General features: G+C 69.0%; 54 protein-coding genes and 2 tRNA genes (2 of these 56 running past the window's edge). 18 read left to right on the forward strand and 38 right to left on the reverse strand.

The window, feature by feature from the left end; genetic code table 11:
* The 3 genes from MKD38_RS11450 to MKD38_RS11460 form a co-directional block, all read left to right on the forward strand.
* Nucleotides 1–668 carry the 3' portion of a tripartite tricarboxylate transporter substrate binding protein gene (locus tag MKD38_RS11450; protein WP_252676884.1) on the forward strand. 331 nt of this gene lie to the left of the window's left edge, so 668 of the gene's 999 nt are visible here — the last part of the coding sequence; the start codon falls outside the window, past its left edge; its stop codon occupies nt 666–668.
* Nucleotides 669–698: 30 nt separating this feature from the next.
* The gene (locus tag MKD38_RS11455) at nt 699–2,249 is read left to right on the forward strand and encodes a class I adenylate-forming enzyme family protein (protein ID WP_252676886.1); all 1,551 of its coding nucleotides are present in this window, start codon (nt 699–701) and stop codon (nt 2,247–2,249) included.
* Between the two features lie 85 nt (nt 2,250–2,334).
* Nucleotides 2,335–2,411, forward strand: a tRNA-Val gene (locus tag MKD38_RS11460).
* Nucleotides 2,412–2,475: 64 nt separating this feature from the next.
* On the opposite strand, the gene MKD38_RS11465 is transcribed toward MKD38_RS11460, so the two are convergent.
* From MKD38_RS11465 to MKD38_RS11475, 3 genes are read right to left on the reverse strand one after another with little or no spacing between them, the layout of a single operon-like run.
* Nucleotides 2,476–3,627, reverse strand: coding sequence for a CaiB/BaiF CoA transferase family protein (locus MKD38_RS11465; RefSeq protein ID WP_252676888.1), 1,152 nt, complete (start codon nt 3,625–3,627; stop codon nt 2,476–2,478).
* A 25-nt stretch (nt 3,628–3,652) separates the two neighbouring features.
* Nucleotides 3,653–4,666, reverse strand: a complete 1,014-nt coding sequence (locus MKD38_RS11470) for an NADPH:quinone oxidoreductase family protein (protein ID WP_252676890.1) — start codon at nt 4,664–4,666, stop codon at nt 3,653–3,655.
* Nucleotides 4,667–4,676: 10 nt separating this feature from the next.
* Nucleotides 4,677–5,684 (reverse strand): tripartite tricarboxylate transporter substrate binding protein, encoded by a 1,008-nt coding sequence (locus tag MKD38_RS11475; RefSeq protein WP_252676892.1) that lies wholly within the window; start codon nt 5,682–5,684, stop codon nt 4,677–4,679.
* Between the two features lie 177 nt (nt 5,685–5,861).
* Between MKD38_RS11475 and MKD38_RS11480 the strand changes: the two genes are divergently transcribed.
* Nucleotides 5,862–6,761, forward strand: coding sequence for a LysR family transcriptional regulator (locus MKD38_RS11480; protein ID WP_252676894.1), 900 nt, complete (start codon nt 5,862–5,864; stop codon nt 6,759–6,761).
* 13 nt (nt 6,762–6,774) lie between these two features.
* On the opposite strand, the gene MKD38_RS11485 is transcribed toward MKD38_RS11480, so the two are convergent.
* The 16 genes from MKD38_RS11485 to MKD38_RS11560 form a co-directional block, all read right to left on the reverse strand.
* On the reverse strand, nt 6,775–7,737 hold the full coding sequence (locus MKD38_RS11485; protein WP_252676896.1) for a phosphatidate cytidylyltransferase: 963 nt from the start codon (nt 7,735–7,737) through the stop codon (nt 6,775–6,777).
* Complete coding sequence (locus MKD38_RS11490; protein ID WP_252676898.1) at nt 7,734–8,360, reverse strand: lysophospholipid acyltransferase family protein; 627 nt, start codon at nt 8,358–8,360, stop codon at nt 7,734–7,736. Before MKD38_RS11490 ends, MKD38_RS11485 begins: the two co-directional genes overlap by 4 nt.
* 6 nt (nt 8,361–8,366) lie before the next feature.
* Nucleotides 8,367–8,810 carry a hypothetical protein gene (locus MKD38_RS11495; protein WP_252676900.1) on the reverse strand — a complete coding sequence of 148 codons (444 nt, stop codon included), beginning with the start codon at nt 8,808–8,810 and terminating at the stop codon, nt 8,367–8,369.
* A complete protein-coding gene (locus tag MKD38_RS11500; RefSeq protein WP_252676902.1) occupies nt 8,800–10,176 on the reverse strand; it encodes a phosphatase PAP2/dual specificity phosphatase family protein in 1,377 nt (458 codons plus the stop codon). Before MKD38_RS11500 ends, MKD38_RS11495 begins: the two co-directional genes overlap by 11 nt.
* Nucleotides 10,173–11,942, reverse strand: a complete 1,770-nt coding sequence (locus tag MKD38_RS11505) for a bifunctional alpha/beta hydrolase/class I SAM-dependent methyltransferase (protein WP_252676904.1) — start codon at nt 11,940–11,942, stop codon at nt 10,173–10,175. The genes MKD38_RS11500 and MKD38_RS11505 overlap by 4 nt, the downstream gene beginning before the upstream one ends.
* Nucleotides 11,943–11,946: 4 nt before the next feature.
* Complete coding sequence (locus MKD38_RS11510) at nt 11,947–12,573, reverse strand: CDP-alcohol phosphatidyltransferase family protein (RefSeq protein ID WP_252676906.1); 627 nt, start codon at nt 12,571–12,573, stop codon at nt 11,947–11,949.
* A 198-nt stretch (nt 12,574–12,771) separates the two neighbouring features.
* Nucleotides 12,772–13,842 (reverse strand): M14 family metallopeptidase, encoded by a 1,071-nt coding sequence (locus tag MKD38_RS11515; protein WP_252676908.1) that lies wholly within the window; start codon nt 13,840–13,842, stop codon nt 12,772–12,774.
* A gap of 63 nt (nt 13,843–13,905) precedes the next feature.
* Entirely contained in the window at nt 13,906–14,691 is a 786-nt protein-coding gene (locus MKD38_RS11520) for a hypothetical protein (protein ID WP_252676910.1), read from the reverse strand.
* A 76-nt stretch (nt 14,692–14,767) separates the two neighbouring features.
* Nucleotides 14,768–15,586: a M55 family metallopeptidase gene (locus MKD38_RS11525; protein ID WP_252676912.1), complete on the reverse strand. Its 819-nt coding sequence runs from the start codon at nt 15,584–15,586 to the stop codon at nt 14,768–14,770.
* Nucleotides 15,586–16,632: a DmpA family aminopeptidase gene (locus MKD38_RS11530; protein ID WP_252676914.1), complete on the reverse strand. Its 1,047-nt coding sequence runs from the start codon at nt 16,630–16,632 to the stop codon at nt 15,586–15,588. The genes MKD38_RS11525 and MKD38_RS11530 overlap by 1 nt, the downstream gene beginning before the upstream one ends.
* A 2-nt stretch (nt 16,633–16,634) precedes the next feature.
* Nucleotides 16,635–17,549: a glutathione ABC transporter permease GsiD gene (gene gsiD / locus MKD38_RS11535; RefSeq protein WP_252676916.1), complete on the reverse strand. Its 915-nt coding sequence runs from the start codon at nt 17,547–17,549 to the stop codon at nt 16,635–16,637.
* A gap of 7 nt (nt 17,550–17,556) precedes the next feature.
* On the reverse strand, nt 17,557–18,477 hold the full coding sequence (gene gsiC, locus MKD38_RS11540) for a glutathione ABC transporter permease GsiC (protein ID WP_115661956.1): 921 nt from the start codon (nt 18,475–18,477) through the stop codon (nt 17,557–17,559).
* 157 nt (nt 18,478–18,634) lie between these two features.
* Nucleotides 18,635–20,191 carry a glutathione ABC transporter substrate-binding protein GsiB gene (gene gsiB / locus MKD38_RS11545; protein ID WP_252676918.1) on the reverse strand — a complete coding sequence of 519 codons (1,557 nt, stop codon included), beginning with the start codon at nt 20,189–20,191 and terminating at the stop codon, nt 18,635–18,637.
* 28 nt (nt 20,192–20,219) lie between these two features.
* The gene (locus MKD38_RS11550) at nt 20,220–22,124 is read right to left on the reverse strand and encodes a dipeptide ABC transporter ATP-binding protein (RefSeq protein ID WP_252676920.1); all 1,905 of its coding nucleotides are present in this window, start codon (nt 22,122–22,124) and stop codon (nt 20,220–20,222) included.
* A 60-nt stretch (nt 22,125–22,184) separates the two neighbouring features.
* Nucleotides 22,185–23,150: an isoaspartyl peptidase/L-asparaginase family protein gene (locus MKD38_RS11555; protein WP_252676922.1), complete on the reverse strand. Its 966-nt coding sequence runs from the start codon at nt 23,148–23,150 to the stop codon at nt 22,185–22,187.
* Between the two features lie 16 nt (nt 23,151–23,166).
* Nucleotides 23,167–24,129, reverse strand: coding sequence for a MurR/RpiR family transcriptional regulator (locus tag MKD38_RS11560; RefSeq protein WP_252676924.1), 963 nt, complete (start codon nt 24,127–24,129; stop codon nt 23,167–23,169).
* 302 nt (nt 24,130–24,431) lie between these two features.
* On the opposite strand from MKD38_RS11560, the gene MKD38_RS11565 reads away from it, so the two are divergent.
* Entirely contained in the window at nt 24,432–26,363 is a 1,932-nt protein-coding gene (locus MKD38_RS11565; protein ID WP_252676926.1) for an ATP-binding cassette domain-containing protein, read from the forward strand.
* Between the two features lie 233 nt (nt 26,364–26,596).
* Here MKD38_RS11565 and MKD38_RS11570 read toward each other — a convergent pair whose 3' ends face one another.
* From MKD38_RS11570 to alr, 4 genes are all read right to left on the reverse strand, one after another.
* Nucleotides 26,597–27,082 carry a disulfide bond formation protein B gene (locus MKD38_RS11570; protein ID WP_026164408.1) on the reverse strand — a complete coding sequence of 162 codons (486 nt, stop codon included), beginning with the start codon at nt 27,080–27,082 and terminating at the stop codon, nt 26,597–26,599.
* Between the two features lie 145 nt (nt 27,083–27,227).
* Nucleotides 27,228–27,791 (reverse strand): GNAT family N-acetyltransferase, encoded by a 564-nt coding sequence (locus MKD38_RS11575; RefSeq protein ID WP_252676928.1) that lies wholly within the window; start codon nt 27,789–27,791, stop codon nt 27,228–27,230.
* 3 nt (nt 27,792–27,794) lie between these two features.
* On the reverse strand, nt 27,795–29,156 hold the full coding sequence (gene radA / locus MKD38_RS11580) for a DNA repair protein RadA (protein ID WP_012352996.1): 1,362 nt from the start codon (nt 29,154–29,156) through the stop codon (nt 27,795–27,797).
* Nucleotides 29,157–29,327: 171 nt separating this feature from the next.
* On the reverse strand, nt 29,328–30,449 hold the full coding sequence (alr, locus tag MKD38_RS11585; protein WP_252676930.1) for an alanine racemase: 1,122 nt from the start codon (nt 30,447–30,449) through the stop codon (nt 29,328–29,330).
* 605 nt (nt 30,450–31,054) lie between these two features.
* Here alr and lplT point away from each other — a divergent pair.
* Complete coding sequence (gene lplT, locus MKD38_RS11590) at nt 31,055–32,374, forward strand: lysophospholipid transporter LplT (protein ID WP_252676932.1); 1,320 nt, start codon at nt 31,055–31,057, stop codon at nt 32,372–32,374.
* Nucleotides 32,375–32,416: 42 nt separating this feature from the next.
* Here lplT and MKD38_RS11595 read toward each other — a convergent pair whose 3' ends face one another.
* The 4 genes from MKD38_RS11595 to tsaB are packed head-to-tail and all read right to left on the reverse strand — an operon-like array spanning nt 32,417 to nt 35,700.
* The gene (locus MKD38_RS11595) at nt 32,417–33,559 is read right to left on the reverse strand and encodes a DUF1853 family protein (protein WP_252676934.1); all 1,143 of its coding nucleotides are present in this window, start codon (nt 33,557–33,559) and stop codon (nt 32,417–32,419) included.
* Nucleotides 33,525–34,391, reverse strand: coding sequence for a uracil-DNA glycosylase (locus MKD38_RS11600; protein WP_252676935.1), 867 nt, complete (start codon nt 34,389–34,391; stop codon nt 33,525–33,527). The genes MKD38_RS11595 and MKD38_RS11600 overlap by 35 nt, the downstream gene beginning before the upstream one ends.
* Complete coding sequence (gene rimI / locus MKD38_RS11605) at nt 34,388–34,948, reverse strand: ribosomal protein S18-alanine N-acetyltransferase (protein ID WP_252676937.1); 561 nt, start codon at nt 34,946–34,948, stop codon at nt 34,388–34,390. Before rimI ends, MKD38_RS11600 begins: the two co-directional genes overlap by 4 nt.
* Nucleotides 34,945–35,700 carry a tRNA (adenosine(37)-N6)-threonylcarbamoyltransferase complex dimerization subunit type 1 TsaB gene (gene tsaB, locus MKD38_RS11610; protein WP_252676938.1) on the reverse strand — a complete coding sequence of 252 codons (756 nt, stop codon included), beginning with the start codon at nt 35,698–35,700 and terminating at the stop codon, nt 34,945–34,947. Before tsaB ends, rimI begins: the two co-directional genes overlap by 4 nt.
* Before the next feature lie 128 nt (nt 35,701–35,828).
* On the opposite strand from tsaB, the gene MKD38_RS11615 reads away from it, so the two are divergent.
* Nucleotides 35,829–36,098: an acyl-CoA-binding protein gene (locus tag MKD38_RS11615; protein WP_012353003.1), complete on the forward strand. Its 270-nt coding sequence runs from the start codon at nt 35,829–35,831 to the stop codon at nt 36,096–36,098.
* A gap of 20 nt (nt 36,099–36,118) precedes the next feature.
* Here MKD38_RS11615 and MKD38_RS11620 read toward each other — a convergent pair whose 3' ends face one another.
* Both MKD38_RS11620 and MKD38_RS11625 read right to left on the reverse strand, forming a co-directional pair.
* Nucleotides 36,119–37,600: a DHA2 family efflux MFS transporter permease subunit gene (locus MKD38_RS11620; protein ID WP_252676939.1), complete on the reverse strand. Its 1,482-nt coding sequence runs from the start codon at nt 37,598–37,600 to the stop codon at nt 36,119–36,121.
* The gene (locus MKD38_RS11625; RefSeq protein WP_252676940.1) at nt 37,597–38,067 is read right to left on the reverse strand and encodes an SRPBCC family protein; all 471 of its coding nucleotides are present in this window, start codon (nt 38,065–38,067) and stop codon (nt 37,597–37,599) included. Before MKD38_RS11625 ends, MKD38_RS11620 begins: the two co-directional genes overlap by 4 nt.
* A 239-nt stretch (nt 38,068–38,306) precedes the next feature.
* Here MKD38_RS11625 and MKD38_RS11630 point away from each other — a divergent pair, with 239 nt between their 5' ends.
* The 7 genes from MKD38_RS11630 (at nt 38,307) to MKD38_RS11660 (ending at nt 43,492) form a co-directional block, all read left to right on the forward strand.
* Nucleotides 38,307–38,714 carry a VOC family protein gene (locus MKD38_RS11630; RefSeq protein ID WP_252676941.1) on the forward strand — a complete coding sequence of 136 codons (408 nt, stop codon included), beginning with the start codon at nt 38,307–38,309 and terminating at the stop codon, nt 38,712–38,714.
* A 165-nt stretch (nt 38,715–38,879) separates the two neighbouring features.
* Complete coding sequence (locus tag MKD38_RS11635; RefSeq protein WP_252676942.1) at nt 38,880–39,128, forward strand: AbrB/MazE/SpoVT family DNA-binding domain-containing protein; 249 nt, start codon at nt 38,880–38,882, stop codon at nt 39,126–39,128.
* On the forward strand, nt 39,122–39,442 hold the full coding sequence (locus MKD38_RS11640; protein ID WP_111517828.1) for a type II toxin-antitoxin system PemK/MazF family toxin: 321 nt from the start codon (nt 39,122–39,124) through the stop codon (nt 39,440–39,442). Before MKD38_RS11635 ends, MKD38_RS11640 begins: the two co-directional genes overlap by 7 nt.
* Nucleotides 39,443–39,646: 204 nt before the next feature.
* Nucleotides 39,647–40,456, forward strand: a complete 810-nt coding sequence (locus MKD38_RS11645) for a MetQ/NlpA family ABC transporter substrate-binding protein (RefSeq protein ID WP_252676943.1) — start codon at nt 39,647–39,649, stop codon at nt 40,454–40,456.
* Between the two features lie 116 nt (nt 40,457–40,572).
* Nucleotides 40,573–40,659 (forward strand) — tRNA-Leu (locus MKD38_RS11650).
* Between the two features lie 310 nt (nt 40,660–40,969).
* The gene (locus tag MKD38_RS11655; RefSeq protein WP_252676944.1) at nt 40,970–42,526 is read left to right on the forward strand and encodes a serine hydrolase; all 1,557 of its coding nucleotides are present in this window, start codon (nt 40,970–40,972) and stop codon (nt 42,524–42,526) included.
* Nucleotides 42,527–42,604: 78 nt separating this feature from the next.
* Nucleotides 42,605–43,492 carry a metal-dependent hydrolase gene (locus tag MKD38_RS11660; protein ID WP_252676945.1) on the forward strand — a complete coding sequence of 296 codons (888 nt, stop codon included), beginning with the start codon at nt 42,605–42,607 and terminating at the stop codon, nt 43,490–43,492.
* Nucleotides 43,493–43,501: 9 nt separating this feature from the next.
* Here MKD38_RS11660 and MKD38_RS11665 read toward each other — a convergent pair whose 3' ends face one another.
* Complete coding sequence (locus MKD38_RS11665; protein ID WP_252676947.1) at nt 43,502–44,605, reverse strand: mandelate racemase/muconate lactonizing enzyme family protein; 1,104 nt, start codon at nt 44,603–44,605, stop codon at nt 43,502–43,504.
* A 293-nt stretch (nt 44,606–44,898) separates the two neighbouring features.
* On the opposite strand from MKD38_RS11665, the gene MKD38_RS11670 reads away from it, so the two are divergent.
* A complete protein-coding gene (locus tag MKD38_RS11670; protein ID WP_252676949.1) occupies nt 44,899–46,344 on the forward strand; it encodes a hypothetical protein in 1,446 nt (481 codons plus the stop codon).
* Between the two features lie 98 nt (nt 46,345–46,442).
* On the opposite strand, the gene MKD38_RS11675 is transcribed toward MKD38_RS11670, so the two are convergent.
* Nucleotides 46,443–47,198 (reverse strand): helix-turn-helix transcriptional regulator, encoded by a 756-nt coding sequence (locus tag MKD38_RS11675; RefSeq protein WP_252676951.1) that lies wholly within the window; start codon nt 47,196–47,198, stop codon nt 46,443–46,445.
* 244 nt (nt 47,199–47,442) lie between these two features.
* Here MKD38_RS11675 and MKD38_RS11680 point away from each other — a divergent pair, with 244 nt between their 5' ends.
* A complete protein-coding gene (locus tag MKD38_RS11680) occupies nt 47,443–47,862 on the forward strand; it encodes a DUF1801 domain-containing protein (protein WP_252677197.1) in 420 nt (139 codons plus the stop codon).
* 12 nt (nt 47,863–47,874) lie between these two features.
* On the opposite strand, the gene MKD38_RS11685 is transcribed toward MKD38_RS11680, so the two are convergent.
* A complete protein-coding gene (locus MKD38_RS11685; protein WP_252676953.1) occupies nt 47,875–48,861 on the reverse strand; it encodes a Bug family tripartite tricarboxylate transporter substrate binding protein in 987 nt (328 codons plus the stop codon).
* A 65-nt stretch (nt 48,862–48,926) separates the two neighbouring features.
* Nucleotides 48,927–49,883, reverse strand: coding sequence for a LysR family transcriptional regulator (locus MKD38_RS11690; protein ID WP_252676973.1), 957 nt, complete (start codon nt 49,881–49,883; stop codon nt 48,927–48,929).
* 241 nt (nt 49,884–50,124) lie between these two features.
* On the opposite strand from MKD38_RS11690, the gene MKD38_RS11695 reads away from it, so the two are divergent.
* Together MKD38_RS11695 and MKD38_RS11700 are read left to right on the forward strand one after the other, a co-directional pair.
* Complete coding sequence (locus MKD38_RS11695; RefSeq protein WP_252676975.1) at nt 50,125–51,888, forward strand: ABC transporter ATP-binding protein/permease; 1,764 nt, start codon at nt 50,125–50,127, stop codon at nt 51,886–51,888.
* Nucleotides 51,889–51,979: 91 nt separating this feature from the next.
* Entirely contained in the window at nt 51,980–52,498 is a 519-nt protein-coding gene (locus MKD38_RS11700) for a hypothetical protein (protein ID WP_112774155.1), read from the forward strand.
* A 39-nt stretch (nt 52,499–52,537) separates the two neighbouring features.
* Here the strand turns inward: MKD38_RS11700 and MKD38_RS11705 are convergent, their stop codons facing one another.
* The 5 genes from MKD38_RS11705 to aceB all read right to left on the reverse strand — a co-directional run.
* The gene (locus MKD38_RS11705) at nt 52,538–53,014 is read right to left on the reverse strand and encodes a ferritin-like domain-containing protein (protein ID WP_252676978.1); all 477 of its coding nucleotides are present in this window, start codon (nt 53,012–53,014) and stop codon (nt 52,538–52,540) included.
* An 82-nt stretch (nt 53,015–53,096) separates the two neighbouring features.
* The gene (locus MKD38_RS11710) at nt 53,097–53,528 is read right to left on the reverse strand and encodes a universal stress protein (protein ID WP_252676980.1); all 432 of its coding nucleotides are present in this window, start codon (nt 53,526–53,528) and stop codon (nt 53,097–53,099) included.
* Nucleotides 53,529–53,720: 192 nt separating this feature from the next.
* Nucleotides 53,721–54,464: an acetoacetyl-CoA reductase gene (phbB, locus tag MKD38_RS11715; RefSeq protein WP_252676982.1), complete on the reverse strand. Its 744-nt coding sequence runs from the start codon at nt 54,462–54,464 to the stop codon at nt 53,721–53,723.
* 268 nt (nt 54,465–54,732) lie between these two features.
* A complete protein-coding gene (gene phaP3 / locus MKD38_RS11720) occupies nt 54,733–55,290 on the reverse strand; it encodes a TIGR01841 family phasin PhaP3 (protein ID WP_252676984.1) in 558 nt (185 codons plus the stop codon).
* 338 nt (nt 55,291–55,628) lie between these two features.
* A protein-coding gene (gene aceB / locus MKD38_RS11725; RefSeq protein ID WP_252676986.1) for a malate synthase A crosses the window boundary here: on the reverse strand, nt 55,629–55,927 show its end. It continues 1,288 nt past the right edge of the window; the window shows 299 of its 1,587 coding nt (coding positions 1,289–1,587); its start codon lies beyond the right edge, outside the window; its stop codon occupies nt 55,629–55,631.

Consider the following 55,927-nt stretch of genomic DNA (forward strand, 5'->3'; position numbering starts at 1 on the left):
GCCTGTATCCGCGGCTACCCTACGACACCCGCAAGGATTTCGCGCCGGTATCGCTGGTGGCCAACCTGCCGATGATCCTGGCGGGCAGCCCGTCGCTGCAGGCCACCAACGTGAAGGAACTGATCGCCGAGGCCAAGGCCGCGCCCGGCAAGCTGACCTTCGCCTCGGCGGGCAACGGCAATACCGGCCACCTGGCCGGCGAGCTGTTCGATTCGGTGGCGGGCATCAAGATGACCCACGTGCCGTACAAGGGCAGCGCCCAGGTGGTGACGGCGATGCTGTCCGGCGAAGTCCAGCTGACCTTCGACAGCATCTCGACCACGCTGCCGCATGTGAAGAGCGGCAAGCTGCGCGCGCTCGCCGTCACCGGCAGCCAGCGTGCCGCGGTCGCCCCCGAAGTGCCGACGCTGGCCGAGGCCGGCGTGCCCGGCATCAGCATTACCGGCTGGTACGCGATGCTGGCACCGGCCGGCACGCCGCAGCCCGTGATCGACCGGCTCAGCACCGAGATTGCCACCGTGCTGCGCCAGCCGGAACTGAAGGCCACGCTGGCGGCCAACGGTTATGAGCCGGTGGGCTCGACGCCCGCCGCGCTGCGCACCCATATCGACGCCGAGATCAACCGCTGGAGCAAGGTGGTGAAAGACTCCGGCGCGCAGATCCAGTAAGGCTTGCCGCATCCACCAACACTGCCCGACATGACCCAACCGACTCCGCTGCAACGTCCCTTCACCACCATGTCCGTGCTCGTGCGCGAGCACGCCGCGCAGCGCCCGGCGCAACGCGCGCTGATGCATGGCGAGCGCGTGCTCGACTACGCCGGGCTCGACGCCGCCATGGACCGCATTGCCGCGGCGCTGGCGCGCGACGGCGTGCGGCCCGGCGAAGCCATCGCCATCTGCGCCGCGTCATCGATCGAATACGCCGCGGTGTACCTGGGCGCGGTGCGCGCCGGCGTGGTGGTCGCGCCGCTGGCGCCGTCGTCCACGCCCGACAGCCTGGCGGGCATGATTGCCGACGCGGGGGCGCGCATCGTGTTCACCGACGCCAGCGTCGCCGACGTGCTGACGCCGGTGCGCGCCAGGCTGGCCGGCACGCCCGTGGTCGCGCTGGACGGCAGCGACACGGGCGTGCCGTACGCGGACTGGCTGGCGCCCGCCGGCACGCAGGTGACGGAACCCGAGATCCGCCCGGAGCTGCCGCTCAACATCATCTACTCGTCCGGCACCACCGGCGCGCCCAAGGGCATCGTGCAATCGCACGGCATGCGCTGGGCCCATGTGTCGCGCGGCGCCGCCACCGGCTATGGCACGCATGCGGTCACGCTGCTGTCGACGCCGCTGTACTCCAACACCACGCTGGCCAGCTTCTTTCCCACCATCGGCCTGGGTGGCACGGCCATCCTGATGGCCAAGTTCGATGCGGGCCAGTACCTGGCGCTGGCGCAGCAGCATCGCGTCACCCACACCATGCTGGTGCCGGTGCAGTACCAGCGCCTGCTGGCGCATCCGGCGTTCGACCAGCACGATCTGTCCGCCTTCCGGCACAAGTTCTGCACCAGCGCGCCGTGCAGCCCGGCGCTGAAGGCCGAGATCCTGCGGCGCTGGCCCGGCGCGCTGACCGAGCTCTACGGCATGACCGAAGGCGGCGGCGGCTGCCTGCTGTTCGCCGACCAGTTCCCGCACAAGCTGCACACCGTGGGGCGCCCCGCCACCGGCGCCGACGTGCGCATCATCGACGAGGCCGGCCGCGAACTGCCGCCCGGCAGCACCGGCGAAGTGGTGGGCCGCTCGGCGGCGATGATGAATGGCTACCACAACCAGCCCGAGAAGACCGCCGAGACCGAATGGCATGACGCGCAGGGCCAGCGTTTTATCCGCACCGGCGACATCGGCCGCTTCGACGAAGACGGCTTCCTGGTGCTGCTGGACCGCAAGAAGGACATGATCATCTCGGGCGGCTTCAACATCTACCCGAGCGACCTCGAGGCGGTGGTGCGCGAGCACCCGGCGGTGTCCGAAGTCTCGGTGGTCGGCGTGCCGTCGGAGCGCTGGGGCGAGACTCCGGTGGCCTTTGTCGCGCTGCGCGCCGGCAGTGGCGCCGGCGCGCAGCAAGTGCTGGCGTGGGCCAATGAACGGCTCGGCAAGACCCAGCGGCTCGCCGCGATCCACGAGGTGGAGCGCCTGCCGCGCAGCGCCATCGGCAAGGTGCTGAAGCGCGAACTGCGCGACCGTATCGGCACTGCCTGAGGCGCCCTGCCAGGCACCCACGCAAAAAGTCGCGCGGGGGTGCTTGCGCAATCGTGAAGGCCTCTCTATAATTCGCGCCTTCGCTAGGCTCGTAGCTCAGCTGGTTAGAGCACCACCTTGACATGGTGGGGGTCGTTGGTTCGAGTCCAATCGAGCCTACCAACGCACAAGGGAACACGGACGGTACGCAATCGCGCACCGTCCGTTTTTCTTTTGCGGCTACGCTTCAGGCGCGAATACCGAACTCCGCCAGCACCGCCTCGGTATGCTGGCCAAGCGTCGGCGCAGTCCCGGCCGGCCGGTCTCGTCCCGCCATGCCCGGCAGGTTGGCCCACGGCACCTCGCCGATGCCGGCCAGCGGCAACCGGCCGAACACGCCCGCCTGCGCACACTGCGCGCTCTGCAGCAGATCGCGCGCATGGCCGACGCGCGCGAACAGCACGTCGTGCTCGGTCAGCAGCGCCTCCCAGTGCGCCAGCGGCTGCGCGGCCAGCGCCTGCGCCACGCGCCGGCCGAGTTCCGCCGCACGCGCCAGCCGGCCGGCGCTGCTGTGCAGCGAGGCATCGGCAAGCCAGTCATCGAATCCCAGCAGCGCGGCCAGCCGCAGGAACATCGCGTCGTTGAGCATGCTCAGGTACAGCGCGCCATCGGCCGCCTCGAACAGCCCGGTCGGCGCGTTGGCCGCCGTCAGCTCGGCGTCGGGGAACATGGCATCGTCCACCATCAGGTAGGACTGCAGCGCGGCGCTGGTCTCGAGCAGCGACAGCCGCACATGGCGGCCGCGGCCGCTGCGCGCGGCCTTGTACAGCGCCGCCGAGGCCTGCTGCGACGCGTACAGCCCCGTGGCCAGGTCGACCATGAAGAAGGCGATGCGGCGCGGCTGGCCGGCGCCATCGCGGTTCAGGTGCATCAGGCCGCTGTAGGCCTGCATGGTGGTATCCACCGCGGGCCGGAGCGCCAGCGGCCCGGCATGGCCGTAGCCCGAGATCGAGACATAGACCAGCGCCGGGTTGTGCGCGGCCAGGGCCTCGTAGCCGACGCCCATGCGTTCGGCCACGCCCGGGCGGAAGTTCTGGATCACCACGTCGGCGCGCTGCGCCAGCCGGCCGATGGCGGCCCGGCCGTCGGCGCTGCGCGCGTCCAGCACCACGCTCTCCTTGCCCGCGTTGCAGGCGACCGCGATCGCGGTCTGGCCGGCGCGGATGCGCCCCATCTGCCGCGACCAGTCGCCACCCGGCGGCTCCACCTTGAGCACGCGCGCGCCCTGCTGGCGCAGGATCAGCCCGCAGTACGGGCCGGCAATGCCCTGGCTCAGGTCGAGCACGGTCAGGCCGTCGAACATGGCGTCGTCCTCGGTCGCCGCGATTGCATCGTGCATGACATCGTGCATAAGTTGGCTCCGTTCAGATATCCAGCATGACCTTGCCGATGGCACGGCGCGACATGGTGGTGTCGACCGCGTCGAGCCAGTCGGCCAGCGCAAAGTGCTGCAGCACCGGCGGCGCCAGCCGGCCGCTGGCGGCCGCCTGCATGATCTCTCCGACCATGCCCTGCACCCGCGGCGCAAAGCGCCGGCGTTCGTCGGTCAGGCCCCAGCCGATGTAGTAGCCGTAGTTGAAGCCGACCAGCGTCAGGTTTTTCACCAGCAGCAGGTTGGCCGGCACCGACGGGATGCGGCCGCTGGCATAGCCGATCGACAGCAGCCGCGCGCCCGGCGCCGCGCAGCGCAGCGAGGCATCGAACAGGTCGCCGCCGACCGGGTCGAACACCACGTCGGCGCCGCCGGTCTGGCACAGCGCCTTGACCGATGCCGCCAGCGTCTCGGCATCGGCAGGCAGCGCATGCGCAGCGCCGTTGGCGAGTGCGGCTTCGCGCTTGGCGGCGGTGCTGGCGGTGGCGATCACGCGCGCGCCCATCAGCCTGCCCACCTGCACCGCCGCCGTGCCCAGCGCGCCGCTGGCGCCATGCACCAGCATGGTGTCGCCCGGCTGCAGCGCCGCGCGCCACGCCAGCGCGGCCCACACCGTGCCGTAGGTGATCGGCAGCGCGGCGGCGTGCGCCAGGGCGAGCCCGTCCGGTACCGGATACACCGTATCCGCGGTCGTCACGACTTCTTCGGCAAAGCCGCCCCAGTCCAGCGCCGCCGCCACGCGCTGTCCCACGTGCAGCCGCGTCACGTCGGGCGCGACTTCCAGGATCTCGCCAGCCGCTTCGGTGCCGGGCGTGAACGGCAACGGCGGCTTGCGCTGGTACTTGCCCGACACGAACAGGCTGAGCGCAAAGCCGACGCCCGCATGCCGCACGCGGATGCGAACCTGCCCCGGCCCGAGCGGCTGGCGCGGCAGGCGCTGCAGTTCCAATTCGCTCCAGTGGCACCAGCGCGAGCAGACCAGTCCCAGATAGTCGTTGTCTTGCATGGTCAATCCCTTACTCCAGCGTGATGCCGACATCGCGGATGATGCGGCTCCATTTGTCGCGGTCGTTCTTTATCACCGTGGCGAAGGCCTCCGGCGTGCTGCCCACCGGCACCAGGTTCAGGTCCTGCATCTTCCTGGCGATCTCCGGCAGGCGCACGATGCGCGCGACCTCGCGCGACAAGGCATCGACCCGCGCCCTGGGCACGCCGGCCGGGAACAGCAGCCCCATCCACGCATCCGGCTCGAAGCCGTGGTAGCCGACTTCGCGGAAGGTCGGCACCCTGGGCAGCAGGGTCGAGCGCTCGGCGCCGGCAAGCGCCACCGGCACCAGCTTGCCGCCCTGCAGCAGCGGCATCGCCGTGCCCACGGCAATAAAGCCGAGCTTCACGTGCCCCGCCGCCAGGTCGGTGGCGAGCGGCGCGCCGCCCTTGTAGGCCACGTGCTCCATCTGCAGGCCGGCCTCGCGCTTGAGCAGCTCGCCCAGGATATGCCCGGTGGTGCCGGCGCCGTACGAGCCATACGGGTACTTGCCGGGATTGGCCTTGAGCAGCGCCACCACCTCCGGCAGCGTGCGCGCGGGAAAGTCCGGCGACACCGCCAGCATGGTGGACGAGATCGCCACCTCGCTGACCGGCGTGAAATCCGCGATCGGGTCATAGCCGATGCCACGGTACAGCGACGGGTTCTGCACGTGCGCGGTAAACGTCAGCAGCGCGGTGTAGCCGTCCTTTGCCGCCCTGGCGACATGCTTGGTGCCGGTGGTGGTGCCCGCGCCGGGCTTGTTGTCGACGATCACGGGCTGGCCCCAGCTTTTGGTCAGCTCCTGGCCGATCAGCCGCGCCACGGCGTCGTTGACGTTGCCCGCCACCGACGGCACCACGATGGTCAGCGGCCGCGACGGATAGGGTTCGGCAGAAGCGGGGGCGGCGGCGAGCGCCGCGGCCGGCATCACGGTCGGAATGGCGGCCAGCAGCATCGCGGCCATGGCTGTGCGCAGCCATGCGAAACGGTATGGCATGGGGTTTTGTCTCCTGTGCTTGGCTCCCTTCTGTAGTGCCGCACCGCCGTGCGGTGCCCGAGGGATGCCAGCCAGTCTAGGCCAGCGTCCGGGCCGGCGCGATTCCCGCGCGGCGCGAGCCAAGTCCTGGCAGGCATGGCGCTACAATGGCCCGCACCCCCCAGCGCCATCCGCCCCATGCGATTCGAGGATCTAGAAGCCTTCCTGGTCGTGATCGACCAGGGCAACCTGCACCGCGCCGCCGACACCCTGGGCATGACCCAGTCCGGGCTGTCCAAGACCCTGGCGCGGCTGGAAGGCGAAGCCGGCATGCCCTTGTTCGAGCGCACCCCGCGCGGCCTGGTGCCGACCGGGGCGGGCCGCACCCTGGCCGCGCATGCGCGCCGGATTTCGCTGGCCGCCGGCGACATGCGCAGCGAACTGGCCGAGCAGCGCGCCGCGCGCGCGGGCACGGTGCGCCTGGGCGCGATCCCCTACCTGCTGCCGTCGCTGCTGTCGCCGCTGCTGGCGCGCTTCTTCCTGAGCCGGCCGCTGGCCACGTTCTCGATCGAGACCCACCTGAGCGCGCGCCTGATGGCGATGCTGCAGAACGGCGAAGCCGACCTGATCCTCGCTGCGCGCCCCGCCAGCGTGCCGGCGGAGGTTGCCTGGCTGCCGCTCGGCCCGCTCAGCATGCAGATCGTGTGCCGCAGCGCCCACCCGCGCCGCGACGGCTTTCGCACGCTGGCCGACCTCGCCGGCGAACGCTGGGTGGTGCCGGCCAGTTCGCTGTACCTGCGCCAGTGGCTGGAACAGCGCTTCACCGCGGTCGGGCTGCCGCCGCCGCGCGTGGCGGTGGAAAGCACGGCGTCGCCGGTCGCCTTCGGCGAGCTGCTGCGGCACTCCGACCTGCTCGGCATCATGCCGCCGCGCATGCTGCGCCAGGCCGAGGGCCAGGGGCTGGCCGCGATCGACGCTCCCGGCACGTCGTGGCAGCACGAGCTGGCGGTGCTGTGGCGCGCCGACGGCTACCTGTCGCCGATCTGCCAGGACTTCCGCGATGCCGTGGTGGCGTGGTGCGAAGAGATGGCGTTGTGAGGCCCCGATCGGCTCAGGGCACCCACCAGTAGCGCGTAACGTGGAAGAACACCGGCGCGGCGAACACCACCGAGTCGAGCCGGTCGAGCATGCCGCCGTGGCCCTGGATCATGTGGCCCCAGTCCTTGATGCCGCGGTCGCGCTTGATCGCCGACATCACCAGGCCGCCGAGGAAGCCCATCAGCGCGATCACCAACGCGATCGCGCCCGCCTGCCACGGCGAGAACGGCGTGATCCACCACAGCGCCGCGCCCAGCGCGGTGGCGCTGGCGACCCCGCCGACAAAGCCCTCGACGGTCTTGGACGGCGACAGCAGCGGCGCGATCTTGCGCTTGCCGCACAGCTTGCCCCACACGTACTGCAGCACGTCGCTGCCCTGCACCACGATCACCAGGAAGGCGATCAGCAGCAGGTTGCGGCCATCGAAGCCCGGGATCGGCAGCGTCAGCAGCGCCGGCACGTGCGAAATGCAGAACACGCACACCATCACCGCCCACTGCACCCCGGCGCAGCGCTCCAGGAAGCGCGTGGTCTCGGACGACAGCGCCGCCAGGATCGGCAGCACCAGGAAGGCATAGACCGGGATCAGGATCGAGAACATGCCGTACCAGCCGATATAGACCAGCACGTACTGCAGCGGCAGGAACACGAAGAACGCGGCGACGATGGCGCGATGGTCGCCGCGCCGCGTGGTGGTGATGGTGACGAACTCGCGCAGCGCGAAAAACGACAGCAGGTAGAACAGCACGATCACCGCGCTGCGCCCCAGCGCAAACGCCACGCCCATGATGCCGATCATCCACCACCAGGCCGACACGCGCTGACCCAGGTTGTCGATCACCGCGTGCTGGCCGCCGCCCGCGACGCGCCAGCGCAGCAGCGCGGTCACGGTGGAAGCGAGCAGCAGCACGCCGAACAGGCCGCCGAACAGCAGCCAGGTCTCGCGGCTCCAATGCAGGGTGGGCATGGCGTTCATTCCAGTTCCGGGGCCAGCGCGAGCAGGCCCGCGCGGCAGCGCGCAAGGAACGCTTCCTTGCTGTCGTCGGCCGCCAGCCGCTGCGGCTGGCCGAAGGTCACGGTGCACAGCAGCGGCACCGGCACCACTTCGCCCTTGGGCATCACGCGGTTCAGGTTGTCGATCCACACCGGCACGAACTCGACCGCCGGGCAGGCCCGCGCCAGGTGGTAGATACCGCTCTTGAACGGCAGCAGGCGCGCGTCGGTGGTGTTGCGCGTGCCTTCGGGAAACAGAATCAGCGAGTCGCCCGCCGCCAGCCCGGCCTGCATCAGCGCCACCGGATCGCTGCCGGGCTCCCTGCGGGTGCGGTCGATCAGCAGCGCGCGGAACACATCGCGGCCGATAAAGCGGCGCAGCGGCGATTTCTCCCAGTAATCGGCGCCCGCCACCGGCCGTGTCACCGTGCGCAGGTCGGGCGGCAGGCAGCCCCAGATCAGCACGAAATCGCCGTGGCTGCTGTGGTTGGCAAAGTAGACGCGCTGCACCGCGGCCGGGATGCAGCCCTGCCAGTTGGCGCGCATGCCCGTCAGCAGCCGGGCAAAGACGATGATGGCGCGCGCGGTCGCGCGGGCAAGCCACATGGTTGTTTACCTCAGGATCAGCGATAGCAAGGCCAGCAGCAGCTGGCACACGGTCAGCACGGCGCTGGCGCGCACCAGGCGCAGCGCGCCGCGGGCGCGCTGCGGCAACGGGCGTGCGGCGCGCGCGGCGGGCATCCAGCCCAGTTCGAGCAGCGCGGCATCGAGCCTGGCCAGCTCGGGCTGGTCCGGCGCGCCGGCCGCGAGCGCACCGAACAGGCGCTGGTCGATGGCGACGCGCAGCAGCAGCCACAGCTGCGGCAACGCCAGCAGCAACGCCAGTGCCGCCGGCCAGCGCGAGATCGCGGTGTCCGCGCCCAGCCACGCCGCCAGCATGGCGAACGCCAGTCCGGCCGCGCCGATCCACGCGGCACCTGCCAGCGCGCCCGTCACCGCGTGCACGATCCAGGCGTCGGTACCTTGCACGACATCAGCGTCCCGGTCAGCGGCCATCGCCAGGCTCCCGGGTAGCGGCACCATCCAGCCAACGCTGCAGCGCTTCGGCATGGTCGGGCCCGAGCACCACCGCCGGCCGGTGCTGGCGCAGCGCCGCCAGCGCGGCGCCAGCGTCGCGCAGCCCCTGCCGCCGCGCCAGCCACGCCGCCGCCACCAGCGCGCTGCGCGAATAGCCCAGCGCACAGCTGACCAGCACGCGCTGTCCCTGCCGCTGCCAGGCGTCCAGCTGCGCCACCGCCTGCGCGAGCTGCTGCGGCGTCGGCACGGTCAGGTCCAGCACGGGTATGCAGCGATACGCCAGCCCGGGTGCCGTGGCCGCGCGCGGCAGCTCGGCGCTGAGGTCGAGCACGGCATCCGCGCCGAGCGCGCGCAGCTCGGACCGCGTCGGGAAGCGGCCCACCCAGACACCCGGCGCGATCGCACTGGCCTGCGGCGTGCGCCGCGTCCACCAGCGTGAATTAATAAAGGCGCCCAGCAGGTAAGGCGCCAGTACCCAGCGCGCGGCCGGCGCCATGGTGCCGTCGCCATCCTTCTGGAACCACGCCGGCGCCGCGAGGGCGTAGATGCGCGCCACGCAGGCCAGCGCCAGCGCGGCCCACAGCAGCAGGAACGCCAGCATCACCGATGCGCCCACCGCCAGCACCGCGCACAGCAGCGCCACCAGCGCGCCCACGCCGTAGCGGCGCGACAGCTGCCGCGTGCGCGCATCGGGCGCGCCGGCCGCGGCTGCGGGCAGCTGCATCGGCAGCAGGTAGACGCACAGCCAGCCCACCAGCGCGCCGGTGGGCACGTCGATCAGATGATGCTGCCAGGTGGTCAGCACCGACACCCCGATCAGCGCAAACCAGCCATGCAGCAGCCAGCGCCAGCCGCCGCGCAGGTGCGCCGCGAAGGCGACCCACAGGATTACCAGCAGGCTGATATGCAGCGACGGCGCCTGGTTGAACGGCAGGTCGAAGCCGCCCAGCAGCGTGAACAGCTGGCCCGGCACGCCGTCGGCAGCGGGCCGCGCAAAGCTGAAGCGCAGCGGGAAGGCGATAAAGCACGCCACCGACACCAGCTGCGCCAGCACCAGCCGCTTCACGTGCGTAAGCAGCGCCGCGCGGCTGCGCCACAGGAAGAACGAGATGCCGTACAGCAGGTCGATCGACCAGTACGGCACGATGGTCCAGGGCAGGAACGGAATGCCCCGCTCCCATTCGTAGTAGAACGACGGCACCTCGGCGCGCTGGCTCGCCAGCCAGTTGGCGAAGCCATAGCTGGAAAAGAAAAACGCGCCGGCCAGCGCCAGCAGCAGGCACGCCAGGCCCCACGGCCGCCGCGGCTGCACCCCGGCGCGCGCCTGCGTCGGCACCGTGCTCATGCGCCGCGCCTGCGCGCCAGGCTGACGGTGAAGATGCCCCACGGGTCGATGCGCTGCGTGATCTTGTCGAAGCCGGCGGCCCGCACCAGTTCGTCCATCTCGGCCTGCGAGCGGCGCCGCATCACCCAGGCGGCGCCGGCGCGATGGCTGGTCAGCGCGCGCGCGATGAATTCCAGCTGCGGATGCCAGGGCTGGCCGGTATAGACCAGGTAGCCGCCCGGCGGCACCGCGCGCGCCAGGCCGTCGAGCGAGCGCCGCACCATGGCGTTGTCGGGGAACAGCTCATACAGGCCGGACACCACCGCCAGCGTCGGCGCCGGCGCCAGCGCGGCCAGGCCGTCGCCGTCGAAGGCATCGCCCTGCTCGAAGCGGGCCACGCGCTGCAGGCCCTTGGCGGCGATCAGCGCGCGGCCCTGCTCCACGTTCAGCGCGCTGTAGTCGCGCAGCAGGATCGACTCGACCGCACCCGCGCCGCCCTCCAGCGCGCCCAGCGCTTCCAGCACGTAGCGGCCGTGGCCGGCGGCGATATCGACCATGCGCACCGGCGTGCCGGCCGCACGCAGGCGCCGCACCGCCTCGGCAATCAGCGCCTCGGCGTGGACCTTGCGCTGGCGGATGCCGCGCCAGCCGATCGCGTCCAGGTATTGCCGGTCGGCCAGCCGGCCCGCCGCGCCGCGGCCGGACGGCGTGTTGCGGTAAACGTAGTCGAGCGTCGAGCCCGAGTCGAAGCCGGTCTGATGGCCCAGCCGCACCCCGTCCGACAGCATCCCGCCCAGCTTCAGGTTGGCCCGCGCCGCGCGCCAGTACCAGGCGGCCAGCCCGCCCGGCGCCGACGCCAGCCGGTCCGCCTCCTCGCGAAACGGGCCGATCTGGTCGGCGTCGAGCAGCGAGCGCGGCGCCGACGGCGCGTCGAACTCACGCAGGATAAAGCGGCGCGCGGCATCGACCGCCAGCTTGCGGTCGCGCTCGCCGAGGGTGTCGTGGTAGAAGCCGTCCAGCACGATGCGTTCCTTGGTGCGCGAGCCCAGGCGCTCGTAGAAGCGGTCCTGCGGCCCGCGGTGCACGACCCAGTCGGCGCCGGAGATCAGCAACTGCGTCGGCACCGTGATCGCGGCCGCATCGGCGACGATGCGCTCGGCGGTCTGGTACAGGTCGAGCAGGATATTGACCGCGATCGGGCGCGTGATCAGCGGATCGCTGTCATAGCTGGCGATGCGCTCGGGATCATGGGTCAGGAACTTTGCCTTGACGTAGCTGTTGACGAAGAACTTGCCGCGCAGGCGCTGCATCAGCCTCAGCCCCGGCCGCGCGAACGGCACGTACAGCTTGACCTTGAACGCCGGCGACGCCAGCACCAGCGCGCGGATCGGCGGGGCGTAGTCGTGCACCCAGGTCGCCGCCAGCACCGCGCCCACGCTCTGCGCGACCACCGCGGTGCGCTCCAGCGGGATGCCGTGGACTTCGGCGATATGCGCGGTAAAGGTCTGGATGTCGCGCACCGAATCGGCCAGGCTCGGGCTGTAGCCGCGCTCGCCGGGCGAATTGCCATGGCCGCGCGCATCCCAGGCGAAGATGTCGTAGCCAGGCAGGTTGAGCTCGTCGGCAAGGTGGGCGACCCGGCCGGAATGCTCGTGGCCGCGGTGGAACAGCAGCACGGCGCCGCGCGCCGGCCCTTCCACCGCGGGCCAGTGGCGATAGAACAGCGCCTGGCCGTCGTGGGTCTCGAATTGCCGCTGCAGCGGCTGGCGGGAAGACGGTCGGTCCATCGCGCTACTCCGCAAGGCGGGATTGGGCCTCGGCAATGCCGCGGCGCACCCGGTTGGCCATCGTGAACAGCGACAACAGCGACAGCAGCAGCCACAGCCAGTTGGCGGCCGCGCCGAAGCCCAGCCCCAGCCCGGCCCACAGCGCGATCGCGCCGACCGCGAAGGCCCGGTCGCTCTTGCCGAGCGGGCCGTCGTAGCGCCGGCTGGCGCCGGCCAGCGGCCCGATCAGTCCGGCCGCCTCGACCAGCAGCGCCAGCAGCGCGAAGGTGCCCACCTGCCCCAGGCTGAAACCCGGCAGCGCGGCCAGCGGCAGGATCAGTGCCAGGTCCGAGACCATGTCGCCGAGCTCGTTCAGGTAGGCGCCCAGCACGCTCTGCTGGCCATGCTCGCGCGCCAGCATGCCGTCGATGGCATTGAGCGCCATGCGCCCGAACAACCACAGCGGAAACAGCAGGAACAGCGCCGGGGTCTCGGCCACCTGCATGCCCAGCGTGGCCAGTACGCCGACCGCGAGCGATCCGGCGGCCGCGGCCAGCGTGACCTGGTTGGCGGTCACGCCGCGCTGCGCCAGGTCTTGCACCAGGGGGCGCAACCAGGCCTGGAACCTGGGCTTCAGTTCGTAGAGCGTCATCGCGCCGGCCTCCCTGCCGAGCAGATGCCGGAAGCGCACCGCGCGGCGGCCGCGTCCGTCTTGTTCTTGGTGTTGGTCTGGCTCTTTCGGCCCGGCCGCGGCACACCCCGGCCAGGGCATGGCAGCAGTGCCTGGCTCGGCACTCTACCGCCAAGCCCGGACAATACCAGATGACGCCTGCGGCCTGAACCCCACTCGCTAGGCCGACGCGATGGTGCTGCGCACGGCGTCGCTCACCTGCGCGACCACGCCGTCGCGCCAGTCGTCGGCATCGCCGTAGAAGGCGCGCCACATCGCCTGGCGCACCAGCGCGCGCTGGTTTTCGTCGGCCTCGGGATGCCGGTGCAGCCAGTGGTCGCCGCGCAGGGCGTCGAGCACCTCGCCCACCGGCAGCGTGCCGAACTCGAGCGCGATGCCGGCGTAGTCCACCGCCGGCAGCGTCTGCGGCACGGCGTGCCAGGCCAGCCCGGTCAGGTTGGCCGAGGTCGACGAGCCATCGTAGATCGAGGTCACGCGCTCGCCCCAGATCGCGCGCGTGCGCCTGATCGATTCGGGCGTGTCCGGGCCCATGTGGATCGGTTCGCCGTAGCCCCACGGCCCCAGGCCGGTATGGATGTCGATCCAGCGCAGCGCCGCGCGGCCGGCGCCGAAGCGCGCCAGGATGCGGCACAGGGTGTAGTTGCTCCAGGTGGCCTTGTCGCCGCCGTAGAACATGCCGCCCGGATCCTGGTACTGGCCGCTGCTGACCGCGGCCTGGTACCACGCCATGCCACGTTCGGCCACCGCCTTCATCAGGCGCGCCTGGTCGGCCTCCGACGGCGGCCATTGCGCCGGCAGCAGCAGCGGCGCGATTTCGGCATAGGCGGCGTTATGCGGCAGCGGCTGCGAGAAATCCATGAAGTTGCGGTTCAGGTCGACGTTGTCCTCGTTGACCCGGCGCAGGTGCGAGAAGCCATACGGATTGACCGCATGCACCAGCAGCAGGCAGGCATCGGCGGCGGCGCAATCGGCAAGCAGCGCGGCGTCGTGCAGCAGCGCCGCCTGCGCTCCGGAGCCGGCAAAGCCTTCGGCACCGTGGGTGCCGGAGGTCACCATGATGCAGCGCCGGGCCTCGGGCGCGCCGGCCAGCGCGACGTCGATCGCCAGGTCTTCGCCGGCGCTGCCGCGCCGGGTGGGATGCGGGAATTGCGCCAGCGCGGCGCCGGCGCCGCGGGCGGCGTCCAGGAAGGTCTGGCGCGCTTCGGCGTAGCTGCGAGAAAAATGGCTCATGGCGTCACCCGCGGATGCGATGCAGGCATTAGACGCCAATTCGGCGGGTCTCGCCAGTCGCGGCTAGAACAGCGAACCGGACTGGAATCTGCCCGCCGCGGCGGGCGGCTCGGCTTCGGGCCCCCAGATGCCGGACGAGGTGAACGCCTGCGGATGCATCGCGATCCCGGCCGCGGCCAGCTGCGCCGCGGTCAGCACCAGGTGCCGCGCCAGCCAGTCATGCAGGCTGCGCAGGAAGCGGATGTTGTCGACGCTGGTGGATGCCGCGATCAGCCGTTCCAGCTTCACGTGCGCGGTATAGACGTCGAGCAGGTTGGTCGCGCGCAGGCGCGGCGGCGTCGACGGGCTGCGCTCGATCGCCAGGATGCGGCGCACCTGCGCCGGGGCGATGTCGCCGCTGCGCTGGTATTGCGCATAGACGTCCTCCAGCGCCGGAAAGCGCACCGTCGGCTGCACGCGCGGCACCGCGGCCACCTTCTCCATGCGCAGCACCAGGTAGCGGATCGCCGCGGCGCGTTCGGCAGCGTGTTCGGCCGCGCGGGCCTGCCCGGGGTCGCGCCGGCGCGGGCCGGCCGGCAGCTCCCGCAGCTCCGGCAAGGCCGTGCGCGGCACCACGTCGCGTTCGGTGTAGTCGGGCACCTGCCGCAGCAGGGCCGGCTGCGCCAGCGCGGCGCGCGCGCAGTCCTCGCCGAACGGGTATTCATGCCCGGCGGCGTCGCGCAGGATATAAGCCTGGCCTTCCGGAAAGCCGTGATGGCGGCGGCTGGCGCCGCGCGCGTGGCAGCGTGTGGCGGGATCGACGAAATCCTTGCGTACCGGGATCCAGCCGCCGTCGTGTGCCTGGGTCATGCGTTGTGTATGGTTGCTCGACCCGCTATTGTCGCCGATCTGCGGGGCGCGCCCGGCCCGCCATGCTGGGGCCGCTTTACTTCAGCATGAACGACATCGCCGACAGGCAGTTCAGCATGCGCACCGCAGCCTGCACCGAATCGGCCTGGAACGACAGCGTCACGCCGTCGCGCCGCTCCAGCGTCGGCCACTGGCAGAACAGGTCGGCATGCGCCGGGGTCTGTGTCTGCAGGGTGCAGGCCACCGGCGCGGCGATGCGCAGGCATTGCGCCTGCGCACGCTCGCGCACCGCAGCCGCTGCCGCCGCGGCAATGGCCGCGCGCGCCGCCGCCGGCGACAGCGAGGCGCCGCTGCCGAAGCCGCCCGCGGTCTTGGTCTCGACAAAGCGCACCCACGGCATCAGCGCGTGGGTTTCCTGCACGAACACGTCGTCGCCGCTGGCCATCAGCACCGGCGCGCCGAACTCGCCGGCGAGCGCGGCGTACAGCCCGGCCTCGCCGAGTTCCTTGCCGTTGAGCCAGACTCGCGCAAAGGCGCCGCTGTTGATGGTGTGCGCGAGCACGCCCCGGCTCTGCGCACGGCCGTGGTAGCCGATCATCAGCACGCCATCGACGCCGGTCTCGACCCCCGCCATCATGCCCAGGTAGCGCGGCTTGCCCAGCACCACCCGCGCGCGCGGGTCGAGCTGGTCCGGCAGCAGGTTGCGGAAGCCGCCGTGCGAATCGTTGACCAGCACTTCGGCCGCGCCGCCGGCAAAGGCGCCTTCGATGGCGGCGTTGGCCTCGCCCGTCATCCAGGCGCGGGCGCGTTCGTATTCGCCATTGCCCGCACGGGTCTGCTCGGCGTGGAACACGCCGGCCACGCCCTCGATATCGGTGGAAACAAGGATCTTCATCAGCAGCTCTGGGGCAGTTCGGGCATCAGGTCGAGCAGCGCGGCGCGGCCATGGCCGTCGCGGCCCTGCACCGGCGCGGCATGCCACAGGGCATGCAGGATGGCCTGCTCGACGCTGTCGGCCGCGGCCCGGAACAGCGGGTCGAGCAGGGTTTCATGCAGCAGCGCAAGCGCCGGCATCGGCCGCGCCGCATCGTCGGGCACGGTGTACGCCGTCGAGAACGCCAGCGCGATATCGCCCGAGCCATGCCCGAACACCGAACCGGTGCGCGCCAGCCCGGCGCCGGCGCGCAGCGACAGCCGGCGCAGCTGGCGCGCGTCCAGCGGCGCATCGGTGGCCACGATCATGATGATCGAGCCCTTCTCCGGTTCCGGCACGCCACCGGGCAGCGCCAGCCGGCGTGCCAGTTCGGGCCCGACCAGCCGGCCGGCCAGGGTCAGCGACTCCGGCGTGCCGAAATTCGCCAGCACCAGCGCGCCGACGCGATGGCCGCCCGCCACGCGCGAGGCCGAGCCGATGCCGCCCTTGACGCCGAATGCCGACATGCCGCGGCCGGCGCCCACGGCACCCTGCTCGAATCGGGCTGCCGCGTCGGCCAGCGCTGCATCGTAGTGCGACCCGGCCACCGCCATGCGCTGGATATCGTTCAGGTAGCCGTCATTGCATTCGAACACCAGCGGATTGACCGTGGGCAGCGCGCGGCCGATTTCCGGATTGGCCGCCACCGCCGCGCGGATCTGCGCCTGCGCCACGGCACCGACGGCAAAGGTATTGGTCAGCGCCACCGGGGTTTCCAGCACGCCCAGCTCGTCCACCTGCACCAGCCCGACGCTCTTGCCGAAGCCATTGAGCACGGTGGCCGCGGCGGGCACCTTGTCGCGGTACGGATCGCCGCCATGCGGGCGGATCACGGTCACGCCGGTCTGCACGCCGACCTCGGCCAGCGTGCAGTGGCCCACGGTGACGCCGGCCACGTCGGCAATGCTGTCCAGTGGCCCCGCGGGAAGGCTGCCGACGCGCGGCACGCCAGGGGTGGAGGCATCCATCTTCAGCGGCGGTCGATCTTGGGGTCGAGCGCGTCGCGCAGCCCGTCGCCCAGCAGGTTGAAGGCCAGCACGGTCAGGAAGATTGCCAGGCTGGGGAAGATCGCCACGTGGGGCGCGGTGACCATGTCGGCGCGCGCCTCGTTGAGCATCGCGCCCCACTCCGGCGTGGGCGGCTGCGCGCCCAGGCCGAGGAACGACAGGCTGGCGGCGGTGATGATCGAGGTGCCGATCCGCATCGAGAAATACACCACGATCGACGACACCGTGCCCGGCAGGATATGTCGCACCAGGATGGTCCAGTCCGACGCGCCGATGCTGCGCGCGGCCTCGACATAAGTCAGCCGCTTCAGCATCAGCGTATTGCCGCGCACCAGCCGCGCGAACGCAGGGATGCTGAAGATGGCGACGGCGAAGATCACGTTGGTCATGCCGTTGCCGAGGATGGCGACGATGCCGATCGCCAGCAGGATGCCGGGGAAGGCGAACAGCACATCGGAGATGCGCATCACGATGCGGTCCCACCAGCCTTCGTAGTAGCCCGCAAGCAGGCCCAGCACGGTGCCGATCACCGCGCCGATGATCACCGACAGAAAGCCCGCCGCCAGCGAGATGCGCGTGCCGGCCAGGATGCGGCTGAAGATATCGCGCCCGAGCGAATCGACGCCCATCCAGTGCGCGGCCGACGGGCCGGCATTGAGCGCGTCGTAGTCGAAATAGTTCTCGGGGTCGTACGGCACGAAATGCGGCGCCAGCACCGCGACCAGCACCAGCAGCAGCACGAACGCGCCGGCGCCGAGCGCCAGGTGCTGCTTGCGGAATTTGCGCCAGAACTCGGTCCAGGGCGTGCGCACGGCCTCGGGTGCGGCCGCGCTGGCGGATGCCGCTTGCGCTGCGGCGGGCGTGGAAAGCTCAGTCATGCCGGCCTCACTTGTAGCGGATGGTGGGATTGATCACGGTGTAGAGCATGTCCACCACCAGGTTGATCAGGATGAATTCGAGCGAGAACAGCAGCACCTCGGCCTGGATCACCGGATAGTCGCGCATCTCGACGGCGTCGACCAGCAGGCGCCCCAGGCCCGGCCAGTTGAACACCTTCTCGACCACGATCGAGCCGCCCAGCAGGAAGCCAAACTGCAGGCCCATCATGGTCACCACCGGGATCATGGCATTGCGCAGGCCGTGCTTGGCCACCACCAGGGTTTCGCGCACGCCCTTGGCGCGGGCGGTGCGGATAAAGTCTTCCTGCAGCACCTCGACGAACGAGGCCCGGGTGAAGCGCGCCATCACCGCCGCCACCGCGGCGCCCAGCGTGACCGAGGGCAACACGTAGTGCTGCCAGCTGTCGGCGCCGATCGACGGCAGCCAGCCCAGCTGCACCGAGAACACCTCCATCAGCAGCATGCCCAGCGCGAAGGCCGGAAACGAAATCCCGGAAACCGCCAGCGTCATGCCGAAGCGGTCCGGCCAGCGGTTGCGCCACACCGCCGAGCCGATGCCGATGGCCATGCCGAACACCACCGCCCACGCCATCGACGCCACCGTCAGCAGCAGGGTCGGCATGAAGCGGTCGCCGATCTCCTCGCTGACCGGGCGCTTGGTGCGCAGCGAATTGCCGAACTCGCCGCGCAGCGCGTTCGAGAAGAAGTTGACGAACTGCTCGTGCATGGGCCGGTCAAGGCCCAGGTCCTTGCGCACCAGTTCGACCGTGGCCGAGTCAGCCTCCGGACCCGCCGCCAGGCGCGCCGGATCGCCCGGCAGCAGATGGACGAACAGGAACACCAGCACCGCCACGATCAGCAGCGTGGGGATCACGCCCAGCACACGTTTGAGGAAGTAATTCAGCATCACACACCATGAAGAAAGGCCGCGGGCCGCCCGCCTGCGAACCCCGCGTCGCGAGGCAGGCGGCCGCTCTCGGCTTACTGCTCTACTGCTCTGTTGGATGACCGGCCGCGACGAGGACGATCCTGGTGCTGCATGCTCCCGCCGCTGCTCTCACCCCTCACTGCTTGAGGTCGATCTCGTCGAAATTGAACGACCCATCCGGCATCACATACGCGCCGCTCATGCGCTTGCTGCGCGCGAACAGCACCTTCTCCGTCACCAGGAAGGCCCACGGCGCGTCCTTCCAGATGCGTTCCTGCGCATCCTTGTACAGCCGTGCCTTCTCGCCGCGGTCGGTGGTGCGCAGCGCGCCGGCGATATCGGCGTCGACCTGCTCGTTCTTGTAGTAGGCGGTGTTCAGCAGCTTGGGCGGCATCGATTCCGAAGCCAGCAGCGGACGCAGCGCCCAGTCGGATTCACCGGTCGACGACGACCAGCCCACGTAATAGATCCGCACGCCGGCGTCCTCCGGCTTCTGCACACTCTCGACCTTCTCCACGCGCTGGCCGGCTTCCAGCGCCTGCACCTGCGCCTTGATGCCGACCTGCTGCAGCTGCTGCTGCACGAACTGGATCACCTTCTGCGCAGTGGTGTGGTTATAGGCCGACCAGAGCGTGGTCTCGAAGCCGTTCGGGTAGCCGGCTTCCTTCAGCAGCGCGCGCGCCTTGGCCGGGTCATACGGCCACGGGCCCAGCTTCTCGGCATAGTCCACGCCGTGCGGCACCACGCCCTCGGCCGGCACCGCGTAGCCGGCAAAGGCGACCTTGGCCAGCGCTTCCTTGTTGATGGCGTAATTGATGGCCTGGCGCACCTTGGGGTCGTTGAACGGCTTGACCATGGTGTTCATGGTCAGGTAGCGCTGGATGATCGATGGCGCGGCGATCAGGTCCACCTTGGCGCTGCTCTTCAGCACCGCGGCCTGCTCGAACGGGATGCTGAAGGCAAAGTCCGCCTCGCCGGTCTGCATGATGGCGGCGCGGGTGTTGTTGTCGACCACCGGCTTCCAGGTGATGGTGTCGATCTTCGGGTAGCCGGTCTTCCAGAAGCCCGCGAACTTCTTGCCCTTCAGGTGGTCGGGCTGCTTCCACTCGACGAACTCGAACGGGCCGGTGCCCACCGGATGGAAGGCAATGTCCTTGCCGTACTTCTGCAGCGCGGCCGGCGAGATCATCACCGCCGACGGATGCGCCAGCACGTTGATGAACGGCGAGAACGGCTCCTTCAGCGTGACCTTGACGGTGTTGGCATCGACCACGTCGGTCTTGGCCACGCGATTGAACAGCGTGTAGCGCTTGAGCTTGTTGGCCGGGTTGGTGACGCGGTCCAGGTTGGCCTTGACGGCGGCGGCATCAAACGTAGTGCCGTCGTGGAACTTGATGCCCTTCTTCAGCTTGATGGTGTAGGCCAGGCCATCCTTGCTGACGTCATAGCTGTCGGCCAAGACGTTGACCAGCTTCATGTCCTTGTCCAGGCCGAACAGGCCCTGGTAGAAGGTCTTGCCGACCGCCTGCGACAGCGTGTCGTTGGAATCGTACGGGTCCAGCGTGGTGAACGTGGAGGCGACCGCCATCACCGCGTCCTTGGCGGCAAAGGCGGACACCGGCGCCAGCGCGCCCATCGCGCCAGCCAAAAGCAGCCCGGCCAGCAGCCTGGGCGAAACCATCCGTGCAGACATCTCGATTCTCCTTGGATTGACTTCCGTTTCAGTAGGCGCCGCCAACGGCGTGCCGCGCAACAAAATGACCGACGCCCACGCTGCCCGGGACCGGCACCAGCGGCTGCACCACCGGCTCGTCGCCGACCGCGCGGATCGGGCTGGGGATCTCGTCGTTCAGCGGCTCGCGCCGCAGGTGGCGCCGCGCCGGGTCGGCGATCGGCACCGCCGACATCAGCTTCTTCGTGTACGGGTGCTGCGGGTTCTCGAAGATCGCCCGGCGCGGACCGATCTCGACGATCTGGCCCAGGTACATCACCGCGACGCGGTGGCTGACGCGTTCCACCACCGCCATGTCGTGCGAGATGAAGAGGAAGGCGATGCCGAGTTCGCGCTGCAGGTCCAGCATCAGGTTGACGATCTGCGCCTGGATCGACACGTCCAGCGCCGACACCGATTCATCCGCCACCACCACCTTGGGGTTCAGCGCCAGCGCGCGCGCAATGCAGATGCGCTGGCGCTGGCCGCCGGAAAACTCGTGCGGATAGCGCGCCGCGTGCGACGGGTCCAGCCCCACCTTGTCGAGCAGCCAGGCCACGCGCTGCTCGGCCTCCTTGCCGCTGGCGACCTTGTGCACCAGCAGCGGCTCCATGATCGAATAGCCGACCGGCACGCGCGGATCGAGCGAGGCGAACGGGTCCTGGAAGATGAACTGGATATTGCGGCGCAGGGTCTGCAGCGCCGGGCCTTCGAGCTTGCTGATGTTCTGCCCGTTGAACTCGATGGTGCCGCTCTGGCTTTCCACCAGGCGCAGCAGCGAGCGGCCGGTGGTGGACTTGCCGCAGCCGGATTCCCCCACCAGCGCCAGCGTCTCGCCGGGATAGAGGTCGAAGCTGACCTGTTCCACCGCATGCACGCGCCGCGTCACGCGGCCGAACAGGCCACCGGGCACGTCGAAGCGCGTGACCAGGTCCTGCACCCGCAGGATCGGCGCCACGCCGGGCGCCACCGTATCCTGCGGCGCGGCCTGCTCCGGGCTGGCGCTGTCGAGCCGCAGCAGCGGGAACTTGGCCGGCAGGTCGGTGCCGCGCATCGCGCCCAGGCGCGGCACCGCCGATAGCAGCGCGCGCGTGTAGGGATGGGCCGGGGCGCGGAACACGTCGTCGGAGGTGCCCTCTTCCACCTTCTCGCCGCGGTACATCACCAGCACGCGGTCGGCTACTTCGGCTACCACGCCCATGTCGTGGGTGATGAAGACCACGCCCATGTGCATCTCGGCCTGCAGTCCGCGGATCAGCTGCAGGATCTCGGCCTGGATGGTCACGTCCAGCGCCGTGGTGGGCTCATCGGCGATCAGCAGCGCCGGCTTGCACGACAGCGCCATCGCGATCATCACGCGCTGGCGCATGCCGCCGGACAGCTGGTGCGGATAGCGCTCGAGCACGCGCCGCGCTTCCGGGATGCGCACCAGCTCCAGCATGCGCAGCGCCTCGGCGCGCGCCGCGGCGCGGCTCTTGCCCTGGTGCAGGCGGATCGATTCCGCGATCTGCTCGCCCACCGGGAACACCGGGTTGAGCGAGGTCATCGGCTCCTGGAAGATCATCGCCACGTCGGCGCCGCGCACGCTGCGCAGCGTGGCGTTATCCGTGCGTGCGAGGTCGATCACCTCGCCGGCGCGCCGACGCAGCGCCATGCTGCCCGAGGCGATCTTGCCGCCGCCATGCTCCACCAGCCGCATCAGCGCCAGCGACGTCACCGACTTGCCCGAGCCCGACTCGCCCACCACCGCGAGCGTCTCGCCGCGGTCGACATGGAAGGACAGGTTGCGCACGGCCTCGACGGTGCGCTCTGAGGTGGCGAAGCGCACGGTCAGTCCGTTCACCGAGACGACGCGCTCGGGCGGCAGTGCGATGCCGGATGCGGAAGCGTGCGCTTGCGCGGGGGTAGTGGCCACTGGAACTCCTTCTGTTGCTGCCTGATGCCGTGGTGCTGCGCGTCGCCGTGGTGCCGCGCGTCAGCCGTAGATCGAAACGTTGACCGCTTCGCCGACCCTGGCGAAACCGCGGTACATGCCTTCGGTGTTGAATGGCAGCGTGACATTGCCGGCGCGGTCGACCGCGATCAGGCCGCCGCGGCCCTGGATGGCCTGCAGTTTTTCCATCACCACGCGGCGGGCCGATTCCTCGAGCGACAGGCCGGCGTAGCGCATCTGCGCGGACACGTCGTACGCGGCCACGGTGCGGATAAACATTTCGCCGGTGCCCGTTGCGGAGACCGCCGCGACGTCGTCGGCATAGCAGCCCGCGCCGATCACCGGCGTATCGCCGACGCGGCCGACCTGCTTGTTGGTCACGCCGCCGGTGGAAGTGGCTGCGGCCAGGTTGCCGCTGCCGTCGCAGGCCACCGCGCCGACGGTACCGAACTTGTTGTCAGGATCGATCGGCTCGGCCTTGGCTTGCGCCGCGAGCGCGGCGGCATCGTGGTCCAGCAGCGCCATGCCGGCATTGCCGCGCGCGCGCTGCCATTGCTCGTGGCGCGCCTGCGTGAAGTAGTAGTCGGGCGCCACCAGCTCCAGGCCCTGCGCCTGCGCGAAGGCCTCGGCACCGGCGCCGGCAAACAGCACGTGTTCGCTGTGCTCCAGCACCGCGCGCGCGGCCAGCACCGGGTTGCGCAGGCGCGTGACGCACGCCACCGCGCCGGCATCGAGCGTGGTGCCGTCCATCACCGCGGCGTCCAGCTCATAGGTGCCGGCATGGGTCAGCACGGCGCCCTTGCCCGCGTTGAACAGCGGGCACTCTTCCAGCAGGCGCACGGCCTCGGTAACGGCGTCGAGCGCGCTGCCGCCATCGGCCAGGATGCGCTGGCCGGCTTGCAGCACATGTTGCAGCGCTTCGATGTATTCGCGTTCGCGGACCGCATCCATCGCCGCGCGGGTGATGGTGCCGGCGCCGCCGTGGATGGCAATGACAGCTGCTTGCATAAGGAGGCTCGGAGACTCAGGACTTGCGGGTATTGGACGACCGCGCGCGGCGCGCGCCGGTCTTGGCTTCGGTGGGCTGCACTGGCATCGGCGCGGACCGGCGCGCGGGCTCGGCATCGGGCGTGCCATACAGCCACGGCAGCAGGAATTCGGTCATTTCGGCGGCGGCCTTGACCGGGCGTTCGGCCCGGTGCGCCACCGCGCCGCACAGCGCCTCGATCAGCGCCAGCACGGTGGCATCGGAGTTGGCCGAGAGCCGGTTGCCGGCCTGCGCATACAGCGCGATATCGGCCAGCGGCGCCAGCGGCGAGGTCGGGCCGTCGGTCAGCGCGAGGACCTGGCCGCCGTGCGCCTTGACCCGCTGGGCCAGTTCGATGGTATCGGTCACATAGCGCGGGAAGGCAATCACGATCAGCAGGTCGCTTGGCTGCAGCTTGAACAACTGGCGCGCCGCGTGCGAAGCGCCGCCCGCACCGGCGACCGAGGTCACCATGCGGCAATGCATTTCCAGGCCGTGCTGCAGCAGGCCCGCCAGGAAGCCGCTGGCACCAAAGCCCGCCACGTAGACGCGCTGCGCACCAAGGATCGCCGCGACCGCGCGCTCGCACGCCTGCGCGTCGATGCCGCGCCGCGTGGCTTCGGCATTGGCGGCCGCATCCTCGAGCGAGGCGGCGAACACTTCGGCCACGGTGGCGGGTCGTTCCAGCTCGCTGCGCAGCCGCTCGACCGGCGCCAGCGTGGCTTCGAAACCGCGCACCAGTTCGGCCCGGAACTGCGGATAGCCGTCGAAGCCGAGTGCGCGGGCAAAGCGGTTCGCCGTCGCTACCGATACCTCCACCGCCGCGGCAAATTCATCGATGCGCATGGTCGCTGCGCGAAACAGGTTGGCCAGCACGTATTCCGCCATGCGGCGGTGCGCCGGCGTCAACGCCGGCAGGCTGCGTGCAATGCGGTCCGAGATCGAATGGCCAATGGGCATGGTGGAAGCGGTTGATCGACAGCGCATCAGGGTGCGCGTCGTTGTGAAAATTAATTTACACGCAACCGACTTCCAAGAAAATAGAGTTTTGCCAGACCAAGGGTAATCCCTAGAATCACCGTCTTTCGCGGCACTTTCACGGTGCATGCGTCGACGCGCTTCGACCCGCTTTGGCGCGCCTCCTGCACCGGCACGGCGTGCCCCGCACCGGAAACGCTACAATGCGGGCCAGCGCCACAGCGCCGGCCGCGGCCCGCGTTCACGGCGCTTTTTCTGTTTTTCACTCAGGCATTTCCCCTCCCGTGATCCGAATCGACCAGCTAGTCCTTCAGCGCGGCACCAAGGTGCTGTTCGACCACACCAGCGTGACGCTCAACCCGGGCGAGCGCGTGGGCCTCGTCGGCGCCAACGGCAGCGGCAAGTCGACGCTGTTCGCGCTGCTGCGCGGCGAGCTGCACCCGGACGGGGGCGATGTCAGCGTGCCGGCGCAGTGGCGCGTCGCCCACGTGGCGCAGGAAACGCCGGCGGTCAGCCGCACCGCGGTCGACTACGTGATCGACGGCGACACCCGCCTGCGCGAGATCGAGGCCGCCATTGCCGCGGCCCAGGCCAGCGGCGACGGCAGCGCCGAAGGCGAAGCCCATGCCGCCTATGCCGACGCCGACGGCTACACCGCCCCCGCGCGGGCCGAGGCCCTGCTGCTGGGCCTGGGCTTCACGCTGGCGCAGGTGTCGCAACCGGTGGCTTCCTTCTCGGGCGGCTGGCGCATGCGCCTGAACCTGGCGCAGGCGCTGATGTGCCCGTCGGACCTGCTGCTGCTCGACGAACCGACCAACCACCTGGACCTCGACGCCATCGTCTGGCTGGAAGACTGGCTGGCGCGCTATCCCGGCACGCTGGTGATGATTTCGCACGACCGCGAATTCCTCGACGCGATCTGCAATGTCACGGTGCATATCGAGAACCAGCAGCTGCGCCGCTACGGCGGCAACTACACGCTGTTCGAGACCCTGCGGCTGCAGCAGATGGCGCAGCAGCAATCAGCCTACGTGCGCCAGCAGAAGGAAATCGCGCACCTGGAATCGTTCATCACCCGCTTCAAGGCCAAGGCGACCAAGGCGCGCCAGGCGCAGAGCCGCGTCAAGGCGCTGGAAAAGATGGAGCGGCTGGCGCCGGTGCACGTTGCAGCCGGCTTTGCCTTCGAGTTCCGCGAGCCCGATGCCGCGCCCAACCCGATGATGGTGCTCGACGGCGTCGACTGCGGTTATGCGCAAGCGGAGCCGCCCGTCACCATCCTGCACAACCTGGCGCTGTCGATCCAGAACGGCCAGCGCATCGGCCTGCTGGGCGCGAACGGCCAGGGCAAGTCGACGCTGGTCAAGACCCTGGCTGGCACCCAGGATCCGCTCACGGGCAACCTGCGCCTGGGCAAGGGCCTGCAGATCGGCTACTTCGCCCAGCACCAGCTGGAAACGCTGCGCGACCACGACTCTGCGCTGCAGCACCTTGCGCGCCTGGCGCCCGACGTGCGCGAGCAGGAGCTGCGCGACTTCCTCGGCAGCTTCAACTTCCGCGGCGACATGGCGACCACGCCGATCGAACCCTTCTCCGGCGGCGAAAAGGCCCGGCTCGCGCTGGCCCTGATCGTCTGGCAGAAGCCCAACCTGCTGCTGCTCGACGAACCGACCAACCACCTCGACCTCGACACCCGCGAGGCGCTGACCATGGCGCTGGCGCAGTTCGAAGGCACGCTGATCCTGGTCTCGCACGACCGGCACCTGCTGCGCGCCACCGCCGACCAGTTCATGCTGGTCGCCGACGGCACCATCCGGCCGTTCGACGGCGACCTCGACGACTACCGCGACTGGCTGCTGCAGCAGGCCGCGGCCAAGCGCAACGCCGCCACGGCCGCGCACCTGGCAGAGAACGGTGGCGACGCCGCCACGATCAACCGCAAGGACCAGCGTCGCGCCGAGGCCGACGAGCGCCAGCGCCTGTCGGCGCTGCGCAAGCCGCTCACCAAGGAACTGGAAAAGGTCGAAAAACGCATGGCGGTGCTGCAGGCCGCCAAAGCCGAGATCGACCAGTTCATGGCCGACGAAGCCAGCTACGCCGAGGCCAACAAGACCAGGCTGATGGAGATGCTCAAGCGCCAGGGCGAGGTCAACGGCGAGCTCGAAACGCTGGAAGAAAAGTGGCTGGAGCTACAGGAGCAGATCGAGCAGATTGCCTGACGTCTGCCGCGACGATTTGCTCCCCTCGCCCGCTTGCGGGAGAGGGGCCGGGGGAGAGGGCCGGCGCGTGGCAAGCATCGAGCCGCGTCACTTCGTGGATGCACTGCCCTCTCCCCCGCCCCTCTCCCAGAGGGAGAGGGGAGCAAACCCGCCGGTGGGATGCCGCTGTGGCCCCACGCAAAAAAAAACGGCGCACACAGCGCCGGTTTTTTTCATTCGAACGCCCCCACCCCTCAGCGGAAATTCTTTTCCCTCCGGATCAGCCCCACCGCCAGCGTCAGCGTCAGCACGAACAGCCAGATCAGCGACCATGCCGGCACCGACAGCCCCAGCACCGGCGGCAGCGGCGCGGTGCACAGGCCGTCGGAGTAGAACAGCTGCGGCAGCACCTTGGCGGTGGGCAGCGCATTGACCCAGTTCTCGAGCGGATCGATGCCGCACGAGGCCTTGGGATTGAGCAGCAGCGACACATGATAGACCGCCACCGCAATGCCGGCGATGCCGGACAGCATGCCCAGGCCCTGCCACAGCGAGCGCGTGTTCTGCGCCACCGCGGCCAGCAGCGAGAACACGCCGATACCGATGAAGGCGAAGCGCTGCATTACGCAGAGCGGACAAGGCTGATAGCCCTTTTCGAATTGCAGGTAGAGCGCGACGCCGACCAGGGCGAAGGAGACGATGGCAATCAGCAGGAAATAGGCACGGGAATTGGCTTGCATCATTGGAACTCAGGTGATCCGGTAATCGTTGCCGTCAGTGCGAGGGCGCGGCTGTGCTGCGCATTATTACCGATTTTGCCGCGCCTGCCGTCGGCGCCACATGCGGCGCCAGCCTGCTGGCCCGTGGCGGGTTGAAGCATCGGCATCATGCGCCCGCTGCCTGCCACGCCGCGCGCGGCAAGCGGTACAGGCAATGCGGCCGCAACGGGTGCTGCGGCGGCAAGGCAGGATGATCGAAACCCTCCGCATCCTCGCGCATGCCGAGCCGCTCCATCACCGCGCGCGAGCGGGCATTGGCAAGCGTGGTGAAGGCGACGATTTCCTCCAGCCCCAGGCGGCCGAAACCGTAGGCGAGCGCGCCACGCGCCGCCTCGGTGGCGTAGCCCCGGCCCCAGGCGTGCCGCGCCAGCCGCCAGGCGATCTCCACGCACGGCGCGAACGGCAGCGTGGCGGCCGGCTCGTGCAGTCCGACGAAGCCAAGGAAGGTATCGTCTGCCATGCGTTCGACGACCCAGACGCCCCACCCCTTCTGCGCGATCAGGCTGCGGCAGCGCCCGGCCATCGCATCGCTTTCGGCGCGCGTCAGCGGTGCCGGGAAATAGCGCATCACCTGCGCATCGGCATTGAGCGCGGCCAACGGCGCATAGTCTTGATCGCGCCACTGGCGCAGCCGCAAGCGGCCAGTCTCGAAGGCGATGCCGTCGTCCATGGCTCAGTCCAGGTGGCGCACGCGGTCGATGGCCTGCTCGATGCGCTCGACCGCGATCACCTCGAGCCCGTCGATCTTCTGCTTGGGCGCATTGGCCTTGGGGATCACGGCCAGCGTAAAGCCCAGCTTGGCCGCTTCCTTCAGGCGCTCCTGCCCGCGCGGGCTGGGGCGGATCTCGCCGGCCAGCCCCACTTCGCCGAACACCACCAGGCCGCGCGGCAGCGGCTTGTTGCGCATCGACGAGTGGATCGACAGCAGCACCGCCAGGTCCGCCGCGGGTTCGGTGATCTTGACCCCGCCCACCGCGTTCAGGAACACGTCCTGGTCAAAGCAGGCGATGCCCGCGTGCCGGTGCAGCACCGCCAGCAGCAAGGCCAGCCGATTCTGCTCCAGCCCCACCGCCAGCCGACGCGGGTTGGGCACATGCGCGGTATCGACCAGCGCCTGGATTTCCACCAGCAGCGGCCGCGTGCCCTCCTGCGTCACCAGCACGCACGAGCCCGGCACGGTCTCTTCATGCTGCGACAGGAACAGCGCCGACGGATTGCTGATGCCGCGCAGGCCACGCTCGGTCATCGCGAACACGCCCAGCTCGTTGACCGCGCCGAAGCGGTTCTTGAAGGCGCGGATCAGCCGGTGCGATGAATGGGTATCGCCCTCGAAATACAGCACCGTATCGACGATATGCTCGAGCACGCGCGGCCCCGCCAGGCTGCCCTCCTTGGTCACGTGGCCGACCAGGATGATGGTGGTGCCGCTGCTCTTGGCGATGCGCGTGAGCTGCGCCGCGCATTCGCGCACCTGCGCCACCGATCCCGGCGCCGAGGTCAGGGCCTCGGAATACAGCGTCTGGATCGAATCGATCACCGCAACCTCGGGCTTTTCCACTTCCAGCGTGGCCTGGATCTTCTCCAGCTGGATTTCGGCGAGCAGTCCCAGCGACGGGCTTTCCACGCCCAGGCGCTGCGCGCGCAGCGCGATCTGCGCCCCCGACTCCTCGCCACTGACATAGAGCACGCGGCGCTGCCCGGCCAGGTTGGCCAGCGCCTGCAGCAACAGCGTCGACTTGCCGATACCGGGATCGCCACCGATCAGCACCACCCCGCCCGACACCAGGCCGCCGCCCAGCACCCGGTCGAACTCGTCGATGCCGCTGGAAAAACGCGGCACGTCGGCGGCCTCGATCTCGGCCAGCTTGCGCACCGTGGCCGATGCCGCGAGCGGCTGGAAGCGCTTGTTAGCGGCGGATTCCGCCACGGTCTCCACCAGCGTGTTCCACTGCTGGCAATGCGGGCACTGGCCGGCCCAGCGCGGCGTGGTGCCGCCGCATTCGGTACAGGTATAGACAGTCTTGCTCTTGGCCAACGGAGGTCCTTGCAGAAAGAATCGAGCCGGGCCTGAAGCGACCCGGCCGGCGGAGGTAGCGTAGTGGGCGAAGCGGCCTGAGGCAGCGCACGCGTGCAGAGCGTAACCGTGCGGCGCTGCGCCCGCACCGCGCTCCACTTATCGGCGCAAATCAGGCCACCTCAGACCACATCAGGCGACCGCAGGCGCGGCGCTGTCCGATGCGGTGATGGTCGCCACCGTGGTCGGCACGCGCGGCGCCAGCGCGCACATCAGCTCGTAGCCGACCGTGCCGCTGGCCTGGGCCACTTCGTCGATCGGCAGGCCCTGGCCCCACAGCGTGACCGGGCTGCCGACGCGGGCCTTCGGGCACGGTGTCAGGTCCACGCACAGCATGTCCATCGACACGCGCCCGACCAACTCGGTGCGCACGCCGTCGACCAGCACCGGCGCGCGCTGCTCGCCCCAGCCCGACGCATGGCGCGGATAGCCGTCGGCATAGCCGCACGCGACCACGCCGATGCGCATCGGCCGCTCCGCGGTGAAGAGCGAACCATAGCCGACGGTATCGCCCGGCTGCAGGTCCTGCACCGAGATCAGCTCGCTCTGCAGCGACATCGCCGGCTGCAGCCCGGTGCCTGCGATATCGGCATCGCGGCCGGTGGGCGAGGCGCCGTACAGGATGATGCCGGGACGCACCCAGGCGCGGTGCGCCCGCGGATGCCACAGCACCGCGGCGGAATTCGACAGGCTGGCCTCGCCCGGCAGGTTGGCGGTGGCGGCGTCGAAGGCCTCGACCTGGTGGGCGACGCCGCGCGGGCCGTCGGCATCGGAGAAATGCGTCATATGGACGATGCTGCCCACGCACGGCATGGCGCGCGCGCGCTCCCAGGCGGTGCGGTATTCCGCCGGATGGAAGCCGAGCCGGTTCATGCCGGTGTTGAGCTTGAGCTGGATCGCCAGCGGTCCCCTGGGGCGCGCGCTTTCCAGCATGCGCAGCTGCTCGTCGCAGTGGATCGCGGTGGTCAGGCGGTATTGCTCGATCAGGGCAATGTCCTGCGGCTGGAAGAAGCCCTCCAGCAGCAGGATCGGGCCCTGCCAGCCGAGGTCGCGCAGCAGCACGGCCTCATTCAGGTCCAGCAGGCCGAAGCCATCGGCACCACGCAGTGCAGCAAAAACGCGGCGGATGCCATGCCCGTAGGCATTGGCCTTGACCACCGCCCAGACGCGCGAGTCAGGCGCCTTGCGGCGGATCACGTCGAGATTGTTGGCCAGGGCGGGTTGGTGGATGACGGCTTGGATCGGTCTTGGCATTGGAGGTCACATCAGGGTAGCGGACAAAGCCGGCAGCGGCGCGAGCGGCACGTGCGCGCGGCGCGGGCTGGAGGGACGACTCTGTCTCAGTATCGATGGCGCAAACGTCACCTGTCGGTGTGCCGCAGCACGTACCGGCGACCCAGGTGGGCGACGGCAGTGGCGACGGTTGTGGCTACGGATATGCGGGATGCCCGCAATTGGCACGCCCAGGTATCCCAGTCACCATATCTCGCCGGGCGCACACCAGATCAGCGAAAGACCGGTCCGGCGGGCCGCGGTGGCAGCCGTTATTTGAACACATTCGGATGCGGTTGCCGGGGATCATCGGGGAATCGGCAAGGCAATTTGCTGTCAAAAAGAGCCGTTGCCGGGGTTCGGGAATGTCATGTTTTCGTGATATAAAGCCGGACGCTCCGGCCATGTTCTAAAAGCGAAGCATTATGTCAATGACTGTCAGGCAGGCCTCACGGCGCCGCAGCGCAGCACCTACGACACAATTCGACACGGCCGCGGCACAAGGTTCCCTGCAAACCATGGCCTCTGCGGCCGGCACCAGCCTGGCCCCCGTGAATGGAGCGCGCGATGGAGAGAAAGTCGACAGCATGAAGAAGGGTTTTTACACCATCATGGCCGCGCAGTTTTTTTCCTCGCTGGCCGACAATGCCTTACTGATCGCCGCCATCGCCCTTCTCACCGAATTGCATTCCCCGCAGTGGATGACCCCGCTGCTCAAGTTGTTCTTCGTTCTCTCCTACGTCATTCTTGCCGCCTTCGTCGGCGCCTTCGCCGACTCGATGCCCAAGGGGCGGGTGATGCTCATCACCAACGCCATCAAGGTGGTCGGCTGCGCCATCATGATGTTCGGGCTGCATCCGCTCTTGGCCTACGGCGTGGTCGGCTTCGGCGCGGCGGCGTATTCGCCCGCCAAGTACGGCATCCTGACCGAGTTGCTGCCCCCCGAAAAACTGGTGCTGGCCAACGGCTGGATCGAGGGCCTGACGGTGGGTTCGATCATCCTCGGCACGGTAGTGGGCGGTGCGCTGATTTCCGTGCATGTCTCCGGCCTGCTGCTGCGCCTGGACGTGCCCTTGATCAATACCGGCATCGACACCCCGGCCGAGGCCGCGATGGTGGTGATCATGCTGTTCTACGTGATCGCTTCGGTGTTCAACCTGTTCATCCCGGACACCGGCGCGCGCTATCCGGCGCAGGAAAAGAACCCGATCAAGCTGATCGCCGAATTCGGCGACTGCTTCCTGGCGCTGTGGCGCGACAAGCTCGGCCAGATCTCGCTGGCAGTGACCACGCTGTTCTGGGGCGTGGGCGCGACGCTGCAGTTCATCGTGCTGAAGTGGGCCGAGAAATCGCTGGGCCTGAACCTGTCCCAGGGCGCGCTGCTGCAGGCCGTGGTGGCGGTGGGCGTGGCGGTCGGCGCGATCCTGGCGGCGGCGCGCATCCCGCTGCGCAAATCGCTGTCGGTGTTGCCATTCGGCGTGGCGATGGGCGCCACGGTGATGGTGATGGCGTTCTACACCAAGGACGCGATGCCGCAGGTCACGCTTGACGTGCTCGGCCTGCACATGCCGCTGTACATGGCCATCGCCTACGTGTTCCTGATGCTGGTGGGCGCGATGTCGGGCTATTTCGTGGTGCCGATGAACGCGCTGCTGCAGCACCGTGGCCACGTGCTGCTGTCGGCCGGGCACTCGATCGCGGTACAGAACTTCAATGAGAACGTCTCGGTGCTGCTGATGCTGTGCCTGTACGCGCTGCTGATCAAGCTCAACGTGCCGATCGGCGTGGTCATCATCGCGCTGGGCATGTTTATCTGCGTGACCATGGCGCTGGTGCTCAAGCTGCACAAGTACAACGTGCGCACCTTCAACTCGCTGGCGATGATCGGCGAGGACAAGCACCACTAGCACTCTCACGGCGCGGCCGCGGCGGCGGCCGGCCAGCCCGCGTCAGGCGGTGTCCTGAACGGCTTGCGGGCCCGCCCGCGGCGGCTCTTCGGTGCGCGCCAGCGCCCGCTCCTGCCACCCCGGCGGCACCACGAAACCGCGCGAGCATTCGCGCCACCAGCCTGGCGCCTGCGGCCCGGCCGGTTCCATCTCGCACAGCATCACCGGTGACTCGCGGCGCCAGCCGTGGTCATGGCGCGGGTCGGCAAAGCGCTGCGCCAGCAGCGCGTGCAGCGTGCCGGCGTCCGCCGTGCCGGCTTCCGGCACCAGCGCGCCCGACAGCCACCCGGTACGCGGCAGGCGGCACCAGCGCAGGCCCGGACGCCCACTGGCGCGCGCGGCCCAGGCCTCGAGCGTGGACCACCAGCCGTGCAAGTGGTCTGGCGCAATCCCAAGCGTCTCCAGCCCGGCCGGCACCTGGCCGTCGCGATAGAACAGCCAGCCCAGCAGGTAGACTTCGCTGCGGTCCACGGTATGGCCGAGCGCGGCCCGCGCCTCGGGCGTATGCCCCAACGGCAGCTGCCGGTGCACGATATGGCCGAGCTTGTCGCCAAGGCGGTCGACCAGGTTCGGGCCGACGAAATCCTGCGCCCGCGGCGGCTGGTGGCCGCCCGCCGCCATCAGGTAGAACTTGGCCGCCATCTCCCAGTGGACCACCGCGCCCGAGTCCAGCTCGCGCCAGACGAAATCCAGCTCGCCCAGCGTGCGCACGCCGTGCCGCCCCGCGTGCCGCACCGGCACGTTGGCGGCCAGCAGCGACAGCCCCTGCATATGGCGCAAGGCGAAATGCAGCAGCCGTTCGGCATGCCGCCCCAGGCGCAGGCTGCGGTTGGCAGGGTCGGGGTCGGCATTGGTGCAGAGCGCGGCATGGCCGTCGGCCAGTTCGTCGATGGTGGGGGGCAGCGCGGCGGGATCCGCGCCTTCGAGCCAGCGCTGCCAGGCCTCGCGGGTGCCGGCCGGCCAGCGCGCCAGCGCGGCCCCTGGTACGGTGTCCAGCAGCGGCGGCGACAGCGTGGTCCAGGCCAGGTCGCGCGCGCGTGCCGACGCGGCGCGGCGCCACAGCGGCGCGTGCGACGGTCCATGGCCGTCGCCGCCGCGGGTCAGCGAGAGATCAGGCCCCAGCTCCCGCACGGTCGTGGAGCTCACGGGCCAGGCACAGGTCTTCCCAGGCGCGCGCCTTGTCGGTCAGCGTGCGCAGCAGGTAGGCGGGATGGTAGGTCACCACCACGGGGATGCCCTCATAGGCATGCACGGTGCCGCGCAGCTTGCCGATGGGCGTGGTGGTGCGCAGCAAGGATTGGGCAGCGAAGCGGCCCAGCACCACGATCACGCGGGGCCTGACCAGCGCAATCTGCCGGCGCAGGAAGGGCTCGCACTGCGCCACCTCTTCCGCTTCCGGATTGCGGTTGCCCGGCGGGCGGCACTTGAGCACGTTGGCGATGAACACGTTGCGCCCGCGCGCCAGCCCGAGCGCACCGAGCATGTTGTCGAGCAGCTTGCCGGCCTGGCCGACGAAGGGCTCGCCCTGCAGGTCTTCGTTCTCGCCGGGGGCTTCACCCACCAGCATCCAATCCGCCTGGCGCGCGCCCACGCCGAACACCGTATTGGTACGGGTCTGGCACAGGCCGCAGGCGGTGCAGCCCGCCACCGCGGCTTCCAGCGCCGGCCAGTCCATCGCGGCGATGGCCGCTTCACGATCCGCTTGTGCATCTGCGGGCGCCGGCCCGGCAGGAGCCAGCGCTGGCGCAGCGCGCTCAGGGGCTGGCGGCGCCACCGGTGCGGCCAGCGGCGCCTCGGGATGCGCAACCGCTGCAGCCACCGGGGCAGCCGTCGCTGCCACGGACGGCTCGGCTGCCGGCATCGCCGCAGGCTGCGCTGCCAGGTCGGGCTGCGCCTCTGCCTGCGCCGCCCGGGACGCGCGCGGTACCCATTCGGTCGGAATGCCCAGCACCTCGAGGAACTGCGCGCGGCGGCTCATGCCTGCCCCTCCGTGCCTTCGTTGGCGGCAGCCTGCGCCGGCCAGGCGCGGCGCAGCACCAGCGCGTCTTCGCGCTCGCCGCCCGGCGCCGGGTAATAACCCTTGCGGCGTCCGATCTCGGCAAACCCGGCCGCCTGGTAGAGCGCGATCGCCCCGGTATTGGAGGGCCGCACCTCCAGCAGCATGGTGTGGATGCGGTGCGCGTGCGAGGTCGCCAGCACCACCGCGAGCATCAGGCGCCCGAGCCCCTGGCGCTGGCGCAGCGGCTCGACCGTGATGTTGAGCAGGTGCATTTCATCGACCACCGGCATCAGCACGGCGTAGGCCACCAGCGTGCCCGCCGGATCGCGCAGCGTCAGCCCGAGATGCCCCGACTTGACCGAGTTCTCGAAGTTGCCGCGCGTCCACGGATGGCTGTAGGCGCGCGCCTCGATGCCCGCCACCGCCTGCAGGTCTAGCGCGCTCATGCGGCCCAGCGACCAGCCCTCGGGCAGCGCCGGCATGGCCGGCACCTCGGGCCAGTCGTGGCGGTCTGCGAGGGGATACGCGGCGCTCACGATGCGCTCCCCGGCTGGGCCGCCGCACGCGCCGCCGCTACGGCCTCGCGCTCGGCGATGGTCTGGGCAACCTTGTCGCGCAGGTAGACCGGCATGGCCTGGTCGGCGTCGATGGCCTCGCCGCGCGCCAGGGCGCGCAGCGCGATGGCAACCATCGGCTGCGCATGCGGCATCGCCTCGGGCAGCACGCGCGCGGCGCGGCCGAGGCCCGCCAGGCGTTCGCCAAACACCGTGGACGCGTTGCCGGCCAGCCAGAAGTCGCCGCCGGGCAAGGCGACGGTTTCCGGCGCGCCGACCTGCATCGGCGTGAGTTCCGCCCACTCCTGCGCGGCGGCGTTCCAACCGAAGGCCGCCGCATAGGCCTGGTCCATGCGCGCATCCAGCGCCACCAGCACCGCGGTGCCGTCCGGCAGCGCCGGCGTGGCGGCGCGGGTGCGTTCGGCGCAGGCCTTCAGCGTGTTGACCGGCACCACGGGTAGCCCGGCGCCGAACGCCAGCCCCTGCGCCACGCCGCAGGCAGTGCGCAGGCCGGTGAACGAGCCCGGGCCAGCGCCAAAGGCGATGGCCGCGCAATCGGCCAGCGCAATGCCGGCTTCGGCCAGCAGTTCCCCGGCGGCCGGCAGCACGCGCGCCGACGAGCGTGCGCCGGTGTGCTCATGGCGCACCAGGCACTCGAGGCCGGTGCCTGCCGCGCGTCCGAGCGCGACCGAGCACCACTCCGTAGAAGTTTCAACAGCGAGAATCCAGGACATGGCGCGATTGTAGCCGTTGGGCCCGGAATCGAGGGCTTCTTCGGTTTTATACGGACGGCGCGGCCGCGCGGGACGGCTATCATCGGGCTGCATTTCCGCAATCCAGACAGTCCACACGGAGGAACCCCATGAGCGACCTGCAGGCACGTTTCGAACAGGCCCAGATCGACGTCAAGCAACTGAGCGAGCGCCCCAGCAATATGTCCCTGCTGCGCCTGTACGCGCTGTTCAAGCAAGGCAGCGAGGGCGATGCGCACGGCGACAAGCCGGGCATGACCGATTTCGTCGGCCGCTACAAGTTCGAGGCGTGGGAAGCGCTGCGCGGCACCGCGCGCGAACAGGCGATGGAGCAGTACATCGCGTTGGTGGAAGAACTGCGCAGCGGCGCCGCCAGCTGAACGGCTCCGGCCCGGCGGCGTCAGGCCGCCGGCGCCGGGCGCGGCCGGATGCGCCAGGCCGCCAGCATCGCGCTGGCGATCACCACACCCACCGCGAGGAAGGTTTCATCGAAGGCGCGGATGCGCGCCGCCTGGAGCGCGCTGTCGCCGGCCTGGCCCAGCAGTGCGCCATGCTCGGCCAGGCGCCACTGCAGCCCCACTCCCGCCAGGCTCACGCCGATGGCGCCGCCCAGTTGCCGCAGGAAGTTGATGCAACTCGAGCCCTGGGCGATCAGCGTGAAGTCCACGCCGCGCATCGCACCCAGCGTCAGCGATGGCAGGATGCAGCCCAGGCCGATCCGCCCCAGCACCGCCAGCGCCACCAGCACCAGGTAGGGCGTCGCGCGCGAGCCCAGCGCCATCAGCAGGAACGACAACGACAGCAGCGCCAGCCCGAACGACACCTGCACATGTGGCGGGATCCGGTGCGTGAAGCGCCCCGCCACCGCAATCGTCAGCGCCAGCATCACGCCCGCCGGGAACAGCACCAGGCCGGCGCGCGACGGGGTGTATTCCAGCGCCATCTGCATATAGACCGGCAACAGGTAGGTCGAGCCGAACAGGCCCGCGCCATAGATGAAGGCCACCACCGCCCCGGCCGCGAACTGCCGGTAGCTGTACAGCCGCATATTCATCAGCGGGTACGCCGCGCGCAACTGCCACATCACGAACGCCGCCAGCATCAGCACGCCGAAGCCCGACAGCGCCAGGCCCGCGGCGACGCTCTCGCGCATCTCGACCACGCCGTTGAGCAGGCTGACCGTGGCGATGCCGGCCAGGCCCAGCCCGCGCCAGTCCAGCGGCTGGCGCTCGCCCATCATGATCGAGTCCACCGCCATGAAGCGGCGCGCCATCAGCACGGCCAGCAGCGTCAGCGGCACCACCACGAAGAAGATCGAGCGCCAGCCGAAGGCCTCGACCAGGAAGCCGCCCAGGCTGGGTCCCAGCGCCGGCGCCAGCACCACGCCGAAGCCGAACATGCTGATCGCCTTGCCCTGCTCGCGCTCTTCGAAGACGCGCAGGATCAGGATATTGGGCAGCGGCTGCATGATGCCCGCGGCGATGCCCTCGGCCACGCGCATCGCGATCATCACGCCGTAGGTCGGCGAAAAACCGCCCACCAGTCCGCCCGCGCCCAGCAGCAGCGACGCGCCCAGGAAGGTGCGCCGCAGCCCGTAGCGATTCAGCAGCCAGGGGGTCAGCAGCATCGACAGCGTCATCGCGATCATGAAGCTGGCCGCGACCCATTGCGCGCGCTCCTGCCCCAGCACGAAATGCCGGCTCAGGTCGGGAATGGCCACATTGACGATGGTGGACGAGACGATCGACGAGATCGTGCCCAGCATCAGCGTCGCCAGCACCAGCCAGCGCAGCCGTTCGCCATAGCGCGCGCGCAGCGACTGCCGGGTCGGCAGATCCGACCGCTGGCCGGAACCTTCCGGCGTGGCGGGGCCCTCGCTCACCCCAGCCGCCCGGTGTCGGCGATCTCGCGGATCTTGCGGACGGTGTCGATGTCGGCCGCGTGGTAGGCGGACTTGACGATCTCGGCGTAGCGGTCGTCGCCGCTGGCATCGACGGCCGGCATGGTGGTGTCGTAGATAAAGCGCAACAGCAGCGCGCCCGGACCCGGGGTCTCGATCGCCATGGTCAGCGTGCCGCCGGCATGCTCTGGCGTGGCCGCGGTCTCATAGCGCACCAGCCGGCGCGGCTCGTAGACCACGTGATCTTCGATCGAGGCCGCGCCGAAATGCAGCACGCGGTCGATCCAGTTGTCGCCGCGGCCCACCACTTCGGCGCGGTCCAGGCCCAGCACGAAAAGCTCGGGAGATTCGGCACGCAGCACCAGGCCCTGCCACACCTGCTCGGCCGTCAGCGGTTCCAGCTGCGGGTTGCCCGGATCATTGATCTCCACCAAGTGCTCAAAACGCAACTTCACTCTCCCGTTTGCGATAAGTCGATATTATGAAGTCTCCGCGTATTCGCGAGACCTTTTTGTCTGCGCACTGCAACATGGGCCGCCCCCTCTCTCGGATATCGGCCAGACTCGCACCGGCTGGAGCCCCTCACGTGAATGCCGCGCCCGGCTGAAACATCACTCCTGACAGCAGCTGTCAGGAGACCCGGCGCACAATGCGGCCGCTTTCACACGGAACGCTGCAGGAGGCTGTGATGGAGTTGCTGATCAATATCGATGTCGACGACCTGGCGCGCGGCATCGACTTCTACGCGCAGGGGCTGGGACTGCGGCCGGGCCGCACGCTGTTCGACGGCTCTGTCGCCGAAATGCTGGGCGGCAATGCCCCGATCTACCTGCTCGCCAAGCCCGCGGGCACGCGCCCGACCACGCGCGCCGCGACCCGGCGCGACTATCGCCGCCACTGGACCCCGGTTCACCTCGATTTCGTCGTCGCCGACCTCGAGCAGGCCATCGAACGCGCGCTCGCGGCCGGCGCCGAGATCGAGGACTGGCCGCAGGAATTCGCCTGGGGCCGCCAGGCCACGCTGTCGGACCCGTTCGGGCACGGGCTGTGTTTTATCGAGTGGAAGGGCCAGGGCTACGGGACGGTCGCCGACTGAGCCGGCCGCTCTGCAAGCGCGGGCATTTTCGGAACATTCGCCTGTTGCCGGCTGCGCCGGGATGTCACATTTCCATGCAGCGTGGTGCCTGCCTGTTTCCTTGATGCCCGTGGTGTAATAACATTGTGCTGACGTCGGAACTGACCACACCATGAGCAACAAGACATGAAGGCAACGATCCGCAAGATGGGCAACTCGCAAGGTGTCCTGATTCCCAAGGCAATCCTGGCACAGCTGGGTCTGGAGAATGAAGTGGAAATGGAAATCGTGAATGACACGCTGGTGCTGTGCCGGCCCCGGCAGGCACCGCGCCAGGGCTGGGCCGAAGCCAGCCGGCAGATCGCCGCGGCCGGCGACGATACCCTGGTGCTGGGCGAACTGCCCAACGCCGACGACGCGGAGCTGAAATGGTAGCGCGCGGCGACGTCTGGCTGGTCGCGCTCGATCCCACCGTCGGCAGCGAGATCGAGAAGACGCGCCCCTGCGTCATCCTGTCTCCGCCCGAGATGCACGACTACCTGCGCACGGTAACGGTAGCGCCGATGACCACCGGCAGCCGGCCGGCACCGTTTCGCATACCAGTGACCTTCCAGCGCAAGACCGGCCTGATCCTGCTGGACCAGCTGCGCACCGTCGACAAGTCGCGGCTGGTGAAGCGCGCGGGCGGCCTGAGCGACCGGACCGTGGCAGACACCTTGCGGACCTTGCGCGAAGTGTTTGCGGACTGAGCCGCGGCGCCGGGGCATTTAATGCCGGCAGGCAGGCGCCGCCTGGCTTCATAAGCTTATGAAAAAGAAATAGACGCCAGAATCGTCTGCGGCGCGCCATTCGGACGCAATTGCGTTAATCTGTGCCCTCGCTCCGGACAGGCGATCCCTGCCCCGGCGATTGCCTCTCACTCGCCACATCACAACAAGATCTTCACCATTCCTATGCGCACGTCTTTCATCAAGCGTCTGGCGGCAGCTGTGTCCGCCGTGGGTTTTATCGCCGCCGGCAGTGCCTCGGCCCAGGAACAGACCATCCGTGTCGGCACGGTCAGCGGACCGGACGCCGAAGTCTGGCAAGTGGTACAGAAAGTGGCCAAGCGCAATGGCCTGAACGTGAAGGTGGTCGAGTTCAACGACTACGTGCAGCCCAACGCCGCCCTCGACGCCGGCGACCTGGACGCCAACAGCTTCCAGCACCAGCCGTACCTCGACAGCCAGGTGAAGCAGCGCGGCTACAAGATGCAGAGCGTGGGCTACACCTATATCTCGCCGCTGGGCATCTACTCGAAGAACCTGAAGTCGCCCAAGGACCTGCCGCAGGGCGCCAAGGTGGCGGTGCCCAACGACCCGTCCAATGAAAACCGCGCGCTGCTGTTGCTGCAGGCGCAAGGCGTGATCAAGCTGAAGGCCGGCGCCGGCACCAACGGTTCCAATGCCACGCCGCTGGACGTGGCCGAGAACCCCAAGAAGCTGAAGCTCGTCGAACTGGACGCGGCCCAGCTGGCGCGCGCGCTGCCCGATGTCGGCGCCGCCGTGATCAACACCAACTACGCGCTTGCCGCCGGCCTGCAGCCGACCAGGAACGCGATCGCGCTGGAAGACATCCACAGCCCGTACGCCAACATCATCGTGGTGCGCACCCAGGACAAGGACAAGCCGTGGGTCAAGAAGCTGGTGGCCGCGTACCAGTCGGAAGACGTGCGCCAGTTCATGAAGGCGCAGTACAAGGGCGCGATGGTGCCGTCGTTCTGATTGCCGGCGGGCGCCCCGACCACTGCTGAGCGCGGTGGCCAAAGTTTTTTCACACGGCGCCCGCGCAAGGGCTTGCAAATTCCGCCGCCTTCGGTAGAATTCGCGGCTCACCACCTGCCCAGGTGGCGGAATTGGTAGACGCACTAGGTTCAGGTCCTAGCGGTGGCAACACTGTGGAGGTTCGAGTCCTCTCCTGGGCACCACAATTCAAAAAGGTCTGCGCATGCAGGCCTTTTTTCTTTTCCGCCCAGGAAGAAAAGCGCTTGAGCGCTTTTCGTGAGGACGAGAAGGGCTGCGCTTGCAAGCGCAGCCGGGGTCGCGCATGCGTGACCGAGTCCTCTCCTGGGCACCAGAGTTTCAGGCAAAGGCCCGCACGGAAGTGCGGGCCTTTTGCTTTTTGCAGCGTCAAAACCTCTCTCTCCTCCGCCGCCGCGCTATTGATCGCATACAGTAGTTCCATCCACAGGCCGCGGCCCCGCCTCAGCCTGTTACGCGTCATAACGGAGAACTACCGTGGGCAAACTGCAAGAGCGTCGCCGTTTCCTGGGAGCCGCGCTTGGCGGCCTGCTGGTCCCGGCGCTGCCGGCGTGCGGCGGCGGCGACGACGAGCCGCCCAAGCCCACGCCGCCCGAGCCGGTTCCTCCGGCGCAGATCACCCAGGCCATCGCCCAGCTCGACCAGTTGGTTGCGGACCTGATGGCGAGCTCACGCGTACCCGGGATGGCGGTCGCGGTGGTGCGGGGCAACCAGACTGTTTACGCCAAGGGCTTCGGGCGCCGGCTGGTGACCGATCCCGCGCCGGTCGATGCCGACACCGTGTTCCAGCTGGCCTCGGTGTCGAAGTCCATCGGCGCCACCGTGGTCGCGCGCCAGGTCGGCCGCGGCGGCATCAGCTGGGATACCCCAGTGCGTACGCACCTGCCCTGGTTCACGCTGGCCGATGCCGAGGTGTCGGCGGACGTCACCATCGGCGACCTCTACGCCCACCGCTCCGGCCTGCCGGACCACGCCGGCGACCGTCTCGAGGACATGGGCTACGACCGCCAGCAAGTGCTGACGCGCCTGCGCTTCGTGCCGCTGCATCCGTTCCGCGCGGTCTACGCGTACACCAACTTCGGCATGACCGCCGCCGCCGAAGCGGTTGCCGTCGCCGCCGGCACCGACTGGGCCACGCTGTCGGAGCAGGCGCTGTACCAGCCGCTGGGCATGACGCGCACCAGCTCGCGCTTTGCCGACTATGCCGCGCGCGACAACCGCGCGCTCGGCCACGTGCGGGTCAACGGCAACTGGGTGCAAGGCGCGGCGCGGATGCCCGATGCGCAATCGGCTGCGGGCGGCGTCAGTGCGTCGGCCAACGACATGGCGAAATGGCTGGCGATGCTGCTCGCCAAAGGCGAGTTCAGCGGGCAGCGGGTGGTCGATGCCGCCGCGCTGGCGCCCGCGACAAGTCCGCAAATGCAGAGCAACCCGCCCGCCGGCGACCGCCCTGCCGGCTACTATGGCTATGGCTTCAATGTCGGCACGACCGAACTGGGCCTGACCTCGCTCAACCACTCGGGCGCGTTCGCCCTGGGCGCCGCGACCAGCTTCATGGCGGTGCCTGAGCTCGACCTGGCCATCGTGACGCTGACCAACGCGCAGCCCATCGGCGTGCCGGAAACCCTGAGCGCCCAGTTCTTCGACCTGGCGCAATTCGGCGCCATCCGCCGCGACTGGGGCAAGCTCTACGGTGATGCGCTGGCACCGCTGCTGGAGCCGGAAGGCCGGCTGGTGGGGCAGCCGCGCCCGGCCAATCCGCTGTCCGCGCGCGCGCTGTCGACCTACACCGGCACCTATCGCAACGACTACTACGGTCCGCTGCAGGTCGCCGACCAGGGCGGCACGCTGGTGATGACGCTGGGCGCGACGCCGCTGGTGGTGCCGCTGAGCCACTGGGACGGCGATATCTTCACCTTCACGCTCGACAATGAAAACGCCATGCCGGGCACGATCTCGCGGGCCGCGTTTTCCAGCGACCGCGTCTGGCTGGAGTTCTACGACCACGAAGGCCTGGGCATGTTTGTGCGCTAGCGGCCCGGGCTGCCTGACGTATTGATCCGGTATTGATCCGGTACCGATCCGGCATCGATCCCTTCACGGAGGCACGACATGCTCAGACACCTTGCGCGGATTCCCGCCGCCCTCACCACGCTTGCCGCCCTCTCCGCCTTGCTCGGCGCCTGTGCCGCGCCGACGCCGCCGGCAGCCGCGCCGCGCCCGGTAGCGCCCGGCCAGCCCAGCGCGGGCAAGGCCGAAGTGCTGTGGCTGGGACAGGCCGCCACGCGCATCACCACGCCGGGCGGCAAGGTCATCGTGATCGACCCGTGGCTGACCAGCAATCCGAAGACTCCGCCCGGCTTCAAACAGCTGCCCGCGCTCGGCAAGGTCGACCTGATCCTGGTCACGCATGCCCACAACGACCATCTGGGCGATACCCCCGCGCTGGCCCGGCTGACCAACGCCCCGGTGTACAACGGCGGCGGCATGGGCCGGGCGCTGGTCAGCCTGGGCCTGGTGCCGGAGGCGCAGGTGCAGCGCTTCGGCAAGAGCGGCACGGTCATGCCGTTTGGCCCGGCGGGCCCGAAGATCACGGCGGTGCATGCGGAACACTCGTCGGAACTGGCGCTGAAGAATCCGGCCACCGGCAAGGACGAAACCCACTACGGCGGCGAGCCGGTGGGCTACATCATCGAACTGGAGAACGGCTTCCGCATCTGGCACATGGGCGATACCGGGCTGTTCGGCGACATGCGCCTGATCGGCGAGATCTACAAGCCGGATCTGGTGCTGATCCCGATCGGCGGGTATTCCACCATGGGACCGCAGGATGCCGCGATCGCCGTGCGCGACCTGATCCGGCCTCGCTTCGCAATACCGATCCATTACCAGACCTCGCCGCAAGCCAGCGGTACGCCGGAGCAATTCAAGGCGGCACTGGGTACTGGTGCCGCGGCAACCGTGATCGTGCCGCAGCCGGGAGAGAAGGTCGACTTCTGAGCGCCGGCGTCAGCCGACGCGGTAGCGCCGGATCACTTCCGGGTCCGGGTCGAGGCCCAGGCCCGGGCCCGCGGGTAGCGCGATCATGCCGTCGCGCGGCACCACGGCATCGCCAAGCACTTGCGCGGCCATGTCGAAGTACCGCCATTCGATCATGGCCTCGGCATCGCCCAGCGCCGCGGTGGCATGCATGGCGGCCAGCAGCCCGGGGCCGTCGTAGAAGGTATGGACCATCACCTGCGCGTTGTGCGCCCTGGCCAGGGCAAAGACATCGCGCAGGGCGCTGATGCCGCCCATCTTGGCCGGGCTGGGCTGCACCACATCGACGGCACCGATGCCAAGCAGGTGCTCGAATTCCATCAGCGTGGTGGCATTCTCGCCGGCGGCGACCGGAATCGCGCATTGCCGGCGCAGCGCCGCGAGTCCGGCGTAGTTCTCGGGCGGCCACAGCGGCTCTTCCAGCCACCTTAGCGACAAGGGCTGCAGGGCGCGGGCCATGTCGATGGCCTGATGCAGCGTCCACGGGCAATTCGTATCCAGCGTGATCTCGATATCCGGGCCCGCGGCCGCGCGCGCGGCGCGGATCACGGCCAGGTCGACTTCGTGCAGCTTCAGACTGCGATAACCATCGGCGATGGCGCGCCTGACGTTGACCGCGATCGCTTCGGCATCGGCATAGCGGATCAGGCTGGCGTAGGCCGGCAGCTGCTCGCGCCGCGCGCCGCCGAGCAGCCGGTAAACGGGCAGCCCGGCCGCCTTGCCGCACAGGTCCCACAATGCGATGTCGAGCGCCGACAGCCCGTAGAACAGCGGCCCGCTGCGCCCGAACACATGGAAGCTGCGCTGCAGGTCGAGGCCGATCGCATCGATCTGGCTCGCGTCACGGCCGATGCAGGCCGGCGCCAGCATCTGCTCGATCGCCGCCCTGGCCGCCGGAACGCCGACAAAGCCGAAGGTTTCGCCCCAGCCGACCAGGCCGTCATCGGTGCTCACCTTGAGCAGCAGCGAATCGGCGGCCTGCATGCCAGCCCCGCCCCAGACCCCCGCGGCCGACACGCCGCCGACCGTGAACGGAATGCGCAGGGCGATGGCTTCGATGCTGGCGATCTTCATGGCGCGCTCCTTCCGGCCGCGGCCGGTCCGGTGACGCCGGCGCCCAGGCCGCAGGACTTCAATATAGGCCAGAAGCCGGGCCCGGCATGAGCGCGCGTCGCCGCCGCGCGTTGCGGCCACCCTGTGGAATCCCACAGGGTCGGCGCGCCACCCTGCCCGCCTTTCCCTATTCTCGCCCGTGGCAATTCGCGCCAGCCCCAGGCGTCGCGTCCGCTGCGGCCTCCACGGCGCCGCCATGCCGGCCCCGGCCGCGAATTGATCGTTGAAGAACAAGATCCGAAAGGGAAGACTCAATGCGTAAGACGATTTTGCTGATGGCGATTTGCGCGGCGCTGTCCGCGTGCGGCGGAGACGATAACAGCACGACACCGCAACCCAACCCCGGCGACCCAGGCACCCCGGGTACCCCCGGAACGCCGGGCACGCCTGGCAACCCTGGCCCCGGCAATCCCGGCACGCCCGTGCCGGCGAGCTGGACCGATCCGGCGCCCTTTACCGAGGCCGGCGCGGGCACTGTCAACGTCGCCATCGATGCCGCGGGCAATGCCATCGCGGTCTGGATGCAGCTCGATGCGGGCACCGCCAACGAAAGCGTGCTGGCGAGCCGCTACCTGCCGGGTTCCGGCTGGAGCGCGCCGGTGGCACTGGAAAACGACGCCGCCGGCGCCACCGACGGCCCGCAGATCGCGATGGATCGCGCCACCGGGCGCGCCATGGTGGTGTGGGCGCAGCTGACCAGCGCAGGCGCCTACGACATCTGGGCCAGGCCCTTCGACCCGGCCACAGGCTGGGGCACGCTGGCCCGTATCGAGGCCGGCGTCGGCCTCGCCGCGCAGCCGCAGGTCGGCATGGACGCCAGCGGCAACGCGATCGCGGTGTGGAGCCAGCGCGACGGCCAGTTCGGCCCGTTCAAGATCGTCGCGAACCGCTACACCGCCGCCAGCGGCTGGGGCACGGAATCGATGTTGGCGACGCCCAATGACGCCGGCATCCAGAACCTGCGCCCGCAGGTTGCCGTGGCCCCTTCGGGCGAGGCGATTGCCGTGTGGGAACTGACCGACCTCGCCAGCAACGGCATCTGGACCAGCCGCTTCAGCGGCGGCAGCTGGGACGCGCCCAGCGAACTGGTGCGCGACGACAGCATCGACCGCTCGCTCGGCTATCCCGCCATCGCCATGGACGGCAGCGGCAATGCCACGCTGGTATGGGGCCAATCCGATGTCGCCAACGGCACCGTGGCAAGCACGCTGTACGCCAGGCGCTTTACTTCGGCCTGGCAGAACCCCGTGGCGGTGGCGCCGCCGGTGGCCGAAGCCTTTATCAGCAAGGCGCGGCTGTCGGTCAATGCGCGCGGCGACGCCATGGTGGCCTGGGGCCGCAACGACAACACGCTGGTGGCCAGCGTGGCCCCGGCCAACGGCGCCTGGGGCACCGCGACCGTGCTGCTGAGTGCCAGCACGCGCACGCCCAGCCTGCCTACGATCGGCCTGGACGGCGCCGGCAACGGCTTCGTCGCCTGGACCCAGGAGCCCGAGGGCAGCAGCGTGGCCGACCTGTGGACCAACCGCTATGTCGCCGGCACCGGCTGGGGCACCGCCGCGCTGGGCGAGAGCTACGGCGACACCGCCGCGATTCCCGCGCTGGCGGTAAACGAGAAAGGCAATGCGGCGCTGGTCTGGAACCAGTGGAGCGACGCCGGCACCCGTATCGCGGGCCGCTACTACACGCCGGCCAACTGACGCGCGGTTGTCGCGCTGACTGCAAGCCCCGGGGCAAGGTGTTGCCCCGGGGCTTCTCCGCGTTAACGGCCGGCCGCCCGGTGAAAGCCGCATCGGCGTCAGATCGACAGCAGCCCCAGCGCCACCGCGCGCGCGCAGGTGGCCTGGCGCCCGCGCGTATTGAGCTTGTCGGCGGCAACGTTGAGGTGGAAGTAGACGGTGCTCTCGCTGATGCCGAGGATGGTGGAGATCTCCCAGGTGGTCTTGCCGATCGCCGCCCAGTGCAGGATCTCGCGCTGGCGCCGGCTCAGCGCCGGGCGCGCGGCCTCGCCTTGCAGCCGCCGCAGTGCGGAATGCAGGCAGTGCGCGAAGTAGCTCATCGGCGCCAGCGTGGTGCGCAGCGCGCGCAGGTCGGAGGTGGCATCGGTGGTCAGCGTCATGAAGGCCCAGTCGATCCCCGGCGTCCATAGCGGAATGGTCAGGCCCGCGTTGAGCCCGTGTTCGCCCGCGCTGCGCAGCAGCTTGCGCGCGCTCTGCCCGATATCGCGGCGCGTGTGGTCGACCTCGCCCAGCGCATTCCACGACGTCGCCGGCATGCCCGCGCGCACGTGCGCCACGCGCGCGTCGCCATCCTCGTGCCGCTTCGCGCGCAACGGCTCGTAGCGCGCCCGCGCCCAGTCCGCCGAAAAATCGTGGAAGCAGACGAAGTCGTTGTCGTCCTGCGGGCCGAGCACGGGCTGCTTCATGACGTAGGCATGGTGGTTGAAGCCCATGGCGCGGGCCGCGCGCAGCGCCACTTGTGCCACTTCCTGCGGCGTGCGCGCGTTCAGCACGGTCTCGGCGTATTGCCAGTCACGGAGGGGGTCTACCTTCATGCAATCTCCGACAGGATGCGCGCCCGTCGCGGGCGCGATCGTGAAGACGCAGCCGTGCGGCAACTGGCCGCCGGCCGATGAAGCTTGCGAGGGTAGGCGAATTTCGCTGCCATGGAACGCCCCGTTCGGGGGAAGCGAAGTGCTGTTGACCATGGCTGAACTCCCCTGGCTGACGCTGGTCGGCGAGACCGCACCGAGCGGCTATGATAAGCCGGTCAGCCAGAACCCTGAGGAACGAGCATCAATGCATCCATCTGAACAGATCGACCAGCTGATCGTGGGCCTGGCCGACTGGCGCGGCCAGACCCTGGCCAGCCTGCGCAAGGCCATCCTCGCCGCCGACAGCGGCATCGTCGAGGAATGGAAATGGATGGGTAGCCCGGTATGGTCGCGCGACGGCATGATCGCCGTCGCCAACGCCCACAAGGCCAAGGTGAAGATTACCTTTACCAACGGCGCCAGCCTGCCCGACCCGGACCACCTCTTTAACGCCGGCCTCGGTGGCAACAAATGGCGCGCGATCGACCTCGCCGAGGGCGACAAGATCGACGCACGCGCGCTCAAGGCCCTGGTCCGCGCCGCGATCGCCTTCAACCAGGGCAAGGCGAAGAAAAAAGCGCCGGCGCGCACCCGGGCAAAGGCCAGCCAGCAAGACGACGCGTGAAGCGCCGGAGCTTCAGCTTCCCTCGATCTTGAAGCCGATGTCCTTGATGAACTGTCCCCAGCGTGCGTGGTCCGCGCGGATCTGCGTGGCGAACGCATCGGGCGTGACCGCCTGCGGCGGCAGCACGCCCACGCCCGCCAGCCGCTTCTGGTAAGCGGGATCGGCCAGCACCTTGCGCACCGCGGCGGAGACCGCCTCCACCGTCTCGCGGGGCATGGCCTTGGGGCCAAACAGCGCGAAATAGCCGCTCAGCTGCTCCATCTCGGGGTAGCCCAGCTCGCGGAACGTGGGCGCGCCAGGCGCGAGTTCCGAGCGCTCCGGGATGGTGGTGGCCAGCACCTTGGTCTTGCCGGCCTGGTACAGCGGCACGCCGGTGGTCAGGCCGTCGATCATCAGCGGCACCACGCCGCCCACCAGATCCTGCGTGGCGGGCGCGGAACCCTTGTACAGCACCGGTTCAAGATGGGTGCCGGCGAGCCGGTTGAACAGCAGCGGGCCGAAGTGCGACGACGTGCCCGGACCATACGAGGCCGAGTGGATCGGCTTGCCCGGGTTCGCCTTGGCGTAGGCGACCAGCTCCTTCAGCGTGTTGTACGGCGCGTCCTTGTTGGCGGCCAGCAGCACCGGCGCGCGGCCGAGTTCGGCGAGCGCGGTCAGGTCGGTCAAGGGATCGTAGGGCACGCGGTTGATATGCGCGCCCGAGGTGGCCGAAGAGCCCAGCGTCACCAATAGGGTCTGACCATCGTTCTTCGCGCGGATCACGTCCTGCGTGGCCGGAATGGTGGCGCCGCCGGGCTTGTTCTCCACCACCACCGACTGCCCGGTCACGCGCGCGAGGTAGTCGGCGAACAGGCGCGCCACCACGTCGGTGCCGCCGCCCGGCGGATAGGCCACCACCAGCCGGATGGCGCGCGCGGGCCACTGCTGGGCCAGCGCGTGCGGCGCCACGCCGGCCGCCATCGCGAGCGCCGCGGTGCTCAGGAACTGTCGACGATCCATAGATGAAGTCTCCGCGTTATCGTTGTGCGCCGCACCGGCGGCGGGTCTTTCATCTTAGTGAGTGTTCAGGCCGGGGGCACGCCCGGGTTTCCACCATGCGCGACGCCGGCTGTGGCCCGCGGCGGCCCGAACCGTTCCGCATAGATGCCCGCCACCCAGTCGACAAACACCCGCACGCGCGGCGCCAGCTGGCGGTGGAACGGGTACAGCGCCGACACCGGCAGGTCCGGGCATGGCCAGGCTTCCAGCACCGGCACAAGCCGCCCGGCGCGCACATGGTCTTCGACGCGGAAGCGCGGCACCTGGATCAGGCCGCAGCCGGCCAGCGCCGCGCTGGTATAGCACTCGGCATCGCTGACTGAAACCCAGCCGCTGGCCCGGAACGCGCGCACCTCGCCATCGACGGTCAGCGTGAACGGGTAGCGGCTGTCATGGTTGCGGGAAAAGAAGCCGACGCCGACATGTTCGGCCAGCTCCGACGGATGCCGCGGCGTGCCGTGCGCCGCCAGGTACGCGGGACTGGCGCACAGCACCTCGGGCATCTCCGCCAGGCGCCGCGCCACCAGCGACGAATCGCGCGGACGGCCAGCGCGCACCACGCAATCGATGCCCTCGCCGATCAGGTCGACCAGGCGGTCGCCGCTGCTGATGACCAGGTCGATATGCGGATAACGCGCGCGGAACTCGCCGATGCGCGGCAGGATGATCAGCGTGGCATGGGTGCCATGCAGGTCCAGTCGCAGCGTGCCGCGCGGGTCGGCCACCTGGGTGCTGAGCGAGGTCTCGGCGTCTTCCAGCGCCTGCAGCACGCGCTTGCCGCGCTCATAAAAGGCTTGCCCGTCCAGCGTCGGGCGCACCTGCCGCGTGGTGCGCTCCAGCAGTCGGGCGCCGACGCGCGCCTCGAGCTCCTTGATCGCGTGGGTCGCCGTGGCGCGCGGCATGTCCAGCGCGCTGGCGGCGCGGGTGAAAGAACCCAGTTCCACGATCCGGGTGAAGAGTTGCAGCGCGTCGAAGCGGTCCATGCGGGGGCGGCCTGTGATGGGGAAACGGTCACCCGGGATTGGAATCAGCTTCGGCGCCTGCGTCAAGCCACGGCCAGTGGCGCCTGGCGCCCGCGCGTGGCCGGGCTCGCGCAAAAGCGCCGGGCATCGATTTTGCTGGCCTATATTTCAATAGCCATTTTCCGCCGCGCCGCGGTCCGCGCCCGGAGCCGTGCCGCCATGTGACGATAATGAAATCCGCTCAGCACCCCGGAGGTGGATTATGAGCGCCGTGCCCGAGCCGCAGGCGGCCGACAGCACTACGCCCCCCGGCAAACGCCCCGCCACGTCGACCCGGCACGTCTGGACCCGCTATTGGGTGATCGCCAAACCCTACTGGGTCTCGCAGGAGCGATGGAAGGCGGCCGGCCTGCTGCTGGTGCTGATCCTGCTGCTGCTGGGCCAGACTCAGGCCGAGGTGCTGATCAACGAGCAGACCGGCGAATTCACCTCGGCGCTGGCGGCGCGCGACGCCGACCGTTTCTGGGCCTCGATCCGCACCTGCCTGTATATCCTGATCGTCGCCATTCCCGTCTACGCGGTCTATTACTACATCCGCAACACGCTGGGCCTGCACTGGCGGCGCTGGATGACCCACCATTACCTGGACGGATATTTCAAGAACCGCATTTTCTACAAGCTCAATGCGGATGCCGGCATCGACAATCCCGACCAGCGCATCTCCGAGGACATCAACACCTTTACGCGACAGTCGCTGTTCTTCCTGTCGATCGGCATCGGCGCGCTGCTGCAGCTGATTGCGTTCAGCGCGGTGCTGTGGATGATCTCCAGGGAGCTGGTCTATTTCCTGGTGGTGTACGCCATCGCCGGCACCTTTGTCTCGATCGCCTGCTTCGGGCGGGTGCTGATCGGCCTGAACTTCTACCAGCTCAAGCGCGAGGCCGACTTCCGCTTCAGCCTGATCCGCGTGCGCGAGAACGCCGAATCGATCGCGTTCTATCGCGGCGAGCCGCAGGAGTCATCCCATGTCCGCGGGCGCTTCGGCAAGGCGTTCCAGAACTTCGAGCGGCTCATCCGGTGGCAACTGGGGCTGAACATGTTCCAGTATGGCTATGGCTTCCTGACCATCCTGCTGCCCAGCGCGATCGTGGCCTCGCGCGTGCTGGACGGCGAGCTCGAGGTCGGCAGCGCGATCCGCGCCGCGGGCGCCTTTGCCGCCGTGCTGAATGCGCTGACGGTGATCGTCGACAACTTTGAAGACCTGAGCCGGTTCGTGGCCGGGCTCGACCGCCTGGACACGTTCTCCAGTACCCTGACCGGGAAAAAGACGACCGCGCCGCGGGCTGCCTCCACCATCGAGTCCCGCCAGGACTCGCGGCTCGCGCTGGAACATGTCACGCTGCAGACGCCCAACCAGGAGCGCACGCTGGTCACCGACCTGAGCGTGTCGATCCATCCCGGCGAGGGACTGCTGATCGTCGGCGCCAGCGGCGGCGGCAAGAGTTCGCTGATGCGCGCGATCGCGGGCCTCTGGAACAGCGGCACCGGCCGCATCGTGCGGCCGGCGCCGCAGGACATGCTGTTCCTGCCGCAGCATCCGTACATGGTGGTCGGCAGCCTGCGCAGCCAGCTGCTCTATCCCAATCATGTCGGCCGGCAGGTCGCAGACGACGAGCTGCTGCAATTGCTGGATACCGTCAACCTGCGCGACATTGCCGGCCGCTTTGGCGGACTCGACACGGAAGTGGACTGGAGCAAGGTGTTGTCGCTGGGCGAGCAGCAGCGGCTGACCATCGCGCGCGTGCTGCTGGCCAGGCCGCGCTATGTGATGCTGGACGAGGCCACCAGCGCCCTCGACATCAGCAACGAAGAGGCCCTGTACCAGTTGCTGGCCGGCTTGCAGGCGACGCTGGTCAGCGTCAGCCACCGGCCCACGCTGCTGAAGTATCACCACCAGGTGCTGGAACTGCCGGGCGACGGCACCTGGCGGCTGCATCCGGCAAAGGATTACCGCTTTGGCTGGTAATTGCCGGAACCCCGGTAGCGACAGCGCGCGCCCGCATGCGTTGCGCTATGCTGAATGGATTCCCGTCCGCAGTGCTTATCGGAGATCGACCATGCGCCATCGCCTGTCCGTCTGGCTGGCCGCCACCGCGGCAACCCTGCTGTGCGCGTGCGCAACGCTGCAGCCCATGCAGACCGCGCAGAAAATGATCGGCAGCCCGCAGAGCGCGGTGCGCGATACCTTCGGCGCGCCTTCCGAAACCTATCCGCTCGCCAACGGCACCAGCCGCTGGATCTATTCCAAGCAGCCGCTCGGCTTCGAGGTGTATGCCGCGGACTTCGACGCCGGCGGCAAGCTGACCAGCTTCCGCCAGATGCTGACCGAGAAGGAAATCTACGCCGCGCGCCCGGGCGTGTGGACCAAGCAGGACGTGGCCGAGCACTTCGGCCTGCCGCGCGAGCCGGTCGAGTACTACCCGATGATGAAACGCGAGGCGTGGTCGTACCGGCTCTACGCCGGCGCGTATCAGCCGGCGCACTTCAGCGCGTACTTCGACGAGCGCGGCGTGCTGGACCGCACCATGATCATCGTCGACGCGATCGGCGGGGATGCGCGCGACGGCAGCAAGTGAGCGGGCCGGCAGCAGGCGGTCGTGCCACGGATGCCGGCCTTATCCCTGGTCGGCGCCTCTGGCAGGATCGGCGATCATGGGCGCGCCGGGCTTGCGCAGCATCTTCTCGACTTCGCCAGCGTGCAGCTCCTCGAGCTGGATCAGCTGCCGCGCATACTCTTCCAGCGCGACCGAGCGGCCCTCGACCAGGCTGAGCAGTTCCCGGTACAACGCCAGCGCTTCCCGCTCCGTGGCCAGCGACTCGCGCAGGATCGCGCCGATATCCTGGGTGTGGGCGTCCAGCAGCTCGCCGATGCCGAGCGAGGGATAGGCGCCGAGGGTGGTGATCCATTCGCCGGCCTGCTGCGCATGCAGCAGCGACTCGTCGGCCTGCTCGCGCAGCCACGACACGATCGGGATGCGCCCGAAGCCGAAGATCAGGAACGAATAGTGCGTGTAGCGCACCACGCCGGCGAGCTCGGCCTCGAGGATCCGATTGAGGACGCCGACCACCTTTTCCTGTTCGATGTCCGCCATGGCAGCACCTCCGTGCAATGGAGTCCGACGGCAGGCCGCATCGCGGCCCTGCGCGCCCACGCCCACGCCAACGCCCGCGCCTTCAGCGGTAGACCAGCACGGGAACCCGGCAGTGGGTCAGCACCTTCTGCGTTTCACTGCCGACCAGCAAGGAGTCCAGGCCCCTGCGGCCGTGCGACGCCATGAAGATCACATCACACTCGTGCCTTGCCGCGGCATCGATGATGCCCTTGTAGGGAACGGTTGCCGTCATGTCGGTGGCGCACGGCACGCCCGCCGCGCTGGCGGCGGCGACCACCTCTTCCAGCCGCGCCCGGGCCCGTTCGGCTTCCTGCTCTTCGAAGGCCTTGCGCCTGGGATGGCCGGCGTCGCCCGAGGCCAGGTAGGGATACTCTTCCATGCAGGTATAGGCAGTCAACCTAGCGCCATCGGCCTTGACAAAGCCGATCGCCGCTTCCATCGCCATCCTTGAAAGTTCCGAGCCATCGGTGGCCAGCAAGATGTGCTTGAACACGATTCCCCTCCCCATGCGTTGGTTCGCGGCGGAGGTGAGGCGCTCCGCCGGTCAAGCTTCAGTATGGACAAGAATCCGGCTTGCGGCGGAACGCAACGATGCCCAGCGGCCGGCGCCTGGCCGGCGCGCTGGCGGGGGGACTTTGCAGGACCGTGCCAGGGGCCGGTGCCAGAGGCCCGGTCCCGGCGCTTCTTACTGCATGTGCTGCCCGCCGTTGATGGCGATATTGGAGCCGGTCACATAGGCCGCGTCCTCCGAGCACAGGTAGGCGATCAGCGCCGCCACTTCCTCCGGCTTGCCGACGCGGCCCACCGGGATCTGCGGCAGGATCTTGCTCTCCATGATCTCCCTGGGCACGGCGTTGACCATCTTTGTGGCCAGGTAGCCCGGCGAGACCGTGTTGACGGTCACGCCCTTGCGCGCCACTTCCAGCGCCAGCGACTTGGTGAAGCCGTGCATGCCGGCCTTGGCCGCGGCATAGTTGGTCTGGCCGAACGCGCCCTTGGAGCCGTTGACCGACGAGATATTGATGATGCGGCCCCAGCCGCGCTCGACCATGCCTTCGCACAGCGGCTTGGTCAGGTTGAACACCGAATCGAGATTGGTCCGCATCACCGCATCCCAGTTCGGCTTGTCCATCTTCTTGAACGCCATGTCGCGCGTAATGCCGGCATTGTTCACCAGGATGTCGACCTGGCCGAGGTCGGCCAGGATGCGCGCGGCGCAGGCCTGGCAGGCGTCATAGTCGGCGACGTCGACCTCATAGGCGCGCATTTCGCGGCCGCTGGCCGCCATTGTGGCCAGCCAGTCCCCGGCGTTGGCGTTGCCGGGCGAGTGCGTCACCACCACGGCATAGCCGGCGTCGTGCAGCCGGATGCTGATGGCTTCGCCGAGTCCACCCATGCCACCTGTTACCAATGCGATTCTCTTCGTCATGCTGATTGCGTCGTTGTCGTGAATTGAAAGACCCCTGCCTTGCAGGAAGGGACATTCCCCCGGTAGTCCCCGAGCAAGTTCCCACTACCGTCGCGCAGGCAAAGCGCGGCCATGCCGGGCCGGACCGTGCCGGTCCCGGTGCGCATCGATGAGGCGGGAAGATATGGTGTCGCGGTGCCGCAGGCACGGGAACGCGGGGTTCCCGGCCTGCCTGCCTGCGATCTGTGTGTAGCGCGCGGTCCGGCCTTGCCGGGCCAGCGCTGTGCTGTTACGCCTTGGCGGCGCGCGGCGTAGCGTTCGCCGCCGTGGCCGACGCGGCTGCGGCGGTCTTGGCAAAGTTGGCCTTGGCGACTTCTGCGGTCTGCTTGGCGGCGTCCTGGAACGACTGGTACGTGGTGTTGGCCGCGGCAACGCCCGACTGCAGCAGCGCGGTCAGTGCTTCCGAACCGGCCGGCGCGTTCTTCACAAAGGTGTCGACGAAAGCCTGGACGTTGCGGTTGTGCTGTTCGTACTGGGCTTCGACGGCCTTGCTCAGTTCTGCCTGGGTGTTCGAGGCAATTTCATAGACATGGCGTGCATACGCCACCGCCTTCTCGGCAGCCGGCTGTGCCAGGGTGCCTTGGGCTGCGAACACTTCGCGCAAGTCCTTGCCGGCCAGTACCGCTTCGACATTGACCTGGCCTTCGGCGAGCGTGGTCCTAAGGGCCTGCAGGTTCAGCTCGGTCAGCTTCTGGAAACCTTCAAACGCCGTGTTCGTCAGCGCGAACAAATGGCTCACGTTGGACTTCTGCGCCGCAGCAAATTGTTCGGGCGTAAAAGGTGACATGCAGATCTCCTGTGGGTGGTCGGGACGGAATGGCGCGCCAGCGCTGGCAATCAGACACGACAAAGCGTTCCGACCGTGCCGCGCGGCGAATCTTGCAGCGCACCATCGAACCCGCATCCTAGAGTGTTTCCTCCAATTCGAACCCTAGGGATAAACCCAAAAAGTATTGAAGACAGGACAAGCAAAGTGCATCTTTAGGCACTAATGTTACAAGTATTTACGGTGTATTGCTGCACTGCATGACAGTTGTAAGTCTGGCTTAACGCGGCCGCTGCACACGGAAGCAATAAAAAAACCGCAGCCGAAGCTGCGGTTTCTGATGGCAAGTGCCGGCTTGCTCAGACTTCTTCGTACAGCGGCAGGGTCAGGAACTCGGCAAAGTCTTCCGACGTCGACATCTGCTCGAAAATCTCGGCAGCGCGGTCATAGGTGCTGGTGTCGCCACCAACCAGTTCCTTCACCTTGGCCAGCTCTTCCGGAATCAGCTTGCGCACCAGCTCGGCCGTGACCTTGGTGCCGTCTTCCAGCTTGCCCTTGGGCGAGCGGATCCACTGCCACACCTGCGAGCGCGAGATCTCTGCGGTGGCGGCATCTTCCATCAGGTTGTGGATCGGCACGCAGCCGTTGCCGGCCAGCC

The organism is Cupriavidus sp. WGlv3 (genome assembly GCF_023952475.1).
Classification (GTDB): Bacteria; Pseudomonadota; Gammaproteobacteria; order Burkholderiales; family Burkholderiaceae; genus Cupriavidus; species Cupriavidus phytorum.

Coding starts and splice junctions, on each gene's coding strand:
- MKD38_RS11455 (WP_252676886.1), top strand. CDS start 699: ATGACCCAACCGACTCCGCTGCAACGTCCCTTCACCACCATGTCCGTG.
- MKD38_RS11465 (WP_252676888.1), bottom strand. CDS start 3,627: ATGCACGATGCAATCGCGGCGACCGAGGACGACGCCATGTTCGACGGC.
- MKD38_RS11470 (WP_252676890.1), bottom strand. CDS start 4,666: ATGCAAGACAACGACTATCTGGGACTGGTCTGCTCGCGCTGGTGCCAC.
- MKD38_RS11475 (WP_252676892.1), bottom strand. CDS start 5,684: ATGCCATACCGTTTCGCATGGCTGCGCACAGCCATGGCCGCGATGCTG.
- MKD38_RS11480 (WP_252676894.1), top strand. CDS start 5,862: ATGCGATTCGAGGATCTAGAAGCCTTCCTGGTCGTGATCGACCAGGGC.
- MKD38_RS11485 (WP_252676896.1), bottom strand. CDS start 7,737: ATGAACGCCATGCCCACCCTGCATTGGAGCCGCGAGACCTGGCTGCTG.
- MKD38_RS11490 (WP_252676898.1), bottom strand. CDS start 8,360: ATGTGGCTTGCCCGCGCGACCGCGCGCGCCATCATCGTCTTTGCCCGG.
- MKD38_RS11495 (WP_252676900.1), bottom strand. CDS start 8,810: ATGGCCGCTGACCGGGACGCTGATGTCGTGCAAGGTACCGACGCCTGG.
- MKD38_RS11500 (WP_252676902.1), bottom strand. CDS start 10,176: ATGAGCACGGTGCCGACGCAGGCGCGCGCCGGGGTGCAGCCGCGGCGG.
- MKD38_RS11505 (WP_252676904.1), bottom strand. CDS start 11,942: ATGGACCGACCGTCTTCCCGCCAGCCGCTGCAGCGGCAATTCGAGACC.
- MKD38_RS11510 (WP_252676906.1), bottom strand. CDS start 12,573: ATGACGCTCTACGAACTGAAGCCCAGGTTCCAGGCCTGGTTGCGCCCC.
- MKD38_RS11515 (WP_252676908.1), bottom strand. CDS start 13,842: ATGAGCCATTTTTCTCGCAGCTACGCCGAAGCGCGCCAGACCTTCCTG.
- MKD38_RS11520 (WP_252676910.1), bottom strand. CDS start 14,691: ATGACCCAGGCACACGACGGCGGCTGGATCCCGGTACGCAAGGATTTC.
- MKD38_RS11525 (WP_252676912.1), bottom strand. CDS start 15,586: ATGAAGATCCTTGTTTCCACCGATATCGAGGGCGTGGCCGGCGTGTTC.
- MKD38_RS11530 (WP_252676914.1), bottom strand. CDS start 16,632: ATGGATGCCTCCACCCCTGGCGTGCCGCGCGTCGGCAGCCTTCCCGCG.
- gsiD (WP_252676916.1), bottom strand. CDS start 17,549: ATGACTGAGCTTTCCACGCCCGCCGCAGCGCAAGCGGCATCCGCCAGC.
- gsiC (WP_115661956.1), bottom strand. CDS start 18,477: ATGCTGAATTACTTCCTCAAACGTGTGCTGGGCGTGATCCCCACGCTG.
- gsiB (WP_252676918.1), bottom strand. CDS start 20,191: ATGTCTGCACGGATGGTTTCGCCCAGGCTGCTGGCCGGGCTGCTTTTG.
- MKD38_RS11555 (WP_252676922.1), bottom strand. CDS start 23,150: ATGCAAGCAGCTGTCATTGCCATCCACGGCGGCGCCGGCACCATCACC.
- MKD38_RS11560 (WP_252676924.1), bottom strand. CDS start 24,129: ATGCCCATTGGCCATTCGATCTCGGACCGCATTGCACGCAGCCTGCCG.
- MKD38_RS11570 (WP_026164408.1), bottom strand. CDS start 27,082: ATGCAAGCCAATTCCCGTGCCTATTTCCTGCTGATTGCCATCGTCTCC.
- MKD38_RS11575 (WP_252676928.1), bottom strand. CDS start 27,791: ATGGACGACGGCATCGCCTTCGAGACTGGCCGCTTGCGGCTGCGCCAG.
- alr (WP_252676930.1), bottom strand. CDS start 30,449: ATGCCAAGACCGATCCAAGCCGTCATCCACCAACCCGCCCTGGCCAAC.
- lplT (WP_252676932.1), top strand. CDS start 31,055: ATGAAGAAGGGTTTTTACACCATCATGGCCGCGCAGTTTTTTTCCTCG.
- MKD38_RS11600 (WP_252676935.1), bottom strand. CDS start 34,391: ATGAGCCGCCGCGCGCAGTTCCTCGAGGTGCTGGGCATTCCGACCGAA.
- tsaB (WP_252676938.1), bottom strand. CDS start 35,700: ATGTCCTGGATTCTCGCTGTTGAAACTTCTACGGAGTGGTGCTCGGTC.
- MKD38_RS11615 (WP_012353003.1), top strand. CDS start 35,829: ATGAGCGACCTGCAGGCACGTTTCGAACAGGCCCAGATCGACGTCAAG.
- MKD38_RS11630 (WP_252676941.1), top strand. CDS start 38,307: ATGGAGTTGCTGATCAATATCGATGTCGACGACCTGGCGCGCGGCATC.
- MKD38_RS11635 (WP_252676942.1), top strand. CDS start 38,880: ATGAAGGCAACGATCCGCAAGATGGGCAACTCGCAAGGTGTCCTGATT.
- MKD38_RS11640 (WP_111517828.1), top strand. CDS start 39,122: ATGGTAGCGCGCGGCGACGTCTGGCTGGTCGCGCTCGATCCCACCGTC.
- MKD38_RS11645 (WP_252676943.1), top strand. CDS start 39,647: ATGCGCACGTCTTTCATCAAGCGTCTGGCGGCAGCTGTGTCCGCCGTG.
- MKD38_RS11660 (WP_252676945.1), top strand. CDS start 42,605: ATGCTCAGACACCTTGCGCGGATTCCCGCCGCCCTCACCACGCTTGCC.
- MKD38_RS11665 (WP_252676947.1), bottom strand. CDS start 44,605: ATGAAGATCGCCAGCATCGAAGCCATCGCCCTGCGCATTCCGTTCACG.
- MKD38_RS11670 (WP_252676949.1), top strand. CDS start 44,899: ATGCGTAAGACGATTTTGCTGATGGCGATTTGCGCGGCGCTGTCCGCG.
- MKD38_RS11675 (WP_252676951.1), bottom strand. CDS start 47,198: ATGAAGGTAGACCCCCTCCGTGACTGGCAATACGCCGAGACCGTGCTG.
- MKD38_RS11680 (WP_252677197.1), top strand. CDS start 47,443: ATGCATCCATCTGAACAGATCGACCAGCTGATCGTGGGCCTGGCCGAC.
- MKD38_RS11685 (WP_252676953.1), bottom strand. CDS start 48,861: ATGGATCGTCGACAGTTCCTGAGCACCGCGGCGCTCGCGATGGCGGCC.
- MKD38_RS11690 (WP_252676973.1), bottom strand. CDS start 49,883: ATGGACCGCTTCGACGCGCTGCAACTCTTCACCCGGATCGTGGAACTG.
- MKD38_RS11695 (WP_252676975.1), top strand. CDS start 50,125: ATGAGCGCCGTGCCCGAGCCGCAGGCGGCCGACAGCACTACGCCCCCC.
- MKD38_RS11700 (WP_112774155.1), top strand. CDS start 51,980: ATGCGCCATCGCCTGTCCGTCTGGCTGGCCGCCACCGCGGCAACCCTG.
- MKD38_RS11705 (WP_252676978.1), bottom strand. CDS start 53,014: ATGGCGGACATCGAACAGGAAAAGGTGGTCGGCGTCCTCAATCGGATC.
- phbB (WP_252676982.1), bottom strand. CDS start 54,464: ATGACGAAGAGAATCGCATTGGTAACAGGTGGCATGGGTGGACTCGGC.
- phaP3 (WP_252676984.1), bottom strand. CDS start 55,290: ATGTCACCTTTTACGCCCGAACAATTTGCTGCGGCGCAGAAGTCCAAC.